At 46.5% G+C, this 53,956-nt stretch carries 56 protein-coding genes and 2 pseudogenes; 30 read left to right on the top strand and 28 right to left on the bottom strand.

What is annotated here, in order from left to right; translation table 11 throughout:
- Nucleotides 1-108: 108 nt before the first annotated feature.
- The 6 genes from KNQ13_RS08830 to KNQ13_RS08805 form a co-directional block, all read right to left on the bottom strand.
- Nucleotides 109-642: a DUF420 domain-containing protein gene (locus KNQ13_RS08830; RefSeq protein ID WP_014971594.1), complete on the bottom strand. Its 534-nt coding sequence runs from the start codon at nt 640-642 to the stop codon at nt 109-111.
- A 3-nt stretch (nt 643-645) separates the two neighbouring features.
- Nucleotides 646-2,073, bottom strand: coding sequence for a dihydrolipoyl dehydrogenase family protein (locus KNQ13_RS08825; RefSeq protein WP_014971595.1), 1,428 nt, complete (start codon nt 2,071-2,073; stop codon nt 646-648).
- Nucleotides 2,070-2,447, bottom strand: a complete 378-nt coding sequence (locus tag KNQ13_RS08820; RefSeq protein WP_026830405.1) for a DUF1499 domain-containing protein — start codon at nt 2,445-2,447, stop codon at nt 2,070-2,072. The genes KNQ13_RS08825 and KNQ13_RS08820 overlap by 4 nt, the downstream gene beginning before the upstream one ends.
- 97 nt (nt 2,448-2,544) lie before the next feature.
- Complete coding sequence (locus KNQ13_RS08815) at nt 2,545-3,930, bottom strand: sensor histidine kinase (protein ID WP_014971597.1); 1,386 nt, start codon at nt 3,928-3,930, stop codon at nt 2,545-2,547.
- On the bottom strand, nt 3,927-4,619 hold the full coding sequence (locus KNQ13_RS08810) for a response regulator transcription factor (protein ID WP_026830406.1): 693 nt from the start codon (nt 4,617-4,619) through the stop codon (nt 3,927-3,929). Before KNQ13_RS08810 ends, KNQ13_RS08815 begins: the two co-directional genes overlap by 4 nt.
- Before the next feature lie 23 nt (nt 4,620-4,642).
- Nucleotides 4,643-5,905, bottom strand: coding sequence for a hypothetical protein (locus tag KNQ13_RS08805; RefSeq protein WP_236624348.1), 1,263 nt, complete (start codon nt 5,903-5,905; stop codon nt 4,643-4,645).
- A 125-nt stretch (nt 5,906-6,030) separates the two neighbouring features.
- On the opposite strand from KNQ13_RS08805, the gene KNQ13_RS08800 reads away from it, so the two are divergent.
- On the top strand, nt 6,031-6,837 hold the full coding sequence (locus KNQ13_RS08800) for a Cof-type HAD-IIB family hydrolase (RefSeq protein WP_014971600.1): 807 nt from the start codon (nt 6,031-6,033) through the stop codon (nt 6,835-6,837).
- Nucleotides 6,838-6,890: 53 nt separating this feature from the next.
- Here the strand turns inward: KNQ13_RS08800 and KNQ13_RS08795 are convergent, their stop codons facing one another.
- A complete protein-coding gene (locus tag KNQ13_RS08795) occupies nt 6,891-7,550 on the bottom strand; it encodes a uracil-DNA glycosylase (RefSeq protein WP_026830408.1) in 660 nt (219 codons plus the stop codon).
- Nucleotides 7,551-7,630: 80 nt separating this feature from the next.
- Between KNQ13_RS08795 and KNQ13_RS08790 the strand changes: the two genes are divergently transcribed.
- Nucleotides 7,631-8,353: a WecB/TagA/CpsF family glycosyltransferase gene (locus KNQ13_RS08790; protein ID WP_014971602.1), complete on the top strand. Its 723-nt coding sequence runs from the start codon at nt 7,631-7,633 to the stop codon at nt 8,351-8,353.
- A gap of 48 nt (nt 8,354-8,401) precedes the next feature.
- Here the strand turns inward: KNQ13_RS08790 and KNQ13_RS08785 are convergent, their stop codons facing one another.
- Both KNQ13_RS08785 and KNQ13_RS08780 read right to left on the bottom strand, forming a co-directional pair.
- Nucleotides 8,402-9,034 carry an NAD(P)H-dependent oxidoreductase gene (locus KNQ13_RS08785; RefSeq protein WP_014971603.1) on the bottom strand — a complete coding sequence of 211 codons (633 nt, stop codon included), beginning with the start codon at nt 9,032-9,034 and terminating at the stop codon, nt 8,402-8,404.
- A gap of 158 nt (nt 9,035-9,192) precedes the next feature.
- Nucleotides 9,193-9,651, bottom strand: coding sequence for a MarR family winged helix-turn-helix transcriptional regulator (locus KNQ13_RS08780; protein WP_014971604.1), 459 nt, complete (start codon nt 9,649-9,651; stop codon nt 9,193-9,195).
- A gap of 172 nt (nt 9,652-9,823) precedes the next feature.
- On the opposite strand from KNQ13_RS08780, the gene KNQ13_RS08775 reads away from it, so the two are divergent.
- Complete coding sequence (locus KNQ13_RS08775; protein ID WP_014971605.1) at nt 9,824-10,084, top strand: hypothetical protein; 261 nt, start codon at nt 9,824-9,826, stop codon at nt 10,082-10,084.
- 12 nt (nt 10,085-10,096) lie between these two features.
- Nucleotides 10,097-11,068 carry a LacI family DNA-binding transcriptional regulator gene (locus tag KNQ13_RS08770; protein ID WP_051590470.1) on the top strand — a complete coding sequence of 324 codons (972 nt, stop codon included), beginning with the start codon at nt 10,097-10,099 and terminating at the stop codon, nt 11,066-11,068.
- A gap of 62 nt (nt 11,069-11,130) precedes the next feature.
- On the opposite strand, the gene KNQ13_RS08765 is transcribed toward KNQ13_RS08770, so the two are convergent.
- The 5 genes from KNQ13_RS08765 to cbpA all read right to left on the bottom strand — a co-directional run bounded on the left by KNQ13_RS08765 (nt 11,131) and on the right by cbpA (nt 16,899).
- The gene (locus tag KNQ13_RS08765; RefSeq protein ID WP_236624349.1) at nt 11,131-11,418 is read right to left on the bottom strand and encodes a C40 family peptidase; all 288 of its coding nucleotides are present in this window, start codon (nt 11,416-11,418) and stop codon (nt 11,131-11,133) included.
- A 60-nt stretch (nt 11,419-11,478) separates the two neighbouring features.
- Entirely contained in the window at nt 11,479-14,625 is a 3,147-nt protein-coding gene (locus KNQ13_RS08760) for an efflux RND transporter permease subunit (RefSeq protein WP_026830410.1), read from the bottom strand.
- Between the two features lie 35 nt (nt 14,626-14,660).
- On the bottom strand, nt 14,661-15,227 hold the full coding sequence (locus KNQ13_RS08755) for a TetR/AcrR family transcriptional regulator (protein ID WP_026830411.1): 567 nt from the start codon (nt 15,225-15,227) through the stop codon (nt 14,661-14,663).
- A 204-nt stretch (nt 15,228-15,431) separates the two neighbouring features.
- The gene (locus KNQ13_RS08750; RefSeq protein ID WP_026830412.1) at nt 15,432-16,199 is read right to left on the bottom strand and encodes a pyrroline-5-carboxylate reductase family protein; all 768 of its coding nucleotides are present in this window, start codon (nt 16,197-16,199) and stop codon (nt 15,432-15,434) included.
- 61 nt (nt 16,200-16,260) lie between these two features.
- On the bottom strand, nt 16,261-16,899 hold the full coding sequence (gene cbpA, locus KNQ13_RS08745; protein WP_014971609.1) for a cyclic di-AMP binding protein CbpA: 639 nt from the start codon (nt 16,897-16,899) through the stop codon (nt 16,261-16,263).
- Between the two features lie 335 nt (nt 16,900-17,234).
- On the opposite strand from cbpA, the gene KNQ13_RS08740 reads away from it, so the two are divergent.
- From KNQ13_RS08740 to queF, 9 genes and pseudogenes are all read left to right on the top strand, one after another.
- Nucleotides 17,235-17,852 carry a DUF47 domain-containing protein gene (locus KNQ13_RS08740; protein WP_026830413.1) on the top strand — a complete coding sequence of 206 codons (618 nt, stop codon included), beginning with the start codon at nt 17,235-17,237 and terminating at the stop codon, nt 17,850-17,852.
- A 16-nt stretch (nt 17,853-17,868) separates the two neighbouring features.
- Nucleotides 17,869-18,873, top strand: coding sequence for an inorganic phosphate transporter (locus KNQ13_RS08735; RefSeq protein ID WP_014971612.1), 1,005 nt, complete (start codon nt 17,869-17,871; stop codon nt 18,871-18,873).
- A 135-nt stretch (nt 18,874-19,008) separates the two neighbouring features.
- Nucleotides 19,009-19,823: pseudogene (locus KNQ13_RS08730) on the top strand (bifunctional hydroxymethylpyrimidine kinase/phosphomethylpyrimidine kinase).
- Between the two features lie 62 nt (nt 19,824-19,885).
- Nucleotides 19,886-20,251 (top strand): YojF family protein, encoded by a 366-nt coding sequence (locus KNQ13_RS08725; protein ID WP_014971614.1) that lies wholly within the window; start codon nt 19,886-19,888, stop codon nt 20,249-20,251.
- Nucleotides 20,251-20,907, top strand: a complete 657-nt coding sequence (bshB2, locus tag KNQ13_RS08720) for a bacillithiol biosynthesis deacetylase BshB2 (RefSeq protein WP_034774097.1) — start codon at nt 20,251-20,253, stop codon at nt 20,905-20,907. Before KNQ13_RS08725 ends, bshB2 begins: the two co-directional genes overlap by 1 nt.
- Nucleotides 20,908-21,075: 168 nt before the next feature.
- Nucleotides 21,076-21,732, top strand: coding sequence for a 7-cyano-7-deazaguanine synthase QueC (gene queC, locus KNQ13_RS08715; protein ID WP_014971616.1), 657 nt, complete (start codon nt 21,076-21,078; stop codon nt 21,730-21,732).
- Nucleotides 21,729-22,184 (top strand): 6-carboxytetrahydropterin synthase QueD, encoded by a 456-nt coding sequence (gene queD / locus KNQ13_RS08710; RefSeq protein ID WP_014971617.1) that lies wholly within the window; start codon nt 21,729-21,731, stop codon nt 22,182-22,184. Before queC ends, queD begins: the two co-directional genes overlap by 4 nt.
- Nucleotides 22,181-22,897, top strand: a complete 717-nt coding sequence (queE, locus tag KNQ13_RS08705) for a 7-carboxy-7-deazaguanine synthase QueE (RefSeq protein WP_026830415.1) — start codon at nt 22,181-22,183, stop codon at nt 22,895-22,897. The genes queD and queE overlap by 4 nt, the downstream gene beginning before the upstream one ends.
- Nucleotides 22,898-22,908: 11 nt before the next feature.
- Nucleotides 22,909-23,397, top strand: a complete 489-nt coding sequence (queF, locus tag KNQ13_RS08700) for a preQ(1) synthase (RefSeq protein ID WP_014971619.1) — start codon at nt 22,909-22,911, stop codon at nt 23,395-23,397.
- A gap of 52 nt (nt 23,398-23,449) precedes the next feature.
- Here the strand turns inward: queF and KNQ13_RS08695 are convergent, their stop codons facing one another.
- The gene (locus KNQ13_RS08695; protein ID WP_014971620.1) at nt 23,450-23,734 is read right to left on the bottom strand and encodes a helix-turn-helix domain-containing protein; all 285 of its coding nucleotides are present in this window, start codon (nt 23,732-23,734) and stop codon (nt 23,450-23,452) included.
- 251 nt (nt 23,735-23,985) lie between these two features.
- On the opposite strand from KNQ13_RS08695, the gene KNQ13_RS08690 reads away from it, so the two are divergent.
- From KNQ13_RS08690 to KNQ13_RS08670, 5 genes are all read left to right on the top strand, one after another.
- Entirely contained in the window at nt 23,986-25,641 is a 1,656-nt protein-coding gene (locus tag KNQ13_RS08690; protein WP_026830416.1) for a PTS transporter subunit IIBC, read from the top strand.
- An 84-nt stretch (nt 25,642-25,725) separates the two neighbouring features.
- Nucleotides 25,726-26,529 (top strand): endonuclease/exonuclease/phosphatase family protein, encoded by an 804-nt coding sequence (locus KNQ13_RS08685; RefSeq protein WP_014971622.1) that lies wholly within the window; start codon nt 25,726-25,728, stop codon nt 26,527-26,529.
- A 174-nt stretch (nt 26,530-26,703) separates the two neighbouring features.
- Nucleotides 26,704-28,116, top strand: coding sequence for a sucrose-specific PTS transporter subunit IIBC (locus tag KNQ13_RS08680; RefSeq protein WP_026830417.1), 1,413 nt, complete (start codon nt 26,704-26,706; stop codon nt 28,114-28,116).
- A gap of 95 nt (nt 28,117-28,211) precedes the next feature.
- On the top strand, nt 28,212-29,069 hold the full coding sequence (locus KNQ13_RS08675) for a PRD domain-containing protein (protein ID WP_014971624.1): 858 nt from the start codon (nt 28,212-28,214) through the stop codon (nt 29,067-29,069).
- A complete protein-coding gene (locus tag KNQ13_RS08670; protein ID WP_014971625.1) occupies nt 29,066-30,001 on the top strand; it encodes a carbohydrate kinase family protein in 936 nt (311 codons plus the stop codon). The genes KNQ13_RS08675 and KNQ13_RS08670 overlap by 4 nt, the downstream gene beginning before the upstream one ends.
- 203 nt (nt 30,002-30,204) lie before the next feature.
- Here the strand turns inward: KNQ13_RS08670 and KNQ13_RS08665 are convergent, their stop codons facing one another.
- Nucleotides 30,205-30,900 (bottom strand): alpha/beta hydrolase, encoded by a 696-nt coding sequence (locus KNQ13_RS08665; protein ID WP_026830419.1) that lies wholly within the window; start codon nt 30,898-30,900, stop codon nt 30,205-30,207.
- A 160-nt stretch (nt 30,901-31,060) separates the two neighbouring features.
- On the opposite strand from KNQ13_RS08665, the gene KNQ13_RS08660 reads away from it, so the two are divergent.
- On the top strand, nt 31,061-32,332 hold the full coding sequence (locus tag KNQ13_RS08660; RefSeq protein ID WP_014971628.1) for a purine/pyrimidine permease: 1,272 nt from the start codon (nt 31,061-31,063) through the stop codon (nt 32,330-32,332).
- Nucleotides 32,333-32,395: 63 nt separating this feature from the next.
- Here KNQ13_RS08660 and KNQ13_RS08655 read toward each other — a convergent pair whose 3' ends face one another.
- The 4 genes from KNQ13_RS08655 to KNQ13_RS08640 all read right to left on the bottom strand — a co-directional run bounded on the left by KNQ13_RS08655 (nt 32,396) and on the right by KNQ13_RS08640 (nt 36,308).
- Nucleotides 32,396-33,889 carry a peptide MFS transporter gene (locus KNQ13_RS08655; RefSeq protein WP_026830420.1) on the bottom strand — a complete coding sequence of 498 codons (1,494 nt, stop codon included), beginning with the start codon at nt 33,887-33,889 and terminating at the stop codon, nt 32,396-32,398.
- A gap of 234 nt (nt 33,890-34,123) precedes the next feature.
- On the bottom strand, nt 34,124-34,759 hold the full coding sequence (locus KNQ13_RS08650; protein ID WP_014971629.1) for an NAD(P)H-binding protein: 636 nt from the start codon (nt 34,757-34,759) through the stop codon (nt 34,124-34,126).
- The gene (locus tag KNQ13_RS08645; RefSeq protein WP_026830422.1) at nt 34,759-35,982 is read right to left on the bottom strand and encodes a glutathionylspermidine synthase family protein; all 1,224 of its coding nucleotides are present in this window, start codon (nt 35,980-35,982) and stop codon (nt 34,759-34,761) included. Before KNQ13_RS08645 ends, KNQ13_RS08650 begins: the two co-directional genes overlap by 1 nt.
- Nucleotides 35,979-36,308 (bottom strand): hypothetical protein, encoded by a 330-nt coding sequence (locus KNQ13_RS08640; RefSeq protein WP_014971631.1) that lies wholly within the window; start codon nt 36,306-36,308, stop codon nt 35,979-35,981. The genes KNQ13_RS08645 and KNQ13_RS08640 overlap by 4 nt, the downstream gene beginning before the upstream one ends.
- A 142-nt stretch (nt 36,309-36,450) precedes the next feature.
- Between KNQ13_RS08640 and KNQ13_RS08635 the strand changes: the two genes are divergently transcribed.
- The 5 genes and pseudogenes from KNQ13_RS08635 (at nt 36,451) to KNQ13_RS08615 (ending at nt 39,919) form a co-directional block, all read left to right on the top strand.
- Entirely contained in the window at nt 36,451-36,897 is a 447-nt protein-coding gene (locus KNQ13_RS08635) for a hypothetical protein (protein ID WP_014971632.1), read from the top strand.
- 86 nt (nt 36,898-36,983) lie between these two features.
- The gene (locus KNQ13_RS08630; RefSeq protein ID WP_014971633.1) at nt 36,984-37,157 is read left to right on the top strand and encodes a hypothetical protein; all 174 of its coding nucleotides are present in this window, start codon (nt 36,984-36,986) and stop codon (nt 37,155-37,157) included.
- 27 nt (nt 37,158-37,184) lie between these two features.
- Nucleotides 37,185-38,741 (top strand): ABC-F family ATP-binding cassette domain-containing protein, encoded by a 1,557-nt coding sequence (locus KNQ13_RS08625; RefSeq protein WP_026830423.1) that lies wholly within the window; start codon nt 37,185-37,187, stop codon nt 38,739-38,741.
- Between the two features lie 162 nt (nt 38,742-38,903).
- Nucleotides 38,904-39,041: pseudogene (locus KNQ13_RS08620) on the top strand (zinc ribbon domain-containing protein); the annotation flags it as partial.
- A 92-nt stretch (nt 39,042-39,133) separates the two neighbouring features.
- Nucleotides 39,134-39,919: an alpha/beta hydrolase gene (locus KNQ13_RS08615; protein ID WP_026830424.1), complete on the top strand. Its 786-nt coding sequence runs from the start codon at nt 39,134-39,136 to the stop codon at nt 39,917-39,919.
- An 11-nt stretch (nt 39,920-39,930) separates the two neighbouring features.
- On the opposite strand, the gene KNQ13_RS08610 is transcribed toward KNQ13_RS08615, so the two are convergent.
- The 3 genes from KNQ13_RS08610 to KNQ13_RS08600 are packed head-to-tail and all read right to left on the bottom strand — an operon-like array spanning nt 39,931 to nt 41,711.
- Nucleotides 39,931-40,506 (bottom strand): ferric reductase-like transmembrane domain-containing protein, encoded by a 576-nt coding sequence (locus KNQ13_RS08610; RefSeq protein WP_014971636.1) that lies wholly within the window; start codon nt 40,504-40,506, stop codon nt 39,931-39,933.
- A complete protein-coding gene (locus KNQ13_RS08605; protein ID WP_014971637.1) occupies nt 40,494-41,384 on the bottom strand; it encodes an FAD:protein FMN transferase in 891 nt (296 codons plus the stop codon). The genes KNQ13_RS08610 and KNQ13_RS08605 overlap by 13 nt, the downstream gene beginning before the upstream one ends.
- A gap of 12 nt (nt 41,385-41,396) precedes the next feature.
- Nucleotides 41,397-41,711: a hypothetical protein gene (locus KNQ13_RS08600; protein ID WP_014971638.1), complete on the bottom strand. Its 315-nt coding sequence runs from the start codon at nt 41,709-41,711 to the stop codon at nt 41,397-41,399.
- A 112-nt stretch (nt 41,712-41,823) separates the two neighbouring features.
- Here KNQ13_RS08600 and KNQ13_RS08595 point away from each other — a divergent pair, with 112 nt between their 5' ends.
- The 3 genes from KNQ13_RS08595 (at nt 41,824) to KNQ13_RS08585 (ending at nt 44,156) form a co-directional block, all read left to right on the top strand.
- Entirely contained in the window at nt 41,824-42,501 is a 678-nt protein-coding gene (locus KNQ13_RS08595) for a response regulator transcription factor (protein WP_026830425.1), read from the top strand.
- Nucleotides 42,494-43,666 carry a sensor histidine kinase gene (locus KNQ13_RS08590; protein ID WP_026830426.1) on the top strand — a complete coding sequence of 391 codons (1,173 nt, stop codon included), beginning with the start codon at nt 42,494-42,496 and terminating at the stop codon, nt 43,664-43,666. Before KNQ13_RS08595 ends, KNQ13_RS08590 begins: the two co-directional genes overlap by 8 nt.
- 76 nt (nt 43,667-43,742) lie before the next feature.
- Complete coding sequence (locus KNQ13_RS08585; RefSeq protein ID WP_014971641.1) at nt 43,743-44,156, top strand: DUF2231 domain-containing protein; 414 nt, start codon at nt 43,743-43,745, stop codon at nt 44,154-44,156.
- Between the two features lie 51 nt (nt 44,157-44,207).
- Here the strand turns inward: KNQ13_RS08585 and KNQ13_RS08580 are convergent, their stop codons facing one another.
- From KNQ13_RS08580 to KNQ13_RS08560, 5 genes are all read right to left on the bottom strand, one after another.
- On the bottom strand, nt 44,208-45,440 hold the full coding sequence (locus KNQ13_RS08580) for a DEAD/DEAH box helicase (RefSeq protein WP_026830427.1): 1,233 nt from the start codon (nt 45,438-45,440) through the stop codon (nt 44,208-44,210).
- Nucleotides 45,441-45,542: 102 nt separating this feature from the next.
- Nucleotides 45,543-45,842, bottom strand: coding sequence for a DUF3817 domain-containing protein (locus tag KNQ13_RS08575; RefSeq protein WP_014971643.1), 300 nt, complete (start codon nt 45,840-45,842; stop codon nt 45,543-45,545).
- A 77-nt stretch (nt 45,843-45,919) separates the two neighbouring features.
- Nucleotides 45,920-46,885: a ring-cleaving dioxygenase gene (locus KNQ13_RS08570; RefSeq protein ID WP_026830428.1), complete on the bottom strand. Its 966-nt coding sequence runs from the start codon at nt 46,883-46,885 to the stop codon at nt 45,920-45,922.
- A 127-nt stretch (nt 46,886-47,012) separates the two neighbouring features.
- Entirely contained in the window at nt 47,013-47,213 is a 201-nt protein-coding gene (locus KNQ13_RS08565) for a cold-shock protein (RefSeq protein WP_012371797.1), read from the bottom strand.
- Between the two features lie 268 nt (nt 47,214-47,481).
- Nucleotides 47,482-49,866, bottom strand: coding sequence for an immune inhibitor A domain-containing protein (locus tag KNQ13_RS08560; protein WP_026830429.1), 2,385 nt, complete (start codon nt 49,864-49,866; stop codon nt 47,482-47,484).
- A 278-nt stretch (nt 49,867-50,144) separates the two neighbouring features.
- On the opposite strand from KNQ13_RS08560, the gene KNQ13_RS08555 reads away from it, so the two are divergent.
- The 3 genes from KNQ13_RS08555 to KNQ13_RS08545 all read left to right on the top strand — a co-directional run bounded on the left by KNQ13_RS08555 (nt 50,145) and on the right by KNQ13_RS08545 (nt 53,805).
- A complete protein-coding gene (locus KNQ13_RS08555) occupies nt 50,145-51,638 on the top strand; it encodes an HD domain-containing phosphohydrolase (protein ID WP_014971646.1) in 1,494 nt (497 codons plus the stop codon).
- A 21-nt stretch (nt 51,639-51,659) separates the two neighbouring features.
- Nucleotides 51,660-52,091: a GyrI-like domain-containing protein gene (locus KNQ13_RS08550; protein ID WP_014971647.1), complete on the top strand. Its 432-nt coding sequence runs from the start codon at nt 51,660-51,662 to the stop codon at nt 52,089-52,091.
- Between the two features lie 178 nt (nt 52,092-52,269).
- Entirely contained in the window at nt 52,270-53,805 is a 1,536-nt protein-coding gene (locus tag KNQ13_RS08545; protein WP_026830430.1) for a M4 family metallopeptidase, read from the top strand.
- Nucleotides 53,806-53,956 lie beyond the last annotated feature (151 nt).

Genomic DNA, 53,956 nt, shown 5'->3' with positions numbered 1-53,956 from the left:
AAATTTAGATGTGGCCATAGAAAAAGCTCCCTTCAAAAGTAGACAGTTTTGTTATTTCAACTGTCTACTTTTGTGGGAGCATATCATTCGGAATGGACCTGTTTTTATTTAATAATACGGACGGATCATCACATAGACGATGACACCAGTCAGACTGACATACAACCAAAGCGGCATCGTAAAGCGTGTCCACTTCTTATGTTTTTCGAAATTCTGATTCAGCGCATGGGCAAGCGACATCAAGACGAGTGGAACGATGACCGCTGCTAAGATGATATGCGAAATCAGGATAACGAAATACAAGGGACGGACAAACCCTTCTCCTCCGAATTTGGTCGATTCACTGACCGCATGATATGTCACGTACGATATCAGGAACAAGGTCGTCGTCGTCATCGCACCGCCGATGAAACGGCGATGGTTGACCCGATTTCCCCGGCGGATTGAAATCCATGCTCCGAGAAGTAACATAAACGTAAAGCTATTGAAGATTGCGTTCAGAAAAGGCAATAGTGTCCAATCGAACCCATCACCGACCTGTAAGGGCGGCGCAAAAAATAACAGTGCGACCAACAGGTTGATGACAAGCGTCAAGATGATGACGACTGGGACGAAATTACGTTTTTTAGCAGACTGCTGCATGCATCATTCTCCTTGTTTCCAATCAAAGTATCGTTTTAACCATTTTGGTAATGGACCATCAAACAAGCGTTCACGCCAGTACAGATCCGCTGCACGTTGGACGGCCGCTCCACGAATCGGGTACGGATGGACGACACGTGACAGTTGTCCGACTTTATCTTTGCGCGCCATCGCATACACGACTTCCTGCATCCATTCTCCCGCCTGTTCACCGATTGCGTGGGCACCAATCAATTTCCCACGTTTATCGGCAATCAGTTTGACACGTCCTTCGGTCCGACCATTGATGACAAACCGATCGACTTCATCAAGACCCGTTTGATAGACTTTGATATCATCATATTTCTGGCGCGCTTCCTCTTCTGTCAATCCGAGGTGGAAAAGTTCTGGTGTCGTGAACGTCACCCATGGTACCGCTCGGTAATCCGGTTTTGTGCGTAAACCGAACAAGGCGTTCGTGACAACCGTTTTCCCTTCAAGACCGGCAACATGTGTAAACGGTAACGATTGGATCGTATCGCCGACGGCAAAGATGTGGCGTTGGTTCGTTCGAAGCGACGCATCGACTTGGACATATCCTTTTTCGACGCGAACACCCGCGCGGTCGAGACGTAACGCTTCGATCCGTGGTTTCCGTCCGACAGCGACGAGGACGGCATCCGTTTCAATGACACGTGATTCGTCTCCTGTTTTGACTGTCACTTCAATCCCACTCGCTGCTTTTCGGACACTTGTGACCGTCGTATTCAAGTGTAACGTCAATTCCTGCTCGATTTGCCGTTGCAATACTTCGACCATGCCTTTGTCTTCTTTCGACATCAGCGCTGTTGCTCCTTCGATGACCGTGACTTCTGTTCCGAGATGGGCATAGGCTTGAGACAGTTCGAGACCAATCGCGCCACCACCGATGACAAGTAATCGTTCTGGTCGCTCCGTCTGCTCGAAAATCGTTTCGTTCGTCAAATATGAAATCGTGTCGAGTCCGTCAATCGGTGGAATGATCGGCTGCGAACCTGTTGAGATGACAAATTTCTCGCCGACGACGAGTTCTCCTGCCACTTCCACTTCATTGGCACTCAAAAAACTGGCTTCCCCGATGTAGACATCGACACCTAAATCCTCAAATCGTTTTGTGCCATCATGGGATTGAATGATGTTACGTGCCCGGTCGACACTCGCTTTCGTTTTCGCATACACGGCGTCGCCGTTCAACGTGATGTTATATTTCGCCGCTGTCTGATTCATGACATGTACATCGTGTGCCGCTTCGATCAAGGCCTTCGACGGGACACAACCATAATGTAAACAGTCTCCACCTAAATGTGTATGTCGTTCAATCAACGCGACGTGCGCACCAAGACTGGCCGCTCCCGCTGCAATCGTCATCCCCGCTGCTCCGCCACCAATAACGACCAACTGATAACTTTTCATCGTGAAGCCTCCTTATAGCGTGCTGCAACCTCTTCCATCCGTTTCCGGTTGACACCCCAGTCTGAATAACCGACGCGCGAAGCGGACCGGAAATGGACTGTCTGAGATGCCTGGTCAAAATAAAATTCGACGTCATCTTTAAAACGAAACACTTTACTTGAGAAGACAGCATGAATGTAATCGGAATCTTCTTTGACGACCGTTACCCGATCAAGACTTTGAAGAATTCGCATGATTTGAAACTTCGATTCTGCTAAAGTTCCTTTGAACGGTAAAGGTGCCATTTTCAACGCTTCTTTATCCGTCTGTGTCGATACCGCGTTTGGTTTTCCAGTGAGCGGACTTAATGTTCCATTCGATACGCCAAGTGCCATGACTGATTCCTCCATTCGTTTTGCCTTACAGTAAATCCTTATTCTCATTTTACTTTACCAGTTCGGTTTGGAAAGCGCTTCTCATTTGACTTTCTCGTTATGCTTTTGTGACCGGCAAAAGGATGGTCGCGATTGCGCCTCCTTCCGGCTGGTTGTCGATGAATAACTTTCCTTCATGCGCTTCGACGAGTTCACGGCAGATGGCAAGCCCTAACCCCGTCCCTCCTTTTCCTTTTTGGACCTGATAAAACTTCTCCGTTACGTGCCGGAGATGATTTTTTGGAATACCGGGTCCTTCGTCACTAAAGGACAAGAACAAGACCCGTTCCGAGCGGACGAGACGAATCGTAATCTCACCGCCGATTGGTGAAAAACGGATTGCATTATCCAGTAAGTTCAAAAAGACTTGTTTCAAGCGGTTCTCATCGTATAATCCGACGACCTGAGCCGGGAGCTTGCGGACGATCCGGATGTTTTTTTCCTCCAGCTTCTGACGTAACTGGGCTGTCACCGTTTCAATGACTTCGGTGATGTTCACTTCCTGCCGATACAAAACCAAACGACTTGTTTCGAGTTTCGAAAAATCGAGTAACTGTTCGACGAGCGAAATCAAACGCTCCGTCTCCGAGTGGATGATGCCCATTCCGAGCGAAGCCTCTTCCGGTAAACGTTCTGGTTCTGCCAGTAATGTTTCACTCCAGCCCTTGATCGAAGTGAGCGGCGTTCGCAATTCATGCGAGATTCCCGAAATGAACTCGTCCTTCAGCGTTTCCTGTTGTTTGATTTGTTGCCCCATGTAGTTGATGGTCCGGGCGAGTTCGCCTAATTCAAACGTGTACTCTTCATTGACTTTGACATCATAATGTTGCTTCGCGATTTGATCGGACGCACCGATGACTTCTTGAATCGGACGAACGATGGACGAAACGAGACGGGACGAATAGATATACGCCAGCCCCCAGATGACGACACCCAACAATAGAATCGCTAAACAGATTTCAACGACGCGTTGATCAATTTTAGCAAGCGATGTCGTATAACGAAGTGCCCCGGTCGTCTGTCCAAACGACACGACGGGTTCCGTCACTTCGAGCAAATGTTCCTCCGTTGCCGGATCATCATACCGTTTCGTAATCGTGTTTCCTGCCAATAAACGACTGACTTCTTGTTTCGTCATATTCCGCTTCGAGACGAATCCGGTTGACGAGTAGCGTGGAATTCCTTTAGCATCTAAGACTTCGATTTCAGCATCTGTATAGGCATATGAATCAAGCACATCATGAATCGTTGCTTCTGAATCTTGAAAGTCATACGCAAGACCACTGTTCGCAAATAAAACTGCACTCGCATTCGCATGTCGTTTCAAGACGTCTGTCGCTGTCACATAATAGTAGTTATACGTCACGAACGATAAAATACCGATTACAAGCAAGACGGTCACGGTAATAATCGTCATGAACCGCATCAAAATCTGTCGTTTCATTTTTCATTACGCCATTTATAACCGTGTCCCCACAACGTTTCGATAAATTGAGGTTCAGCCGGGTTTTCTTCGATTTTTTGACGAAGACGACGGATGTTGACATCAACCGTCTTGCGATCACCAAAATAATTTTCACCCCAGACGGCATCTAATAATTCGTCACGCGACATGACTTGATCTTCATTTTTGATGAAGTGACACAATAAATCATATTCCGTCGGTGTAACTTCCACATCAACGCCAGCTTTTTGAACCCGTTTCGCTCCAAGATCGATGCGAAACGGACCAGAAAGCAACTCACGGGGTTGTTTGCGGCGACGCAACGTCTCGACTCGCCGCAATAACGATTGAATACGTGCCAGCAGTTCGGCTGGACTAAACGGCTTTGCGATGTAATCATCAGCCCCAACACTGAGTCCCATGACTTTATCCTCTTCCCGCGTCCGTGCCGTCAGCATGATGATTCCGACGACTTCATCTTGGGAGCGTGCTTGTTCACAAACCGCAAACCCGTCGACTTCCGGCATCATGATGTCGAGTAATAAGATATCGAATGTCTGTTGTGCGAACTGTTCTAATGCTTCACGTCCGTTTTCCGCTTCAATCACTTCATACCCGGCGCGTTTTAAATTAATGACGATGAAACTACGAATCGCATGTTCATCCTCAGCCACTAATATTTTTGTCATCTTGTTTTCCTCCTGCTTTTACTTTATTCCACAAGTGCTACATTCGTTGCGTACTTTTCATAGGATTGGTTGGCAGTGATGACATAGACGTAATCAATGCCTTCTTTGATTTTTTTCTTTTGATGACTGGCGATGTATTGATTTTTTGGAATGATTTCGAGTTCAAAATCAATCGTTCCAGTCTCGCGATTAATGAAACGCACTCGATTGTCTTTTTTCTCAATCGTCTCACGTGTCGCCCAATTAGCGGGGAATCGCATGACGAAATTGTATTCGAGATCAATGTACTGTTCTTCGCGAAGTTCAAAACCACTTTCGAGAAACGGTTGTACGCTTGCACCATTCCATGCGTAGTAGGCTGTGATTTGTGGTTTTTCTTCCATCGACCGTCCGATACTGCCCTTTGGTGTGTATTGATGGGCAAATTCTACGATGCCATCTTGATCTACATCTTTCGGAAATGTATACATCGGTTCGATGATTTCTGATGTTCCCGCAAAATCGACTGGGGTGAGTTTCGTTTGATCGAGCTGAAACACGAGCAAATGCATCGTCGCATCACGTGTAAACGACACCAGTAGACCCTTTTTCTTCGCAGCATTGATCGTATCGATTTCAAATAGATCATGATCCGCAAATAAATCGCCTTCCCGTATCGGAAGTAACGTTGTTTGTCGGACAGCAGGCGTCAAGGCCTCTTCATAATAAACCAGCTCCGTGGATTGGCCTTTTTTTAGCAAGACCATATCCTGACGTTGGTCTTGATTCAAGTCGGCAATCGTCAATCGATCGTATGTATCGATTTTAGTGACGTCAATCGACGACTTCATCAAATCCTTTAACAGATATACTGTATTTTTTTCCAGACTCGTCACGCCAATCATCAATTGATTACGTGTTTTCGTTGGATCGGTGAGGACATGAAGTTGATCGATCGATCGACCGGTCGCGATCGGCTGACTGACTCGTAACACCCACTTCTTCTTCATCCGTTCATGGACCAACAGCTTGATTTGAAACGTTCCCTGATCCTGCATCCGGTAAAAGGTGACCGCTTCTTCGCGTCCATCCCGATTTAAATCAATCAATTCATATAATCTCGAAATCGATTGATTACGAGGGGCAACGATTTCCGCCTGTGCCGGAAGATCTTCATCGATTTTTGTTTTTAACGACTTTTCCCATTCGGGCAAAGCCGGGTGTTCGAGTAACGACGCAGGGTGAGGCAAGGTAAGACCACATCCCGCTAAATATAGGGTCGATAAGAAAATAACAAAATATTTCATCAGACTTAAATCCTTTCCATACGTGCTCTCCTCAAACTTTATCACACTCTTTCCAAGGAGAGTATATTGTGGAAGAGGAGCCAACTTGTTAAGATGTAACAGATATTCGAAAGGGGTTTATATTCATGGCTTATGAAATGATCGTACTTGATCTTGACGATACGTTGTTGACGAGTGACCACACGATTTCTCCGAAAACGAAACAAGCACTGCTCGATGCCCAGCGTCGTGGAAAAAAAGTTGTTCTTGCCAGCGGTCGCCCGACTTACGCGATGGTCGATCTGGCAAAAGAACTCGAACTCGCTCGTTATGGCAGTTATATCTTAAGTTTTAACGGTGCTTCCATCATCGACTGCAAAACAAATGAAGCCCTCTTCTCCAGTACCCTTCTTCCGGAAACGGTACATCGTTTATACGATTTAAGTAAACGGGAAAACATTCATATCCATACGTACGTCGGGCATGAAATTTATACGGAAACGCCTAACCCGTATACGACGCTCGAAGGGGAAATCACAGGGATGGAAGTCATTCCGGTACCGGATTTCAAGGCCGCGGTCACAGAACCGGTCGTAAAATGTTTGATGCTAGCGGAAGAAAACCGTTTAGCGGAAGTCGAACAAAAACTTCAGCTCGAACTCGCAGGGGAACTTGCTGTTGCCCGGTCAAAACCATTTTTCTTAGAATTCACAGAAGCCGGCGTCACAAAAGGGACAAGCCTTGAACTGCTCGCAAACCGCCTCGGAATCAAACGTGCTGATGTCATCGCGTGTGGTGACGGCAATAATGATTTATCGATGATCGAGTGGGCCGGACTAGGTGTTGCGATGGCGAATGCCGCCGACACCGTCAAAGAAAAAGCGCAGTACATGACGGCTTCGAATGACGAAGATGGGATTGCCCTCGTCGTCGAAAAATTCATGATGGATTAAGTTTCTGGAACGGCAAAAAGAGACCGACTTAAAAGTCAGTCTCTTTTTGTGTTTCAAGAAATACACCAGTCGATGGGAGATCTCCCTTGCTGTTTTAACCAGTCATTGGTTTGCGAATACGGTCGGCTTCCGAAAAATCCGCGACTCGCTGAAAGTGGGCTGGGGTGAACGGATTCGAGTACAAGATGACGTGTCGTATCAATTAAACTTTTTTTACTTTTCGCATGATTTCCCCAGAGGATGAAGACGATCGGTTGGTCTTGTTTCCCTAATACTTCAATGACACGATCGGTAAAGAATTCCCATCCTTTTTTTGCATGTGACCCCGCTTTCCCCGTTTCCACGGTCAAAGAGGTATTCAGTAAAAAGACACCTTGTTTTGACCACGCTTCAAGATTCCCTGTCGTCGGTGCCGGACACCCGAGGTCAGATACGAGTTCTTTATACATGTTACGTAAGGAAGGCGGAATCGCGATTCCGTCATTCACAGAAAAACTTAGTCCGTTTGCCTGATTCGGTCCGTGATAAGGGTCTTGTCCTAAAATCACACAGCGGACATCTTCCGGTGCCACCGCGTCGAACGCATGAAAAATCCGTTCCTTCGGCGGGTAAACCGTCGTCTCGTGATACGCCGTTTTGACGAAGTCCCATAATCGCTGGAAATATTCTTTTTCTTTCTCTTCTTTTAAGATTTCTTGCCAGGCTGGGTGCATGTGACTCGCTCCTTTTTCAGTCTCAAGCCTCTGTTCCTTCCGCTTGATTCTGCTATGATGGGTAATGAGGTGGAATAAAGATGATTCAAACAATCCAGTTATTTGGTTTACCTTTTGTCAACGCAACACCGTCGACATGGTATACCCATATTAAAACCCTTTTACACAATAATGAAAAAGCCTTTCTAGTGACGGCCAACCCGGAACTTGTCTTACGTTCGTTACGTGACCCCGCTTACAATCGCATATTGCGACAGGCGACGTTCATTACGCCTGACGGGATTGGCGTGACGGCGGCAAGCAAACGAATGGGCGAACCCTTGACGGCCACGTTACCCGGTATCGAAACCGCCCGAGAGCTGTTGCGCACGGCGGATACACTGCAAAAACGTGTATTTTTACTTGGGGGACGCCCGGAAGTCATGAAATCATTGATCAAACAACTAGCCATCCGCTTCCCGGACATTCAGTTCGTCGGGACATTTCATGGATTCGGAAAAGAAGCAGAAGCGGCAACAGCCCTTAAAGCTGCTCAAGCGGATCTAATCCTGGTTGCACTTGGGGCACCCAAACAGGAACAATGGATTGCATCCGTGTATGATCAAGTCGATCACGGTCTCTTCATCGGTGTTGGTGGTGCCTTTGATGTCTGGTCCGGTCATAGTAAACGAGCACCAAAGCTGTTTCGGACACTCAAACTGGAATGGCTCTACCGAATCTCCAGTCATCCACGTGGATTCGAAAAGTTAAAAGACTTGTTGCTGTTCGTGTTGCTTGTCTTCCGAAAAAAATCGCATCTTTGACGAAAAAAATCCTGCTCTCCATAATGGAAAGCAGGATTTTTCATTTTCTTATGCGTTGACCGTTGAGAACGAATGACCAAGTTCTTTTGCTTTCGCGATTGCTTCTTCTTTGATTTCTTCTGCTTTTTCAGGGTTCATTGCCATACCTTCGATGAACAATGAGTTGTAATCCGTTACACCTGTGAAAGCAAGTGCTTGACGGAGGTAGTCATCACCGAAGTTAAGACCTGACCCTGTGTAGACACCGCCTGTTGCTTGGATGTGGAGTGCTTTTTTGCCTTCCATCAATCCTTTAGGACCTTCTGCTGTGTAAGCAAATGTCTTACCCGCAAGAAGAACGCTGTCGATGTACATTTTGAGACGTGCCGGGAATGAGAAGTTCCACATTGGCGTAACGAATACATATTCGTCTGCTTCCATGTACTGCTCAAGGTGTTTCGTCATCGTCCCGACTTTCGCGATTTCAACTTCCGAAAGCGCTTCGCCTGTTGCGAATTTGCCCCATGCGCTTAATACGTCTGTATCGATTTCTTGGACGTCTTCATTATAAAGATCAAGAACTTGTACTTCAGCATTCGGGTTAGCAGCTTTGTAGCTCTCAAGGAAAGCTTCACCAGCCTGAAGGCTAAACGAGTGTTCTGTCGATTTCGGGTTTACAGTTACATAAAGTAATTTAGTCATTTTTATTTCCCCTTTTTATCTAAAGTAATTTCTGTAAGTAAATATACCAACAGGGTTTTCGTTTGTCAATTAGTTTGATTTCAAAGAATCAAAAAGAAACTGCCCCCGAACCGAATCACCTTGACTATAAGCTCAAAAAAAAACCTAATCATTGACGATTAGGTTTTTTCCACATGTGTATAGTGATCGGCTCTATGACCCACCCGTTTCAGTAGCTCAATCAACTGTTCTTTTTCTGGAATCGAAAGATCACTGAATAAATCTGTCAAAAACGCTTCATGTTTCGGGAACGTTTCTTCCATTAACGTTTGTCCTGCTTCCGTCAATGTCCCAAAGGTCACTCGGCGATCCGTCGGACAGGAGCGCCGCGCGAGAAGCCCACGATTTTCTAATTTATCGACGACATATGTCACACTGCCGCTTGTTAATAAGATTTTATCACCGATTTGTTGAAGCGGTGTATCTCCCTTGTGGTACAACAATTCAAGAACACCAAATTCGGATGAGTTCAACTGATGTGTCTTGATGTCGACCTTCACTTGTTCCGTTACTGCGTGCATCGTACGAGATAGAACAACGAGCATTTTTAATGCCAGCTTCGAGTCTGTCGATTCCATTTTACGTTCGCCCCTCTTTATCTTGATTCGAAACAATCATAGACCTCTTTTTTCCATTGGTCAATTCCAGTCCGAATTTTACTTACTTTCGACGTGGCGTTCACTTTTTCCTTGCCGTGAAACGCGTTCCATAGATTAAGGTCTTGATATACACTACAAGGGAGGTCTAATCATGTCATTTCAAAAATCCTTACAGCGTCTTGTGAAAAACAATGTGGCCTTTGAGTTAGCAATTGAACAACTTTATACACCGACCGGTTATTATCTCTGCAAACATACGTTAATTGATCAATATCCAGATTTGTTGCCAACAGAACAAGTCATGCTTCTTCAAAAAATTGCAGAACAAATCGAACGGTCCACGCGACTTGAAGAAACCATCACAAAACAAAATTGGATTCAAATCCACCAACAATTATCCAACGATCTTTAGGGGGAACTTTTCATGACGAACATTCGTGACTTGGCACGTGAAGCACATGTTTCAGTGACGACGGTCTCGCGTGTCTTAAATGATCATCCGTATGTCGCGGATGACAAACGCCAGGCCGTGCAGGCTGCCATTCAGAAACTCGGTTATATCCGAAATCAAACGGCCGTCCATCTGTCGACCGGTCAAACCCATACGATCGGGGTCATGTTGCCTTTCGTCGATCATCCTTATCATGCCGCCATCTTGCAAGGGATTGCGCGATGTGCCTTTGAAGAAGGATATCGGTTTTTGACCTGGCAGACGAACTATGTCGAGTCACATGAACATACCGTTCTAAAGGCGCTGGCCCAACGTGAGGTTGACGGATTGATTATCGTCTCACACAGTCTGTCCGTGGACGAGATTCTCCAGTACGAACAATATGGTCCGATTGTTTTTTGTGAATACCATCCCCACGCTTCTTCCGTCTACATCAACCACTATACGGCATTCCAAAAAGGATTGAAGGCATTACAGTCTCTTCACCATACAGAAATCGGTATCTGTCTCGGACGACCGGACAGTACGAATAGTTTGGCCCGAAAACAAGCCTATCAAGATACCGTGAGCGACGACGCACGACCGGAGTGGATTTATGAACAGGCATTGACGATCGAGGACGGTGCACACGTAGCAAGAGCCTGGCTGAATCAGTCTCAGCGTCCAACAGCCATTTTGACGGCAAGTGATCATGTCGCTGCCGGCATCATTTTAGAACTTCGTGAACAAGGATACCGGATACCGGAGGATTTAGCCGTAATCGGATTTGATGGCAGTGACCTGGCTGTCGTCCTGAATCTGACGACGGTCGCTGTTCCTTACGAGACAATCGGGCGGCATGCCTTTTCGATCGCCATCAGTGATAGTTGGCAGCAACATCCTCAAACGGAAATCCCGACTACACTCAAAAATGGGACGACCGCCTCTATACTTTGTGTGAAATAACAAACGAAACCCGCTTCTTGTCTCGCAAATGCGTCAAGAGCGGGTTTTTGAGCGTACAGTTTTTACAACGATCCGGCAGCGACGTAACATGAACCCCCATACCCGCTCCGGAAAGATTCCTTGACGACTTGTCCATAATACGAGTTGGCATTGATCATCGTTGATCCGTCAACAGCGATTCCGACATGCTGAATCCCACTGCCGTGTGTGAAAAATACAAGATCCCCAGCGGTCGGTGCTGTCCGTTTCGTTACCCCGTATTGTGCAGAAGCTGTTCGTGGTAAGGACTTTCCTAATGCATTGTAGACATACCAAGTAATATTTTTCTGAAAAATAAAAAAACAGGTCATAAAACGGCAATCTGAAGCCATTTTATGATTCCTGTTTCGTTGTCCTTCTTTTCATTCTACTTAATCAATTGACTTCTTTTTCCGAAAACGTGCGAAGAATTCGTAAACGATCGGTACGATCAACAGTGTCAATAACGTTGAACTCGTTAATCCACCAATGACGGTCACACCTAGTCCTTTCGAAATCAACGCTCCTCCTTCAAGTCCGAGTGCCAGAGGTGATAAGGCGCCAATCGTCGCAAGAGCTGTCATTAAGATCGGACGAAGTCGTGTCCCTGCCGCGTCAAGTAATGCTTCACGTGTAGCAAGACCTTCCTTTTCTTTATGAATGACGCGGTCAATCAGCACGATCGCATTCGTTACGACGATACCGATCAGCATCAATGCACCGATCAAGGAAGAAACGGAAATCGTTTCGCCTGTGATCAAGAGGGCAAGTAATCCACCGATGATCGCAAACGGAAGCGAGAACAAGATGACGAGCGGTGTCAATGCTCCACCAAATGTCACGACTAAGACCAGATAGACGATTGCAACTGCTGCTGCCATCGCAAGTCCGAGTTGTGTGAAGGATTTCTGGATCTGCTCCGTCACCCCACCTGCTTCATACGACACGCCTGTTGGAAGATCGATTTTTTTGACCGTTTGATCGATGGCTTCTGACGCTTCTGTTGCTTTATCGGTTTTTAGTTCGGCTGTGACGGTCGCGACGAGTTTGCCGTCCCGCTCACTGAGCGAGTCAGGTGTCGTTCCTTTTTTGACCGAGACGAAATCCGACAGTTTTCGGACACCAAGTGGCGTCGTGACATCGGTTTTTTGTAAATCATTGATTGAATCATACGTCGTTTGTTCGTTTGGAACGATGACGTCTAACTCTTTCCCGTCTACTTTTATAGTAGAAAGTGGTTTTTCTTCTCCTTGCACGTTAGCGATTCCTTGAGCCAACTGAGCAGTCGAGACCCCGAATTCCGCCGCTTTTTGTTGATCGACTTCAAACGTGTACTGGGTATATGACTCTTTTAAATCGGTCGTGACTTTCCGAACATATTTGGATTCGCCTTCAATTGCTTTGACGAACTTCGGTGTCATCGTTTGTAAATCTTCAATCGAGTTGGCATAGATCGAATACGAGACACCGGACGAAGCGGCGCCGCCACTAAAGTCTTGCTCTTTCCATTCTCCAGTCGGAATCTCTTTGTTCAATTGTTTAATCGCTTGTTGTTTCACATCCGCAAAATCTGCTGTATCCGGATCATACTGGGCGATGAAAACGGCTTGTTTTGTATTTCCCGGATTTAACGGGTTTTCCCCACCAACCGTGAACTGAAGATTATCGACATTGCTTTGTTGATCGAAGTAAGCTTCCGCTTGATCAGCTGCTTGTAATGAATCTTCTAACGTTTGGCCTGGCTTCGGATTATAGGTGACATAAAACGTTTTTTCACTCTCTTGATTCAAGAAGTTGACTCCGATTGCAGGAACGAGCGCAAAACTACCCATCAGCAATAAGACTGCGAGACCAAACACGACAATCTTATGGTTTAACGACCAGTTGAGAACACCTCGATACCAATTCGCTAATTTGCCTCCATCCTCTTTTTCTGGTTTCGGTGCTTTACCGCGTTTGAATAATGAATCGGCAAACATCGGAACTACCGTCACAGCAACGATTAAGGACGCAAACAGCGCGAAGACGACCGTTAAGGCAAACGGAAGGAACAGTTCACCGACAAATCCTGTGACGAAGCCCAGTGGTAAGAACACGGCAATCGTGACGATTGTCGACGAGGCAACAGGAATGAACACTTCACGTGTCGCGTCGATGATCAGTGCCTTGCCTTTTAACGGCTCAGACGGATCGGTCAATCGGCGATAGATGTTTTCAATGACGACGATCGAGTCATCGACGACACGACCAATCGCAACAGTCATCGCACCTAACGTCATGATGTTGAGTGAGATGTCCAACTGTTTCAGGACAAGAATGGCCATCAAGAGTGACAACGGAATGGAGATGACAGCAATCACCGTTGATTTGATGTTACGCAAGAACAATAAGATGATGATGACCGCAAATAAGGCACCAATCAACGCTTTGCTAATCATCGTCGAAACTGATTCTTCAATCGGTTTTCCTTGGTCCAAGGTCACGGATGCTTGGACCGAATCATTTTCTTTTTCAAATGTTTGGATCGTTTCTTTTACCGCGCTCACGACTTCGACCGTATTTGCGTCCTGCGCTTTCGTCACCTGGACACCAATCGAACGTTCTCCATTCGAACGGGAAATCGATTCTTCGATTCCTTTATCCTCGATTGTCGCGAGCTGTGACAATTTGACAGTCGGCACTTGTGTCGGCGTACTTGGTGTTGAAGCGGCAGGATTCGTCGTTGCCGCGTTTGGTGCTTGTGTTGGTGTTTCTGTCGCTCCAGGAGGTACCTGACCTGATGTAGGCGATTGTTGCGGTGTATACGGCAGACGAAGGTTTTTCAATTCGTTGACCGTCGTCGCTTTTCCGTCTAGGACAACCGCTTGTTCTGTATCCCCTAACTCATATAGTCCTAATGCCAATCGTGAATCGTTGGCTTGAATCAGTTGCTTGACGTTATCTTCCGTCAATCCATACTGCTGTAATTTTTCGTCATCGAACTGAATCTCGATGCGACGGATCTCTTGCCCGGCGATTTGCACCGTCTGTGCGCCGTCAATTCCTTCGAGCTTCGGTTGCAGTTCATTTTCAACCAATTTCGTTAACTCAGACAGGGAACGTTTTTCGTCTGACACAGCAAATCCGATGACAGGAAACGCATCAAAGGAGATGCGAGACACTTGTGGTTCTTGCGCCCCTTCCGGTAACTCGACGTTCGCTAAAGCTTCTTTGACTTTTTGTTCCGCCTCATCCATATCGGTACTGAAACTGTAGTCGATTTGAAGATTCGATGCATTTTGGAAAGATGACGAACGAACTGTGTCGACACCACTTAGATTCTCGACTTTACTTTCGAGTTCACGACTGACTTCATCCAAGACTTGTTCTGGTGTCGCACCTGGATAAATCGTCGTCACCGAGACAGTTGGTGTCGTGATGTCTGGTAACGTCTCGAGTTTCATCGTCGTTCCGGCATAAATTCCGGCAACTGTGATGATAATCGTCAGCAACCAAAGTGCAAACTTGTTATTGACTGAAAATTGAATGATACGCTTCATGGTAAGGATTCGCCTTCTCTCTCTTCTTTTTCAATTTAATTCTGTTTTTTTGCTGCCTGATCAATCGTACGCGCTTGTCGAAGTAAACGTTCAATCAAGGCGTGTCGAAGGTCTGGTGCTGGTTGTCCGAACTGAAAGTGTTCCGACATCTTTAAGCCATCTAACGTAAAACGAATCATCATCGCTTCGACCGGATCCATGTTTTCAATCAACTGATTGAAAAATTGATGGACTTGTTTTTTTCGTTCTTCTACGAATGCTGCGTTTTCCTTTAGAAGAGACAATAAAAACAAGACGGTATCAATGTCTAAACAAAATTCTTCCTCGTGTTGCGCTTGTAACATGACGAATGCTTCCATTTGACCGAGACCTTGTTCGCGGTACGTTTGGTACTGCTGAAACTGGCGTGCTTCTTGTTCTTCAATCACACCCATCAACAGTTCCTCTTTCGAAGCGAAATGATACAACAGTCCACCTTTTGATACATTCGCCTGTTTCGCCACTTCTTCGAGCGTCAGTTGTGGAAAACCCCGGGTCAACATGATTTGAACCGTCGCATCCGTGATCCGACGTCTTGTTTCTAACGCTTTTGCACTGACCATCATCTTTCTCCTTTCTATTTTACTGTACCGTCTGGACGGTTTCTTTTTTAAATATACGAATTCTTCACTGATAATGCAAGGTTAAATCGATGTTTCACGTGAAACAGCACTTCTTGAACCCCATTGGTTTGACCGTAACCGAGGTCTAGACAACAAAAAGCCCACATGATTCTTTGTTCATGTGGACGTTTGAAATATGTTTGCTCAGCTTTCCTCACGTGCACTTTCCATCAATGCCGCATACATCGCCTGCGATATGTGATGCTCACGTAAAACGTGCACCCCGCGATCGGTCGGACCTCCCGGAGCCGCTACATCTTCAATTAATGCCGCCGTTGGTCGGTCTTCGTGCAGAAGCAGTTCTGCCGATCCTTTCATCGCTTGGGCAATGATCCGACGTGCCGCCTGTTCATCAAAACCGGCTCCCGTCAGGACTGGTGTCATCGCTCCAACGATTTCATAGAAAAAAGCCGGGCTGCATCCTGCTGCTGCCATCAAATATGGCATGGTCGTGTGATTGGTTTCGACGGTTTCGCCGACCCGCTCAAACAACTCGATCGTCTGTTGTCGGTGGGATTCGGATAACTGTTCACCAAACCAAAGTCCAGTCATACCTGTTCGAAACGCAACGGGCGTATTGGGCATGGCAGAAACGGCTCCACAGTTTGTAACCGTCTCGATTTCTAGCGGTGTAATGTGGGCTGCAACCGATATCACCAATTGATTTGTCCATGTTTTCTGACTGACGTAACCAAGGACACCCTCTGGTTGCATCGCTAACACGACGACATCATACTGTTCAATCTGTTCATCCGTCGTCGTCTGAACTCCATATTGATCAGCTAACGTGACAAGACGCGACCGATCTGCCCGATTGGTCATCGTGATGGATTGTGGAGAAATTCCGGAATCAATCCATCCCTTGACTAACGATTCACTCATCGAACCTGCACCGACCATTAAAATTTTCATTTCTCTTCCTCCCAACAAAAAAAGGACCAGTCGACACTGGCCCTTTTGAATGTATTACTGATTATACACGAACTGCCAAGTCTTCAACAGCTACGACACGGAGTCCTTTTTCATTTAACTTCTTGACGATCTTCTTTTTCGTTTTCTCATCACAGTCTGTTGGTAACGTGATCAAAACACGGCGCATGACACTACTTTTCGCATCGAGTGTCATTAAACTCGCGACTGTCGAATACTTATTAACGATTTTCGCGATTTTCTCGAGTGCACCTTTTTGTTCACTCAGCGCGACCGTTAACACGTAGCTACCTGAATCACGGTTCCATGCTTCTTCGAGCATCCCAAGCATTTTCCCGTGCGGTAAGATCCCGAAAAATTGTCCGTCATCATTTAAGACCGCGATGTACGGAAGTTCTTTGATCGAGAAGAATACCTCAAAGAAGTTGCTGCCCGTATAGATGAACTTAGAGGTGTTTTTGATTAATGTCATGACATTGTCGTCCAGACTTCCACCATTCATCCCGTGACGATAAATGTGCATTTTATAGATGTTCCCTTTAAACTGTTGACCCGTTTGGTCAAGGACAGGGACACACCGGTATCCGGTCTCTTCTAAAGTCTGTAAAGCTTCTCGAAGCGTTGCCGTCTCCGAAACTTTGACACATTGGTGCTTAGGAATACATAAACTTTGAACGAGCATACAAAACGTCCTCCTCTTTCCACTACATCATTCTAACTGACTTGCCTGTTCTTTACTTTACTAATTATTCGCTTTTTCTGTTCTTTTTTCCTGCTTTTCTTCTATTCCCTTCTCAAACCCAAGTGAAAACACGTTTTCCCTCTGTAAAAATAAGAAAAACCACATTATTTTCACGAATTTGAATCTTTTGTTAAATCATCAATCTGATTAATATTAAGATTTATTAAGATTTCGTAAAGACCGGGTATAGTTGTATTCTTTTACAATAGCGTCTGATACAATCGAACTCGTGAAGTCACTTCACTATTCTCGTTCTTAATATGGAGGCAGAAGAAATGTTCAATAAAAAACAAGATCCATTCGCAATGAAATTATCCGAGATTGCAGGACACCTGCAACAAACGTCACAATTTTTTGTCGACTTTAAAATTAATGGAATTGCAGATGTCAAAGAATTCGCCCATAAAGTAAAAGACTTTGAAACTGCTGGTGATGACTTGATGCACCAACTGATCATCGACTTGAACAATGCATTCATCACACCGATTGACCGTGAGGATCTATTAGCGCTTGCTAACTCTCTCGACGACGTTCTGGATGGCTTCGAAGAATGCTCAGCGATTTTCGAAATTTATAATATCGTTCGTGCAGATGAACATATGATTCGATTTGTTGACGAAATTCATCTCGCTGTCAACGAACTTGCGTTAGCGATGGATCTTTTGGTCGCACGTAAACTTCAACCGATGCGCGAACATGTCATTAAAGTAAAAGAACAAGAAACGATTTGTGATAACTTACGTCGTAAATCAATCAAAGCCTTGTTTGCTACTGAAACCGACCCCATTAAAATCATTCAATATAAAGAAATTTATGAGTCGCTCGAGTCAATTGCCGATTACTGCCAAGACGCAGCAAACGTCATTGAAACGATCATCATGAAAAACGCATAAGTGAGGAGCTAACGAGATGGATAGTCTGTTTATCATCACCGCCATAATCGTGATTCTCGCACTTAGCTTCGATTTCATTAATGGTTTCCACGATACAGCGAACTCGATTGCGACTTCGGTGTCGACTCGTGCTTTGAAACCACGTCACGCCATCATCCTTGCGGCGACGATGAACTTTTTAGGTGCAATTACGTTTACTGGTGTCGCCAAAACAATTTCTAGTGATATTGTTGATCCGTCAACACTTCAGCACGGTAGTTATGTCGTCATCGCTGCTTTACTCTCAGCCATCGCCTGGAATCTCTTGACTTGGTACTTCGGTATCCCGTCCAGTTCTTCGCATACGTTGATTGGTTCAATCGCCGGTGCTGCAATCGCTTCTGTTGGTTTTGGTGGTATCGAAGCAAAAGGAATTTTAAAAATTATTCAAGCTTTAATCCTTTCACCAATTCTTGCCTTTACGCTTGGTTTTATCGTTTACGGTATTTTTAAAGTGGTCTTTAAGAAGGGAAATCTGGCGAAGACGAATCGTCGTTTCCGTCATATGCAGATTGCGACAGCAGCCCTTCAATCTTATACACACGGAACGAACGATGCCCAAAAAGCAATGGGAATCATCACGCTCGCTCTGATTTCATCCGGTTACCAAACAGATCACGACGTAGCACTTTGGGTTAAATTATCATGTGCGATCGCGATGGGTCTTGGGACATCAGTTGGTGGATGGCGTATCATTAAAACCGTCGGTGGACAGATCATGAAAATCCGTCCTGTCAACGGGGTTGCGGCCGACTTAACGTCTGCTGCCATCATCTTTGGTGCAACAGCAATTCACTTGCCCGTCTCAACGACACACGTCATTTCTTCCGCCATTCTTGGTGTTGGTACATCACACCGGAAAAAAGGTGTCAAATGGGGTACCGCACAACGGATGCTGATTACATGGGTCATCACTCTTCCAATTTCAATGGCAGTAGCGGCGCTCATTTACTACATCCTCGATTTCCTTTTCATTAAATAATACCCACTCCCCATCTAGCACGACTAGATGGGGATTTTTCCATAGCGATTAAGCTCCTGGAGTTGTCGCTTTGTCCATAATTCGCTATGATTGATGGCAAGAAGACATGCTGATTTTATTTAGGAGGAATTCCACATGACAAAACGTAAAGCCTTAACGATTGCCGGTTCTGACACGAGTGGCGGCGCGGGTATTCAAGCTGATTTAAAGACGTTCCAAGAACTTGAAGTCTACGGAATGAATGCGTTGACCGTCATCGTTGCTCAAGATCCTGACAACGCTTGGCACCATGCGGTTTACCCAATCGATGCCGAACTCGTCCGGACACAAATCCATACGGTCCTTGGAGGAATTGGTGTAGATGCGATGAAGACGGGTATGCTCCCGACTGTCGAAATCATTGAAGTCGTTGCCGAGAAAATCAAATCATCTGGTGTTCAAAACATCGTCATCGATCCGGTCATGGTCTGTAAAGGGGAAGATGAAGTCTTGAACCCGGATACGGCTAACGCGCTACGCGACATCCTGACACCACTCGCAACAGTCGTGACACCGAATGTCTTCGAAGCGGGTCAATTATCCGGTCTCGGGAAAACTCCTTCGACGATTGATGAGATGAAACTAGCAGCTGCTCGGATTCATGAAAAAGGGGCACAATATGTACTTGTCAAAGGCGGCAGCAAGATTGATCACCGCGAGCAGTTGACGTGCTTTATGATGGAAAAGAGTTTATCCTAATTGAGGACGAGCGCATTGAGACACCGTACACGCACGGAGCAGGATGCACCTACTCTGCTGCGATTACGGCTGAACTCGCAAAAGGAGCTTCTGTGGAACAAGCGGTCCGCACAGCGAAATCGTTTATCACATCTGCGATTCGTCATTCATTCCGTTTGAATGAATATGTCGGTCCGACTGACCACGCTGCTCATCGTACAGTAACGTCTTAATCGCTCAAGAAGTCCGCGCAACCATTCGCGGACTTCTTTCTGTATACGAAAGGGGAAACACTATGCAAGCACTTGATTTAACAGCTGTTCAAGACTACATCGACAAGTACGCCAACACACCACTTTACGTACACGTCGAAACGACGAACGGGGCTTACGCGACGCACCAGGATCCGACGTTCCACAGCGCCGGCATGTTTTTCCGTAATGCTGAAATCATCTATGAACGTGGATTGATCACCGGAAACGGTCCGTACCGAATCGGGTTGAAACTCGCGCACGGTTGGCTGTACGGAGAAGGATTGACCGATTATGAGTTCGCAGGTGATCAGCTCTTGATTGCGGGACATGATATCGAAGGACGTCTCGCAATCGCCTTTGAACTCAGCCCGACACCATTCGCGCAAGGCGCAGAGGAGGTAGAATGATGGCTTATAATGAACAGGATCATCTCCTCGTCATCTTCCCTCATCCGGATGATGAAGCGTTCAGCTCAGCTGGAACGATTATCGAGCATGCTGAAAACCGCGGCCCCGTCACATATGCCTGTTTGACACTTGGTGAAATGGGACGCAACATGGGACGGCCCGTCTTTACCAATCGGGAACAACTGGCAACGATCCGAAAACGTGAATTGATCGCTGCATCCGAAAAGATGAAGATTTCTGATTTGCAGATGTGGGGATTACGCGACAAGACGGTCGAATTCGAAGATGAAGCGATGCTTGCGGAACGCATCGGTCGTTTGATTGAGCAAACTCGTCCCACTCGCTTGATTTCCTTTTATCCGGGATATGCTGTCCATCCGGATCATGAAGCGACAGCACGTGCTGTCGTTCGGGCACTACGGGCAATCGATGAGGCAGACCGTCCGGAATTTTTAGCGGTTGCGTTCGCCAACAATACAAAAGATGAGCTCGGCGAAGGTTCTTTCATCCATGATGTCAGTGCTTACACCGATCAAAAAATCGAAGCTCTCCACGCGCACGCTTCACAAACAGGTGGTTTGATGAAAGTCATCTCGGAAGACTCCAACATCCGTGACTTGCTTGTCAAAGAACGGTATTACCATTATCCTTTATGATTTCTCCACCCTTGGACGGTTTTCGTTCAAGGGTGTTTTTTGTCTTAGAAAACCCTTGATTGTCAGTCGACTTTTCAGACAGCTTCTGCTAGTGTGAATAGTTGAGACTATGTCTCCGGAGTTCGTAACCTCCTCCGTCACAAAAACTAGGAATGGGAAGTGTAAACTATGAAAAATGAACGTGCTCTTGTCGTCTTTAGTGGTGGTCAAGACTCGACGACTTGTCTGTTTCAGGCAATCAAGGATTATTCCGAAGTCGAAGTCGTTACCTTCAACTATGGACAACGTCATGCGGCAGAACTTGATGTCGCCCGCACCATCGCAGCTGAACTCGGTGTCAAACACCATGAGCTCGACCTCTCGCTCCTCAGTCAATTAACGAGTAATTCTTTGACTGACCACTCACAATCGATCACGACAAACGAAGATGGACTGCCCTCTACGTTTGTAGATGGACGGAACCATCTATTCCTGTCTTTCGCTGCTGTCCTCGCAAAAGGACGTGGGATTCGCCATATCATTACGGGTGTGTGTGAAACCGACTTCTCCGGTTATCCGGACTGCCGTGATGCCTTCATCAAGTCACTAAACGTGACACTTAACCTCGCGATGGATTATCCATTCGTGATTCATACTCCGCTCATGTGGCTCGATAAAAAAGAAACATGGGCATTAGCTGATTCACTCGGCGCGTTTGATTTTGTCCGCGAGCGGACATTGACGTGTTACAACGGAATCATCGGGGATGGTTGCGGCGATTGCCCAGCCTGTGAATTACGGAAAAAAGGCTTAGATGCCTACATCGAGGAGGTTCAACATACATGAAATTCAACTATGAAGCACCGGAAACGGTCGAGCGTCCGACGGGCGACTCGCTTATCTATACAACATCACGTGTCATGATCGTCAAAAAATTGACGTTTGATGCAGCACACCATCTGTATGACTATGATGGAAAATGCCGTGCCCTCCATGGTCACACGTACCATGTCGATCTTGGAATCAGCGGATTTTTGGATCACCGTGGGATGACACTCGACTTTGGGGACTTGAAAAAGATTTTTAAGGAACACCTTGAACCGTTACTCGATCACCGGTACTTGAACGAGTCTCTCCCTTACATGAATACGACGGCTGAGAATATGTCGGCTTGGATCTTCGAGACACTCGGAAAACATCTCCCGGACGAACGTGGTCTGCGTGTCGAGTTCGTCAAGTTGTATGAAACACCCACTGCTTTTGCCGAAGTCCGCCGGGAATGGATGCTTGAGTCATGACTCAACTAAAAAAAACACCAAAGATGCCAGTCCTTGAAATCTTTGGTCCGACGTTTCAGGGGGAAGGACGATCGATTGGTCAAAAAACGATGTTCGTCCGAACGGGTGGTTGCGATTATTCCTGTGCTTGGTGTGACTCTGCCTTTACATGGGACGGATCAGAAAAACCTGATCTCCTGACGGCAGAAGAGATCCTCACACGACTCGACGCTCTCGGTTCTTACGGTCATGTGACGATTTCGGGCGGTAACCCCTTACTGCACGCGTCAATCGGAACACTCGTTGATGCCCTGAAGACACGTGGCATCACGATGTCCGTCGAAACACAAGGCTCGTATTGGCAAAACTGGGTCCTCGATATCGAAGACGTCACGATCAGTCCAAAACCCCCTTCGAGTGGGATGACGGTTGATTATGATCGTCTTGATGTATTCTTTAAACGTTTACCGGAGCAACAGCGTGCGGTCAAAATCGTGATCTTCGATGAGTCCGATCTCGATTTTGCTGCTGCCATTTCCGAACGTTATGCTTTGAAGACCCTTTATTTATCACTCGGTAATCCGGATCCGGCGGAACAAGGTACGATTGCACCACGGATGTTATCCGGCTTAAAAACTTTATGGGAACGTGTTGCAGACGATGAACGATTTAATCATGCCCGCGTCTTACCCCAACTACATGCCCTCGTTTTCGCGAACGACCGTGGCGTCTAAGGAGATTAATTATGCGTCCAGAAGATTTAAACGATTTGTCCTTACTTGGTCAAAAGTCCGTCCCGTACATTTTTGAATACCAACCGGAAGTGCTTGAAGCGTTCCCGAACCGTCACCCGGAAAACGATTATTTCGTCAAATTCAATGCACCTGAATTTACTAGCCTTTGCCCGATTACAAACCAACCGGATTTTGCGACGATCTACATCTCGTATATCCCGGACGAAAAATTGGTCGAATCGAAATCACTGAAACTATATCTATTTAGTTTCCGTAATCATGGCGACTTCCATGAAAACTGTATCAATGTCATCGGAAAAGATCTCGTCAAACTGATGGAACCCCGTTATCTTGAAGTATGGGGTAAGTTCACACCACGTGGCGGCATCTCAATTGATCCGTATTACAATTATGGAAAACCTGATACGAAATATGAGCAGATGGCAGAACATCGCCTCTTCAATCACGACTTATATCCAGAAACGATCGACAACCGTTAAGTCCTCAAAAATCCTCCTCTGCCGGTATGGCAAAGGAGGATTTTTTGATTCGTTAACTAGACGGTAAATCAATGATTTTTGTCCGTTCTTCCTGCTGACGGATCATCTTTGCGGGCCAAATATGTCGCAGTAAATGATCGTAAGGGACATTAAGTGTTTTTGCTAGCCGTTCGATCATCGCGAATGAAGGATGGGCGATGCTCCGCTCAATCCGTTCCATCATTTCCGGTGTCGTCTCTGTCAATTCAGCCAACTGCTCGAGATCGATGTCCTGTCGCTCACGTAATGTGCGAATCCGTTCTCCATAATTCGCAAGCGGACTTATCGTTTCACTCATGATTCCGTCTCCTTTTCTAAGCACACCCTTCTCCGCTTTTGTTCCTGTTAACTTATTCCCGATTTTTATTTTTCAACACCTCTCTCTTTCGTACTATTCATGATATGAAATATTATTTCAGATAAATCATAAAAAAGGACTAGCTTTTTAAAAAGTTATCGCTTACAATTCTAAGTGCAAGCGGTTGCATTAATCGCTTACATTGTTTGCACTAATTAGATAAATAATAGCTACATAGAGGAGTGAGACACATGAAAAATAAGATTTCATTTGATTTCTGGCAAAAGCTAGGAAAAGCACTAATGGTAGTCATAGCAGTCATGCCGGCTGCTGGAATCATGATTTCAATCGGGAAGCTGATCGGGATGTACGGCGGTGATCTTGCATTGATGCAAACGATTGCAAGAATCGTTGAGGATTTAGGTTGGGCCATCATCACTAACCTCCATGTGCTCTTTGCGGTCGCCATTGGTGGATCGTGGGCAAAAGAACGGGCTGGTGGAGCCTTTGCTGCTTTGCTCGCCTTCATCTTAGTCAACCGTGTCACAGGTGCGATCTTTGGTGTCAATTCAACGATGCTTGCTGATCCAAAGGCAACCGTCACTTCATTGCTTGGTTCTGACTTAATCGTGAAAGATTATTTCACTTCTGTTCTTGGTGCACCCGCTCTGAATATGGGAGTATTCGTCGGGATCATTTCCGGTTTCCTCGGAGCCGTACTGTTTAACAAGTTCTATAACTTCAGTAAATTACCGGATGCCCTCGCCTTCTTTAACGGAAAACGGTTTGTCCCGTTTGTCGTCATCGGTGGATCAGTCGTTGCAGCATTCGCCTTATCACTCGTCTGGCCGTTCGTTCAAGGGTTACTGAATGACTTCGGACGCTGGATCGCCACTTCACGTGATACAGCTCCCATCCTTGCACCATTCGTCTACGGAACGCTTGAGCGTCTCCTCTTACCGTTTGGTCTCCACCATATGTTGACAGTTCCAATGAACTACACGGAACTTGGTGGTACGTATAAAATTTTAACTGGTGCTGCACAAGGTTCGACGGTCGCTGGTCAAGACCCGCTCTGGCTTGCCTGGATCACCGATCTCGTCAACTTAAAACAAGCGGGCAACACACAAGGTTACAATGACTTAATCAACAGTGTCGTTCCAGCTCGTTTCAAAGAAGGCCAAGTCGTCACATCACTTGCTTCTTTAATCGGTGTCGCGGTTGCCATGTACATGTCTGTTGACGAAGATAAAAAGAAAGCATACAAACCGGTTTTCTTATCTGCTGGTCTTGCTGTCTTCTTGACGGGTGTCACAGAGCCGATCGAATTCATGTTCATGTTCATCGCACCGGTCCTTTACGTCGTCTATGCTGTCTTGACGGGAGTCGCCTTTGCGCTGGCTGACGTCATGCATCTTCGGATCCATGCATTCGGGGCAATCGAATTGTTGACACGGATTCCGCTGATTGCGAAAGCCGGTCTGATGGGTGACCTGATCCGCTTCATCGGTGTCTGTATCTTCTTCTTCTTCTTGAACTTCTTTACGTTCCGTTTCGTCATCAAAAAGTTCAACTATGCGACACCGGGGCGTAACGGAAACTACCTCGATGACGTAGTTGTGGCTGACGGTGCTCAAGCTTCGAACGAAGCTGCTGCAACGACGGATCAATCACAAGCAGCACGCATCATCGGGTTACTGGGTGGTCAAGCAAACATCGAGGAAGTGGATGCCTGCATGACACGCTTGCGTGTCACGGTGAAAGATCCAAACCTCGTTGCACCTGAGTCCGATTGGAAATCAAATGGTGCACTGGGTCTTATCCTGAAAAATAATGGCGTGCAAGCCATTTACGGTCCAAAAGCGGATGTCTTGAAATCTGATATCCAAGATCGAATCGGCGCATAAACCAAAACAATTAGGGTAAATAAGAAAAGGTGAAGCTCATCATGAGTTTCACCTTTCTTTATTGAAAATCAGGAGGAACAACAGATGCGATTACTCACGTTAAATTGCCATTCTTGGCAAGAAGAACAGCAACTCGATAAATTGAATCAAATCGTCACGCAAATCATTCAACAGGATTACGATGTGATTGCCTTACAGGAAGTCAGTCAGCTGATGGATACCCCGATTCTCTACGATAACGTTCGAGAAGATAATTTCGTCTACTTGATTCAGCAGGCACTGCTCGAGCAAGGGATGAACTATTCCTTCGTCTGGGACTTTTCGCATATCGGATATGATGCCTACGAGGAAGGTCTCGCCATCCTGACGAAACATCCGATTTTAAAATCCGATACGTATTATATCAGCCGGAGTCAAGATACGATGGATTGGAAATCCCGAAAAATCGTCCGGGCGACGATCGATGTCGCAGGCACCCAGATTACATTCAACTCGTGTCACCTCGGTTGGTGGGAAGATGCGGATGAACCGTTCAGCGAACAATTCAATCATCTGATTGCGCGGATGGATCCCCTCGAATGGACCTTGTTTTTAGGGGACTTCAATAATGATGCGCTCGAGCGTGGGACAGGGTACGATTATATGATGCAGCGTGGACTTCATGATGTCTTTTTATTGGCACAAGAAACGGTCGGCGTCGAGACCGTCGAAGGAAAAATCGATGGTTGGGAAGAAAATCAAAAAGGGTTACGGATTGATTTAGTTCTGTCGAACCGAAAAATTGACGTAGACCGGGTCGGTGTCGTCTTTGACGGTGTCTTCGCCCCTGTCGTTTCCGATCACTTTGGGGTCGAAGTCGATATTTCCATTCAAAAAGAACCGATTTAACGGTTGACAACGCTTTCTTTTCTCCTTATGATGAGGGCAACAAGTAAATAGTGCGGATTGTGACAGTACGGCTGGCAAGACCGATTCAGCATCTCGTTTCTAGAGGTGTTGTTCGGTCTTGCCTTTTTTTGTGACCTGTCCTCTCTGCACACCTTTCCTGAAGGAGGAATCAGCATGGATTATAAACAAACAGCGGCACGTGTGTTGGAGTTAGTCGGTGGTCGAGAAAACATCATTACAGCAGCCCATTGTGCGACGCGTCTTCGTCTTGTCTTACATGATGAATCAAAAGTCGATCAAGCAGCCCTCGAGGATTTAGACGGCGTCAGTGGTGCCTTTTCCAGTTCCGGTCAATACCAGATCATCTTCGGGACAGGGACCGTCAATAAGGTTTTTGCTGAATTTGCTCCGCTTGCGGGCGTCCAGGTAGACGGTGAAGAACCGCTCGACGTCAAAAAAGCGGCTGCTCAAAAATTAAATCCATTCGCCCGGCTTGCCCGTGCGTTATCCAATGTCTTCGTGCCGCTCATTCCGGCAATCGTCGCTGCCGGTCTGTTAATGGGGCTACTCGGAATGATCAAAGCATTTGGTTGGGTCAGCGGTGACTCCGCCATCGTTCAATTGCTCGATATGTTCTCGTCTTCCGCGTTTATCATCTTACCTATTTTGATTGGTTTCTCGGCAGCACGCGAGTTCGGAGCGAATCCGTACCTCGGTGCCGTCATCGGTGGCATCATGACGCACCCGTCGTTGCTGAACCCGTGGACACTCGGAAACAGTGAACCGGAAGTGATGAAGTTCCTTGGAATGAACATCGAATTGATCGGGTATCAAGGAACGGTCTTCCCTGTTCTCCTGACGGTTTGGGTCATGGCAAAAATCGAACAACAGGTCCGCAAACGGACACCTGAAACGCTTGACTTACTCGTGACGCCGTTCGTCACGATTCTTGTGACTGGTTTCCTCGCGTTGATCGTCATCGGTCCGGTCGGTACGTTGCTCGGAAAAGGGATCTCATTCATTCTTGTCTTCTTCTACGAACAATTCTCCGTTTTCGCTGGATTGTTGTTTGGTGGTCTCTACTCGACGATCGTCATCACAGGAATGCACCACAGTTTCCACGCGATTGAAGCCGGACTACTCGCGGATAAGAGTATCGGTAAAAACTTCTTGCTCCCGATCTGGTCGATGGCAAACGTCGCTCAAGGTGGCGCCGGACTTGCTGTCTATTTCATGACTAAAAACGTGAAGTTAAAAGCACTCGCCCTGCCATCTGCTTTTTCCGCTTTCCTCGGGATTACGGAACCGGTCATCTATGGGGTCAATCTTCGACTTGGTAAACCATTTATCGGCGGCGCGATCGGTGGTGCCATCGGCGGTGGTTACGTCGTCTTGACGCAAGTCGCAGCAAATGCCTACGGTCTGACGGGTATTCCGATGATCGCCATCGTCGCTCCACTTGGTGCTTCGAATTTAATCAACTATCTGGTTGGTTTTGCAATCGCTGTAGCAACCGCGTTTGTCGCGACAGTCATCTTGATGCGTCTTGATGCTCGGAAACAAAAACAAACCGATTTAGCTGCCTAATCGAATATGGTGCGACCCGTCGAGCGTCCTCTTCGGGTCGCATTTGTTGGTTTTCTTAATTCATGGATTACCATTATAATGAAAAGAGAAAGGAGGTGGGCAGACTGATCATCTATAAAGTCCTCAACAATAACGCCATCGTTACGAAAGAACACGGTCAGGAACGAATCATCATGGGAGCAGGCATTGCTTTCGGTAAAAAGAAAAAGGATCCCGTTGATCCGATGAAAATCGAAAAAATGTTTATTCCTTCTTTTGAAAATGCAGAGCAGTTCAAAGAAATCTTGACGACGACCCCACTCGACATCATCGATTTGTCGGAGCAGATCATTTCCTATGCAGAAGGGGAACTCAAAACACCGTTTCATGACTACATTCATGTCAGTCTGACCGACCACCTCGCCCATGCTGTCCGTCTGGCTCGAGAAGAGTTAGTCGTCCACAACCGGTTAGCGGAAGAAATCCGTTTGCTTTATACCGCTGAGTACCAGATTGGGGAGTGGGCGGTCTCCCACATCGAAGATCAACTTGCTGTTTCTTTGCCAAAAGAAGAAGCCGCAAACATTGCCCTGCACCTGTACAATGCCCGTCAGCGTCATCCGAATATGGCAACGGCTCTTCAGACGGCTACCTTATTAAATGAACTCCGTGAACAGATTGAAGCTTTTTTTGGTCAGACCATCGAGACGACCTCGATGACCTACTATCGTTTTTTTACCCACATGAAACTTGTCTTGGCACGGATTGAACAAGGACAAACGTTACACGACATGGACGACGTCATTTTAGAAGCGGTCAAAACACGATACACCGACGCGTTTCAGTGTGCTGAAAAAATGGCAAGCTGGCTCGAGCAAGAATTACAGACGACGGTTCCGATTTCTGAAGTCGGCTATATGGCCCTTCATGTCGAACGGATCCGACCTGATTTCGAAAAGGAGCGATTCTTATGAAAATCTTTAGTTTAGGCGAAGCCTTGATTGATTTAATCCCCTTAGATGCGGACAATCTGACCTTTCAAAAAAATCCAGGTGGCGCTCCGGCAAATGTCGCCGTTGGTTTAGCGCGGCTCGGTGCAGACAGTTACTTCCTTGGATCTGTCGGTGACGATTCGATGGGACATTTCTTAAAAGATACCCTGCATCATTACGGGGTCAAAACGGACCATCTTGTCTTTGATTCGGCGAACAAAACAGGACTTGTGCTCGTCACGAATGCAACGGATGGTGAACGATCATTTGAATTCATCAATTCGTATCGCGCCGATATGAGTTTTCACGAAAAAGATTTACCTGCTTCCTTTGACGAGGCCGACTTGTTACACATCGGGTCGATTTCCTTGATCTCCGGTGATTCGGTTAAAGCCACGCGTCGCGCGATCGAGATGGCTAAAGAACAGAATGTCCCCATCTCGTACGATCCCAATTTACGGGAATCGTTATGGGCTGATTTAGATGCCGCCCGTTCGACGATTCGTTCTGTCTTACCAGATGCGCAAATCGTCAAACTGGCAGAAGAAGAGCTGACTTTTTTGACGGGGCAAACCAATCTCGACGAAGGGGCCGCTGAATTATTAGCGGAATATCCAATTCGGTTACTCGCCGTGACACGTGGTGCGGAAGGTTCCCTTCTCTATACGGACCGGTCGATGGCGGAAATCAAAGCTATTTCCGTCGATGCCATCGATACGACAGGCGCAGGGGATGCGTTTATGTCTGGTCTATTGCATCAGTGTGCCATCCGGTCGTTTTCGTTTGATTGGGGTGAAGATGAATTGCAGGACATCGGTCGTTTTGCTGCGATTTCTGGTGGTCTTGCTGCATCCGTCAAAGGAGCGATGGTCGCCTTGCCGACGCTTGACGAAGTATCACGGCGACTGACTTAAACTCCACTTGAACCGAGCAGCAGTTGTATCATCAAAGTAACTAACACATTCATGTACGTTCCTCATTTGAGACAGTAGACCCTCTGCTTTATCCGGAAATGGATAAAGACAGAGGGTCTACTTTGTCTCTCGCAATGCTGGAACTAACGTTTTCCCTGTAAGAGTCAAGTGACTCAACCATTTTTTAACGATCGGCCCCCCTTTTACTGGGCAGACAAAAATTCTTCGATGACCGCTATCGTCTCATCCTGCTGTTCTTTTGCCGTCAACGGGCTCGTGATATCCCCTTTTTGTTTGCCGTACATGCCGAAGTTTGCATGGTTTCCGTCCTTGATCAAATGAAACGTTGCGTCAGACCGGACGTCTTCTTTACTCGCTTCGATATCCTTTACGGGCAAAACTCCATCGCGCCCACCATACACCGTCAGCGAAGGTGTATCAATCGCGTCAATCGGATAGGAAGCCAAAAAAATCATCCCGTTGATTTTCGGACTATCCTCCAAAATCGTTGAAGCAGCACTTCCGCCTAACGAATGCCCCATCAGATACCAACGTTTGATTTTGGGATGATCTTCGATAATGGATAAGCCGGCTTTTGAATCAAGCAAGGCGATATTAAACGGTAATTTGGGAATTGCCACAAAGTATCCTGTTTCTGCTAACTGATGACCGATGTAACTGTACGCTGCAGGATCGACTTTCGCCCCTTGATAAAATATAAAACCGGTTTCACTTCCTGGATCCCCAAACTGATATCCTTGTCCCACCGACTCACCGGTATACTGTTTTGCTTCATTTGTCGGACCATAATCGAATTGTGCCCAAATCATAAAGACGGCAATTAGCATACCCAAACCAATGATGAGTCCGATGCTAATCCGTTTTAACCACTTTTTCATAGCCATCCCTCCTCTCTTTACAGTACCCCATCAAATGTGCTAAATCACATATGAAAAACAATTTTTGAATTTTCAGTTAATGTAAGCGTCTCTATCTCTTTTTCAATATTTGGTTTAAGATAAAAAAAGTATCGGTTATTCGAAAGGGGAATCATCTGTTTTGCCACGTACTGTTGTCTCCACGATTCAGTGGTTTTTGTTTATTATCTGTACTAACATTGCCCCGCCGCTTGCGATTGCTGCCGCATTTGAACTGTCAAGTGCAGATACACTCGCTTTCCTCTCACGCTGTTTATTCGTTTTTGCGATTTTAAGTCTCATTCAAGTGTTGTTTGGTCACCGTCTGCCGATCATGGAAGGACCTGCCGGCATTTGGTGGGGAGTCTTTGCCCTCTACTCCTCCATTGGAATCACGTTATACGGCAGCTATTCCAACACTTTACAATCCCTTGGTTTTCTACTGATTTTGAGCGGAATCATCTGTATCATCCTAACCCTGACCGGTGTGCTGCGTCGACTTGTTCCGTTGTTCACGCCCCAAGTCATCGGTGTTTACATGTTACTGTTATCTGCTCAGTTATCCGGTTCCGTCATGAAGGGATTACTCAACATCGAAGACGGAAAAATTCAGGTACTCCCTGCTATCATTTCTGTTTTGACTGTCGTCATCTCCCTGTATCTTGAACGCAGTGACCGGTTACGCCAGTATGCGTTATTGATTACCTTGCTCGTCGGTTGGAGTATGTTCGCCTTGATCGGTCGGGCCGAAATGCCAACATTCGACGGTCCATTCTTTACGTTCCCAGACCTGATGCCGTTTGGTGGCATTCATCTCGACTGGAGCCTGCTTCCAACAGCATTGATCATCTCATTGTTACTGATGACAAACGTTCTGGCAAATATCAAAGTCATTGAACGTATCATCAGTGCAAAACGTGGCGAACAGGTCAAAGGGCAAGTCGCGACAGCGGGTGTCACAGCCGGCATCGGACAAATTTTCGCCGGAATGTTCGGAACAGTTGGTCCGGTCGCGATTTCCGGAACAGCTGGCTTTATCGCTTCAACGGATAACACGGACCGTAGAGCCTTTGCGGTCGCCAATGTCATCTGTCTTTTTCTCAGTATCGTCACACCATTCGTCGGACTGATTGCGAAGATTCCGGTCGCGGTCGGATATGCGATGGTCGCTCCGATCGTTGCAGGAATGGCGATCATTGGTGTCACGGAAGCCTCGCGAGAACTGAATCGACAGACAGCGATGATTACAGTCGGACTTCCATTACTCGTCGGAATCGGTTCGTTACTCCTCCCAAAAGGCGCGACGGCTGACTTACCTCCACTCGTCACGACATTGATGTCGAATGGTCTCGTACTTGGGACGCTTGTCGCTTTGCTCGCTGAATCACTGCGTCACATCCGAACGAATGATTAAAAAAAGACAGCTGCTCTTGGAATGAACTCATCCAAGCCAGCTGTCTTTTTTCGTGTCATATTCTTAACGAATACCACGCATATACTTCTGAAGTTTTGGTGCGAAAGCAAACAGAATGATTCCGAGAATGATGGCAACCGTGCCGGTGATTCCGAAATAAGCGATTTCCGTATCTGCTCCGTAATATTTTACGATTTGGGCGTTAACCGCCTGTCCTGTCGCATTCGTCAAGAACCACAGACTCATTGTCTGTGCGGAGAATGCAGCTGGGGCAAGTTTTGTCGTCGCGGATAATCCGACAGGTGATAAGAACAATTCACCAATAACAACGAGGAAGAAACTAAGGGCGAGCCAAAGTGGGCTGACCGTCGTATCTGTTCCGAACAATATTCCTGGTAGCATCATGACGATGAATGAAAGTCCAGCGAAAATCAAACCAAACGAAAACTTCTGCATCGTCGTTGGCTGACGGTCACCGAGTTTGACCCAAAAACTTGCAAAGACAGGTGCCAGCACGATGATGAAGAGCGGGTTAAGTGACTGGAAGAATGCCGGTTCAAGACTAAAACCAAGGAATGATAAATTTGTTCGTTCATCGGCAAAAATCGAGAGGACATACGAACCTTGTTCCTGAATTGCCCAGAATACCGCTGCCGCAATGAAGAGCGGGATGTATGCGAGTAGACGTGAACGTTCGTCATCCGTAATTTTCGGACTCCGTAACATGAATGTGAAGTAGGCAATCGGAATCAGGATTCCAAAGAACGTCACCATCAACGTAAAACGATCGATCGTCAACAATCCTGTGAATGCTGCAATCGTCCCAAGAATGGCTACGACAACAACGACAGCGGATGCAATCGTGAAGAAACGTTTCCGTTCATTTCCTTCGAGCGGATTCAAGACATATGTTCCTGCTTGACCCAGATTCTTTTTCTTCGTCAAGACAAACACGATAAGACCGACGAACATTCCGATAGCGGCCAGCGCAAAACCAGCGTGGTAACCAGCGCGATCCGAAACACCACCCACGATGAGTGGGGCTAAAAATGCTCCGGCATTGATCCCCATGTAGAAGATACTGAAGCCCGCGTCACGACGATTATCGGTTTTGCTGTAAAGATCCCCGACGATGTTCGAAACGTTGGGTTTCAAGAACCCTGTTCCGATGACGATTAGTCCCATCGAGATAAACAAGGCTGTAATCCCTGCCGGCAATGCCAACACGATATGACCAAGCATGATGAGAATCCCACCATAAAAGACGGTTCGTGAGGTGCCTAACAGACGGTCAGCGACCCATCCTCCGATGATCCCTGACATATAAACAAGTGATCCGTAAACTGCCATGATCGACGCTGCCGTCGTTTTATCGATGCCAAGACCACCATTTGCGACAGAATCGTACATATAGAAGATGAGGATGGCACGCATTCCATAGTAGGAAAAACGTTCCCAAAACTCGGTGAAGAACAGGGTGAACAACCCTTTCGGATTCCCGAAGAATCCTTTTTGCGGAACAGTCTTATAGACCTGATCGCGATCAAACTCTGCCATATGATCGGCTCCTTTCGTCTACCTTCAATATGTGCACATTGTTCAATCTTTTTCCCGCTTTCCCCAAACGATAAGCGTGAACCAACCGATTGAACGTAAATACACTGTTTTGCCTGAATTGTCTCACTTCTTTTTTTGTTTGTGAGACAGCACTATATCATTCAACCGTAAATCATTTGATGAGTCAAATATTAATTTTGTTACAAAAAAAGAGCGATACGAAAAGTCGCTCGCTCAAGTCTGCATTTCTTTTGATTCAATGATCGTCACCCCGGGTGGTGCGTGTAATGTATGATGAATCATGGCCTGTGCGACCTTCTCCGCTTCAATCGGAGCAAACGTACTGCGTTTTAGTAATGGACGGAGTACGGTCGAGACACGCGCTGCCGCCTGTTCTCCGAACCGGAACTCATCCCGTTCCCCGAGCAATAGCGATGGTCGGAAAATAAGTAAGGCATCGTATCCGAGTACACGCAAACCGTTTTCCGTATCGCCTTTGACACGGTTATAAAACGTCTTGGCATTCGGATGGGCACCGAGGGCAGAGATCAATGCAAATCGTGTAGCACCTAAATCCATGAGTTCACGACCGACTTCGATCGGATACGTATAGTCCACCTGCCGGAAGGCTTCTTGTGATCCGGCTTGTTTGATCGTCGTTCCGAGTGCACAGTAGACATGATCCACTTCCGGCAGTTCAATTTCCGTCACCCGGTCAAAATCAATCACCCATTCTTCCAGTTTCGGATGAAACCGGTTCATCGGACGACGGACAAGCACGTGTACTTCCTGATAGTCTTCATGCGCCAGTAGTTGATCGACGAGCTCTTGACCCACTAATCCAGTCGCCCCTAAAATAGCTGCCTTCATCATTTATCCTCCTCTTGATGTTCCTGTTGTCCAATGGGTAAGAAATAAGAGCGGTTCCCTGTGATTCGCTCACCCGCCCGCACGCCGATAGCACTCGGCCGTCCCCCGAGGACAAATACACCGAACATATATGCGACTTCGGTTCCGTTTTCCAACTGCCAGGTCGGTAATTCTTGATAACGTTGATAAACGGCCGATTGATCAACAAATGAACGTTGTTCGTTGCTATACATGACGTCTCCATTCCCTTGATGGATCGTCACGGTATCTCCTTCTCTTCCGAAAATCGGTTTTTCGACGAACGCTTGACGTCGCTCTAAAAAGGATGCCGGACTTAAGTAGGTCGGTAGAAAATAGCGTTCAATGATCTCGTGTTCTTGGTCCGTCAGGTAGGCGTGGTTTGATTCATGTAACAGCCAAATCAACGCCAAGACCGATTTCGCCTGCATCAAGAACGCAGACGGTGGATTGATGATCTCAAGCAAACCCATTTCGACGAGTTGAAGCAATAATGCACCTAATTCTTTCCCGTCTTCATCGCGATCGAGAAGCGCCATTTCGATTGGAAAAGTCTGTCGGTATAAGATATCGATCCGTTTCCCGTCTTGATCGTACAGTCCATCCTCCGGACGAATCTCTAACTCATCCAGCGGGCAATATCCGGCACCGGCAACAAACTGTTGCAAATACTCTGTCGTCAAGCGATCTTCGATGTTGTCACCGTGTGACGTGAAGACGACATGCGGCCGCTGACTGATCCGGTGTGCCGCCGCCTCGACGGCACGACAAACACTTTCAGCGAGTTGCGTCGCTTGCCCTGGATTGATCGGCTGAAGTCCTACTTTTTTAGCAATCCGGTCATTGACCTCAAAGGATTCCTTGATGAACGTCGGTGTATCCGCATTCCACTCCATGACGGAGATGTTTTCACCGGTGACGATAAAATCAAACCGACTGATGACGGATAAGGGGCGCATCGTCTGTAACCGTAAAAACGGTACAGCTGCTTCCGGAAAACCAAGTTCAAGTAATCCCTGATCATCCATCGTCCACAAAATCGGAATCACCTTTTCAAAAATCGAATAGGCATCCCGTGCCGCCACCCGTAAGTTTTCGATTGTTTCCTTGGAAACCGGCATCACTTCTGTCAATGCATAGATGTCGCCATCCAGCAAATCCCAAAACGATTCGATATCACCATACAGTTTCTGACGTTCGTTCATCCGCCGAAGAAACCGGACGACGACCCCGTCCCAAACCCTTTTGTCTTCGCGTTGTAACTTTTGACCTCTTTTGATTTAGGAGTGTAACCTTTTGTTCGCATCGCACTATGCATCAGGGCACGCGACGCAAAATAACTGCCTCCCCAATAGAAGAAACCGGAATGTGTCGAGTTTGCATCGTCGCAATACCAAACACCTTCATCATTATCGTATTCATAATCGTCACAATCCGGATCGTCCGGACGTTCCGCCTTGGCATTATCTGATCCGCATCCACTGAGCGTCGTCCCAATCAATAACGTTGCCGCAAGTGATGCCTGTTTCATCCAACTCACATCTCATACCCCTTTCGTGACAATTTGTTATTCTAAGTATACGCTTTTTCCACCAAAAAAGTTTCTAAGTCTTATCGGAACTTTTTTTGCTTAATCCAGTAGAACAACTAAGAAGACTTAAGGAGGAAATCAGATGTCACTTGCCTATTATGTCGAAGACCAAAATGAATTCAAATCGATTTATCAATACAGCCGTTTTGCGATTGAACCGGACGAAATCATCGCCCACCAATTATGTGAATTTCATATCATCGAAGGTCACCTCTATGAATTACGTTCCAATGAAATGGAGGGCGAATACGATCAGTTGATCGTCGACCATGTCGAAGCTTCACCGCGTGATCCAAGTGACCGCGTCTATCCCCCCCATCAGATTCATTTGGAATTTCGACGGTATCAAGACAGTGGTCCACACCCTGTCATCAAAACAGTGACCGTCCCGAATCATATCCAGGCGATGCGCTTTTTGATTAAAGATAAATTAAACGTTCCCGACACCGGCGTCTTCGAACGAGACAGCTGTGAGATTGATTTAGACCGGAATTGTTACGTCATTTATTTGGGCGAAGAAGTCGTCTAACGAAAGAAATAAGCATAGTTCGTTTTCAAGACACGTTTTTTTTGGCATACTAGATGGTAAGAACGAATTAATCGAGGTGAACACACATGAGCGAACAACCAAAAAAATTGTCTCTTCAAGAAGCAATGATGGAGCAATTAAAAGCAAAAAAACAATCACAAACAAAACGTCCGACTGGTTTGCGCGGAACAGAAACAAAACAAATGACAAGCCAAAAAACGAAAAAAACGAACAACCAGAAAAAACGGACAGGTGTCTAATTGAATTCGTGAAATAAGGGAGTAGTTATGAGTATTTTAACGGTATCAAACTTAAGCCATGGTTTTGGCGATCGAGCGATTTTCGAAGATGTGTCCTTCCGTTTATTAAAAGGAGAACACATCGGTCTCGTCGGCGCAAACGGTGAAGGAAAATCAACGTTCATGAACATCATCACTTCACAGCTCGAGCCGGACGAAGGAAAAGTCGAGTGGGCGAAACACGTCCGTGTCGGTTACCTGGATCAGCATGCAGTTCTCGCTAAGGGAGTGACGATCCGCGACGCCTTAAAAGGGGCATTCCAATACCTGTTCGACATCGAACAGGAAATCAATGACCTCTATACGAAAATGGGTGAAGTCGAACCGGATGAACTCGAAAAAATGCTAGAAGAAGTCGGGGTCTTACAGGACATCCTGACGAACAATGATTTTTATACGATTGATGCGAAAGTCGAAGAAATCGCACGGGGATTAGGTCTCGACGAAATTGGGCTCGATCGTGATGTGCAAGAACTCAGTGGTGGGCAACGTACAAAAATTCTGTTAGCAAAACTATTGCTTGAAAAACCAGATATCCTGCTACTCGATGAGCCGACCAACTATTTGGATGTCCAGCACATCGAATGGTTGAAACGATACCTCAATGACTATGAGAATGCCTTCATTCTGATTTCGCACGACATTCCATTCTTAAATAGCGTCATCAACTTGATTTACCATATGGAAAATCAGGGGCTTAACCGTTATGTCGGTGATTATGACAATTTCTTGACTGTCCATGAAGCGAAAAAGAAACAACATGAGTCGGCGTTCAAACGTCAACAACAGGAAATTTCTGAACTCAAAGATTTTGTCGCCCGGAACAAGGCACGGGTCTCGACACGTAACATGGCGATGTCCCGTCAGAAAAAACTCGACAAGATGGATGTCATCGAACTGGCACAAGAACGCCCAAAACCAGAGTTCCATTTCCAGACAGCACGGACACCAAGTAAACTGATGTTCGAAGCCAAAGGACTGGTCATCGGGTATGACGAACCGTTATCTCGTCCACTTGATTTGATGATCGAACGTGGGCAAAAAATCGCGTTACACGGGGCAAACGGGATCGGGAAATCGACGCTTCTAAAAAGCCTGCTCGGTGAGATTCCTTCGGTTTCAGGAACGGTCGAACGTGGAGAGAACCTTCATATCGGCTACTTCGAGCAGGAGATCAAGGAAAAGAATTCGAATACGTGTATCGAAGAGATTTGGGGCACGTTCCCGTCCCTGACACAGCAACAAGTCCGAGCGATGCTCGCGAAATGTGGACTGATGACGAAACACATCGAATCGAAAATCGAAGTCCTCAGTGGTGGCGAAAAGGCGAAGGTCCGCCTTTGTAAGTTGATGAATACGGAATCGAATATTCTGGTTCTCGATGAGCCGACGAATCACTTGGATGTCGAAGCCAAAGAAGAACTCAAACGGGCACTCCAAGCCTATAAAGGAACTGTCCTTTTGATTTCGCACGAACCTGAATTTTATGAAGCCGTTGCGACGGATTTATGGAATTGTGAGTCATGGACGACGAAAGTCTTCTAAATGCGGACGAGCATAAGACGGATTGTTTGATTTCGATGTCTCATCGAAATCAAACAATCCGTCATTTTTTTAATCTTTTTTAATTCATAGACTTAACAATTGCCTTGTTCATGAATTTGTATCAGACTATATCATAAGAAACTTTATCAAAATTAGGCGATTCATCTCAGCTTGCGTGAATGGACATGCCCGAGTTGCGGGATCCATCACGACCGGGATGTGAACGCAGGACTGAATCTCAAACAAGAAGCCCAACGTATCTTAGCTTCTTCAACCGTCGGGACGACGGGGCTAGCCTGATCAGGTTTCGACCGTTAGGTCGGATCACTCAGGAATCCTCCACCTCTAAACGAAGCGTAGGTAGAGGTAGTTCAATAAAAGGAGTGGATGTCATGGAAACCATCACAAAAAAAGCGAGCCTCTCACTGATTGAGCTCCCAAGCGGCGGGGAAGAATCCTTATTTTGTCGTCTCTACTCGCCAACTTTAGCAAGTCCGGCTCCACTGGTCGTCCTGTTTCATGGGTTCCCGGGGAAACAATTGAACATGGACTGGGCCGTCCGCCTGCAAGAACTTGGCTTTCATGTTCTTGTCACCTCCTATCGTGGAACGATGGGTAGCCCGGGTGCGTTTCGTTTTCGGCATACTCTCGAAGATGCGACAGCCATCATGAAACATGTCGTTTCCTCTACTTTTACGCAAGCACATGATATCTTAGCCGACCAGATTACAATCGTCGGACATAGCATGGGCGGGTTCGCCGGACTACATGCCTTTGCGGATGTACCGGACATCGCCCATTACATCGGAATCTCTCCCTTTAACTTCGGCTTAGTCGGACAACTGGTCCTCGATTATCCGGAACATGAGGACGCTTTACGTGGAGTTCTCAGTCGGGGTGCCACGTTCTTATCGGATACCGATGGCGACACGTTGCTCGAAGAGTTGAAACGACACCACGCCGAGTGGAATTTACTCGCTCTAAAAGAGCAGCTCCGTACACGCTCTACCTTACTCGTGACGTCTGAGCGCGACGAGACGTCGATCAAGTCACTCCATCATGATTTACTGCAGGACGCGAGTACGTTTGAAGAAATCATCGTTGACAGTGACCATAACTATATCGACAACCGAGAAACGGCATTTCAGGCTTGGACGACTTGGTTACAGCAACGTTAAAACAAGCATCCTCATTCTGCCCGTGAGGATGCTTGTTTTTGGGGTGTCTTTACTTTTGGGCGCAGCTGCATCCGGTACAAAATGAAGGTGAACAAGGTGAGTGTCGAACACGCATACCAAACGGTCGTGAAGAGCGTCCCCGTATCCGTTCCGATGAAGATGCCGTGGAGTGTCATCAAGCCCCATGCCGGTAAAACTAACCAGTGTGTTAATTTCCATAACGTTTTTCCTAATGTTTCTTTCAGGAAATCAGAAGTGACCAAGACAAAACCAAACAGGTAGAGACTGATGGTTCCGAAGGCGTTCCAAAGTGGTTCATATGAGGCCTTGCCTGGGATCAAGATCTCAAGAAGCGTCAACGGTGCGTACGTATCGACGACGATTAACGTCGCGTGTAGCACAATCGCCAGCAATCCAGCCCAGCCGCTGTAGAGGTGAACGTTGTGGAGGCGTGCCTTCTGTTTTTTGAGCTGTGGGAAAGAGCCCAACAATCCGGCCAAAACGGATAATGTCAGAAAAAAATGACCGGTCAGTCCACTTAAGCGGATCATCGTCCATGTCGAAAATAACCACTTCATCCAGTCCATATTGATTGTCCTCCCTTCTCTTCTGCTACCATTTTTCCTGAGTCATCCATCAACAAGAGTCGTCCGTTTGGAAACCATTTAAATAATTTGTCTTGCCGCTCTGTCTCGGTCATTTGAAAAGCGAGCTTCGTCATGACTTCTGCCTCATAGAGTTGTGGTGCTGACGCCGTGATCTGAACGTACCGTGTTTCAATCGGTCGTCCCGTCTTTCCACTCAGCAGATGATGGTTCGTCCGCTCGCCTACTTTCCACGAACGGTAAATCCGGTTCGATGTCGCGACTGCTCCTTGCCGTAGCCGAACTTCTGCGATGGCCTGTTCTGTCTGCGGGTCCGTGATGGCGATTTTCCAAGGATGCGCATCAGACCAGACGATGACGTCTCCTCCTGCTTCAATCAAACCACGTGTATGACTTTTTCGAAGACGTTGTGCAACAATCATCGCTGCTGCGCCCTTTCCGATTCCGCCTAAATCAATCGAACCACCACCGACTCGTGTCACTTCGCATCCTTCTACCAGAAACGGGCTGATGTCAGGCGGGACCGTTCCTTCGATTTCGGTCGCAGCGTGGAAGGGAAACGATCGATCATACCCATTGGCATATTGTTGTTCCAGTAGGAAGGGCGAAAAGTAATGTTCCGTCTGCTCAAAATAACGAATCGCACGTTGTAATAAGCGCGCCAGTGGTAAGGACACCGTCAACGATTGACCAATCAACAGTCGGTTCAACCGGCTGATCTCACTTGCCGGATCAAAGCGGGACCACTGACGATCGACATATTGAAAAAAGTGATGGATGGCTTGCCACTCCTTATCTAAAATCGGTTGATCGGTGACGAAACGAATGATATTGTGCATCGAGTACAATTGACGATCCATATAGTTCACCTCCTATTTCGAATGACTGGATTGTCCATCACTTCCACCACTCGGCTGGTCAAATCCGGATGTGTCATTGCTTTGCCATGCTTCATCCTCATCTTCCGCTTCGTAATATCCATCCTCATCCTCCGATTCTCCCCACTCATCGTCATCGCCTTGAGAGGGTTGAGTCGGAATCGTCGTCTCATCGGAATACGAATCGCCGGTCTTCACCGGATTCGTTGGTTGGTCACCCGAAGCGACACTCAACTGTCCGATTGCAAGACCTAAAAAGATACTACTGCTTAACCCAACAATCCATTTTGCAACTGGTTTTGGTTTCACCTTTTTCCTCTCCTCTCGTTTCCTGTTATCTTTACTGTAACGATAAAAACTGACAACTAGCTGATACCAACTATGGGATAATAAGAAAAAATACAGAACGGGAGGAATCAAGATGCGGATTTTGATTGCAGAAGACGATGAGCGTCTCGCTAAAATGTTACGCCTCCATCTCGAACGTGCCGGTTATCAAGTCGATGTCGCACACGACGGAATCCAGGCGCTCGAACAATGCCAGACGTTTCGATATGACTTACTTGTCCTCGATTGGATGATGCCGTACAAAAGTGGCATCGAAGTCGCAACCGAGTTACGTGGAGAACGCTTTGAAGGCGGGATCCTCATGCTGACGGCACGCGATACGGAAATTGATTTGGTCCATGGTCTTGACAGCGGTGCCGATGACTACCTCGTTAAACCGTTTCAGGCAAACGAACTTTTGGCCAGACTCCGGGCACTGAGCCGCCGTCAAAAAAAAGCATTTGTCTCGCTTGTTTCCTATCAGGGACTTGAACTCGATATTACGACACAAACGATTGCGTATGCCGAGCACCCCCTTGACTTGACGCGACGTGAGTTCGAATTTTTATCGTTGCTCCTCCGTCGTCCGGAACAAGTCATGGGACGTGAATTGATCATCGAGGTCGTCTGGGGAATCGGGGCTGACATTACCGATAATGCCCTCGATGCACTCGTCCGACTTGTGCGAAAAAAATTAGAGGCTGTTGGTGCCCCCTCGCTGATCAAAACGGTCCGTGGTTTTGGTTACCGCCTTGGTGGTCCCCATGCTTGAGACGATTCGAAAACGTCTGACGTTATTGTTCAGTGGCACGTTTTTGCTGTTGCTGATCTTGATCTTATTAGGTGTTTATTTCACGACGGCTCGCCTGCTGGATCAGACCGAGTTGAATCAATTAAAATCGGTTTCCGACCGGGAACTGTTTGAACGAATCGAACATGGCGAAGATCGGTTGATTCGTGATCCCATCTTTTTTCAAATTCTTGATTCCGACGGCACAGAACGATATGCACGCCTCCCGGATGATCTCTCTAAAAAAACAATTGACCGCTTCGTTTCTTCTGACACGGAAACACAAAAGCTCGAACTAGAAGATCGACATTTTTTGCTGTATCAACGCAACACGGATGAAAACGGTTTGATTGTCTTGATGAAGGATATCTCCGCGACAGAAGATACGCTGCAACGTTTAATCGCGATGCTTTTTGGTATTACGGTTCTTTCTACACTCGTTCTGATGGGCATCAGTTATGTCTTGGCCGGCCGTTCGGTTCTACCGGTCCAGCAGGCGTTTGATCGACAACGACGGTTTACGTCGGATGCCTCGCATGAATTACGCACACCGTTGACGATTTTATACAGCGGAATTGAGTTGCTTGAAACAGAACCACTGAGCACGGAAGGGAAAACGATTTTATCGGATTTAAAAGCAGAAACGGCATCGATGCAATACTTAGTTTCCGACTTGCTGCTTCTTGCCCGGGAAGGTCACCCGGGTCCGATGTCATCACTTGATTTGAGTACACTCGTTACACAAACCACTGACCGGTTCCGTCATACAGTAGTCGGTCGTACACTCCACCTTGACGTCGCTCCAGGCCTATTAGTAAAGGGGGATTCGAACCAGTTGATCCGTCTGTTGACCATCTTTTTGGAAAATGCGGTCGCTTATAGTGATGCCGATATTGAGGTGACGCTACAACAAACGCCATCCGATGTCCGGTTGATGATTGCCGATCAAGGAATCGGGATTCCCCCAGAAAATCAGGATAAGGTGTTTGAACGGTTTTTCCGTGGAGACCATGCGCGACACGGATCAGGTACGGGTCTCGGTCTTGCGATTGCCCGTTCCATTGCTGAAGCGCACGGAGCCACGATTCTCTTGGAGTCGACCCTGCACCAAGGAACTCGTTTTACGATTCTTTTTCCAACTCCTTGATTGTCCGTCAGCTAACTGTCAGATAGCTCAGGTAAAGTAACAGTATGTTCTTAATACTTACCGAGGAGGTCTTTTTATGTTAGCCGGTGTACCGCTTCATCCATTACTTGTACATGCGCCAATCGCTCTTTTATTATTTGCAACGATTCTGTTGGTATTCAGTCTGAAATGGGTACAAGCTAAACTGTTTGCCTTGATTACTTTATTTGCCGGTCTCCTGTCCGGCGTCGCTGCTTATTTATCTGGCGACGGAGCAGAAGAATATGCAGAAGCCAACCTCAGCAGTGCGACGCATACGGCCATCGCGAATCATGAAAATTTCGCATTGTTCAGCCTCATTGCCTTTGGAGCCGCTTTTGTTCTCCTGTTGCTCGGCTACCGCTCCAACAAAAAAACAATGCTCATGCTGAGTTTGCTCATAGCGGTCGTCGGAAGCGGCTTGCTTGCCTATACGGGTCATCTCGGTGGACAGATGGTCTATGCCAAATAAAAAAATGCCCTCTCATCCATGAAGCTTGTGGATAAGAGGGCATTTCTCGTCTTATTTACGGTGCGTACGTCCCGGGCGACGATTAGTCGAACGGCGTGTATTACCACGACCTTCAGCCGGTTCTTTCGTCCCTTTGCTTTGGTCATGCTGCGCACGAATCATCTCGTCTGATAATTCGACGACGATTGGTGTCACGTCGACACCAAGTTCCCGTTCCATATCACGGAAGGTCCGTCCGTCTTTTGGTGTGACGATCGAAATGGCGACACCATCGTTGCCGGCGCGTCCTGTCCGACCAATCCGGTGGACATAACTTTCCGCGTCGTCCGGTAGATCATAGTTGAAGACATGCGTGACTCCCGTTACATCCAGACCACGTGAGGCGACATCGGTCGCAATCAAGAACGGTGTTTTGCCTTGATAGAACTTTGCCATCGCTTTTTCACGTTTACCTTGTGTCAATCCACCATGTAATTCATCCGTCGGATATCCTTGCATCTGTAATTCTTCGTTCAACTTGCTGACCCGGCGTTGTGTCCGGCAGAAGATGATCGCCGCATAGGGACGCATCTCGTCAAGCATCGTCCGAAGCGTCGCCTGTTTCCGGCGATCCGTCGTCTCGACGACAAATTGTTCGATTGCATCGACGGTTACTTTTTCTGATTCGACTTGGACTTCAATCGGATCACGGAGATACGTTTTCGCCAGCTGTTCGACTTTTGGTGGCATCGTCGCCGATAACATGACGAACTGACGATCAACCGGTGCTGATGCGATGATATCTTCGATTTCCGGTAAAAATCCGATTTGGAGCATCTGATCGGCTTCATCCAAGACAAGCGTCTTCAAGTCACTCAAATCAAGTGTCCCCCGGCCGACGTGATCCAAGATTCGTCCAGGTGTCCCGATGATGATTTGTGGCATCCGGCCGAGACGTTGGATTTGTTTAAAGACATCTTGCCCACCATATACGGCAAGGGCACGTACGTCTTCCATGTTCCGGATCAACTTGTGTGTCTCATCCGCAATCTGGCGTGCGAGTTCTCGTGTCGGTGCGACGATCAAGGCTTGGACGGTTTTGTTGTCTAAATCGATTTGTTCGAGAATCGGTAACAAGAAGGCAAGTGTCTTTCCTGTACCGGTCTGTGCTTTTCCTATTAAATCACGTCCCGCCAGTAAATGCGGAATAGCTTGTTCCTGAATCGGTGTTGGTTGCTTGATACCTTGTTTTTGTAATTTTTTAACCCATAGTTCTTGAATGTGTAACGCTTCAAATGTTGACATAGTATCCTCCTAAAAATTATCCACAGAAAAAAGCTGTGGATAACCTGCTTCGAATAGACAAAAACAGTTATCCACAGCCGTGCTTTTACTAGTATACACAATTTACGCGTTCGTTGCTTCCTGTTTTAACTTTCGATCGAGTACAAACGTACCAAACGGAATGAACGATGCGATAAAAGCAATTCCAGCCTTTAGGAATGACCAACGGTACTTAAACTTAACGACGGCGAGCCATAACGCATACATGACGAACAATACACCATGCATCGCACCGACGACTGAAACAGCTTCAGGAATGCCTGCCATATACTTCAACGGCATCGCAATCAACAACAGGATTAAAAATGAAATCCCCTCTAATACAGCAATCAATCGAAATTGACCTAACGTAGTTCCTAACATCCCGTCACTCCTTTTTCCTCTTTACTGTCTTTAGTATACGGGACGTTACTCGGTCTGTGAGCGGTGTCACAGGATTGTCAGATTTCGAGTGGGCGGAGTCGCGCTTCGATTTCTTGACGCTTTGGTTCGAGGAACGGTGGAAGAGCCAGTGTCTCACCCAGCATCTCGACCGATTCGTCCGTTGCGAATCCTGGTGTATCCGTCGATAACTCAAATAAGATATGGTTCGGTTCCCGGAAATAGAGCGCTTGGAAATAATGACGATCGACTTTTCCAGAGTTCGGCAGACGATACTGATTCAGTCGTTCCACCCACAAATCATATTCTTCACTGTTCGGAACACGGAACGCGACATGATGGACTCCGCCCCGTCCGAGTCGTTCCCGGTCAAGGTCCGGTCGCGCTTCGAGATGGACTTCCGCTCCGATTCCGCCTTGACCCGTCGAATAGACTTCGATTTCTGCAAAATCACCGGTAAGTGAAGGATAACTTCCGATTTTTTTAAAGCCAAGCACTTCTGTCAAGACGAGTGCTGTTGGTGCTGGATCATTGACTGTCAACGTCACGGCACCTAATCCGACGATGGCATGTTCTACTGGAATCTCATCGTGTTTCCAAGGCACACCGCCCGCTACGCCTTCTTCACCGTCTTCTGCGACGAGAATCAACCGGGTTCCTTCCTGATCGCGGAACGCCAGCGTCTGTCGACCTGCCCGTTCGATGATGCCATCATGATCGATACCTTGTTGTTCAAAACGTTCTGCCCAAAATGTGAGCGATGCCGTCGTTTTGACACGGAGGGAGGTTGAAGAGATACTCGATGCACCCGGAACACCCGTCCCTAGATGTGGGATATCAAAAAACGTCAGGTCCGTTCCCGGATTCCCTTCTGCATCGCCGTAAAAGAGATGATATGACGTCGTATCATCCTGATTGACCGTTTTTTTAATAAGACGCATCCCTAATACTTGTGTATAAAATTGATAATTCCGCTCTGCCATTCCTGTTAAAATCGACACATGATGAATACCAAGTAATTCCATAGTTGCCACGTCCTTTTCTTGATTTGTAGTTTGTATCGTCAGTATAACGCACAAATATCTTGAATTCAAGATATTAAATCATTAAAAAAAATCGCCCTTCCGAAAAAGGACGATTGAATAGTTAAGATTAAAGTTTTACGACGTTAGCAGCTTGTGCTCCACGTGCGCCTTCAGTGATTTCGAATTCAACTTCTTGACCTTCGTCAAGTGATTTGAACCCTTCACCAGTGATTGCTGAGAAATGTACGAATACGTCTTCTCCGCCTTCAACTTCGATGAAACCGAAACCTTTTTCTGCGTTAAACCATTTTACTTTACCTGTGTTCATGGGAACAACCTCCAAAAATAAATTACTTAATACATATGCAAGGCATATGAAAGAAATTCATTATTGTCCCGAAATACATGGAGCGACGAAAAGATTGTTCGTGACGCGATGTGAATCAGTAGTGACAATAACAATATTAAGCTACCGTTAGTATAAAATGATTGCGCTTTAAAAGTCAAGTTGTCTGACCAGTTTTTTCCCAATTCATACCACTTCACACACAAAAAAAATAAGCAGATTCGGAGCACTCCGAATCTGCTTATTTTACTTAACGATGGATCCAGACCGCTCCAGCAGAGTTATCTTTCGCTTCACCGATGACTTGAATTTGAAGACCGTTTTTCGGGAGCAGTTTTCCTGCATCCGGGATCAACTGATTGATGTACGATTTTGAATCATTAAACGTCGTGACACCAGCAAGTCCTTTGTAGTCATACAGACCACGTGTCGGAGAATCGATGACCCAAGCCGGTGCTTTATCATAGCTGAAAGCAGCATCCGCGATTTGGTAACGTGTGCTTCCTGCAACGACCGGTTGTCCTTTGAGCGTTCCAACGATTGCTTCAGGGTGCGAATCGACGACACCGAGGAATCCTTCACCCGGGTGAACACCAACCCAGTTATCCGTAAAGCTGTTATCAGCATACCAGACGACAAGACCTGTGTTGTATTTGACACCACGTGCATGCTCAAGTGCTTTATCTGAGCCTGCATAGTTCCGCCATTCGAGGTAGTAGGCGTTATCTGCATAGCTGAAACCATCCGAAGCGACAAAACCGTCTAATTTAAACTTCGGTGTGCCTTCTGCATCGTCTTCAAAGACGACTTTTCCGTCGACTGTCAATTTTGCGTTATCAAGCGCAAAACCGTCAAGGGCAAGACCGGCATCCCCTGTGTAGTCAAACGTCAATGTGACTTTTTTGCCGGCAAATTCACTGAGGTCGTATGATTTGTCGACCCATGCACCTTTTGAAGATTCGGCACGTTGATCGCCATCCGTATCTTCGTCACCAATCACATCGATAACTTTTGATACGCCGTCAGCTGTTGCCGTGACTTTCAAGAAGTCATAGTCAAATTCGACATCGAAGTAGGCTTTGTAATCAAATTTCGCAGCTTTTGCTGCCGTCAAATCGAATTCAGGTGATGTCATGGACGTATGGAGATCGTTCCCTTTTGTGCTGTAATAATATTTTTTACCGAATGCCGGTGCAATCCCTTTGACCGGTTTTTTCGGCAAGTTCACTTTGATGATGCCTGGATTTTTAGATTTCGTGACACTTTGATCCAGGTATGAAGCCGTTCCTGCTTTTGAGAGCGAATCAAAATCGACGTTTTGAATGTTCGCCCAGTTTCCGCCCATCACATTTTGGAAGAACTCCTTGTTTTGTGGTGAGAAACTGGTTGGTTCTGTTCCGGCAATGTTTCCGTTCCAGCTACCACCACTCATGATCGACCATGAGGCAACCGGCTCGCCTTGACCTGTGTACTGTGTATCGTACTCATCTGGAAGCCCAAGATCATGACCGAATTCGTGTGCGAAGACTCCGACTGCTCCATCTTCTGGTTGAACTGTGTAGTCATAGGCTGCCATCTTGCCGCCCCAGTTCGTCGAGTTTGAAGTCGTGTTCGCAACCGGATAAACACCATCGAGTGTCCAGCGGTGTGACCAAATTGCGTCGTCACCGAGCGTACCACCACCGGCTTCCTGTCCCGTACCCGCATGGATGATCATCAAGTGATCGACAAGGCCATCCGGTTCGTTCAATTCACCGTCTCCATCGAGATCGTATAGATCAAATTTGTCGTAGTCTGCTAAATTGATTCCTGATTTGACCGCTGCATTCAATGAATCCTTGACGAGACCCCGTGGTCCTTTTGCTCCCGGAAGGTTATCGTTACCACCTTTAGGATTATCTGAACCATAGTCTTTTGCCGTCCCTGGAACCGTCAACCAGTTCGAGACGGTACCATCAACAGAGTAGCTACCACCAGACTGTTCTTCATAGTATTGTTTGAACGTCTTGACCTTGTCGCCATTAAATAGTTCAAATTCTTTATCACCAAACATTAAGTCTTGATAATGTTTTTGGTTGAAATCCTTTGAATACATGTAGCCTTCTTCTTGGACGACGTTGTTATGCTTGAAGTCATTGTACTCAACGAGTAGAACGAGTACTTCATCTGTCCGAGTAGAGCCATTATAAGTCGCTTGTTTGGCTTTATCGACTTTGACAAACCCATCTTTTTTCCCTTTTTTGTAATTGTTATGATTTTTAGCGAGCTGTTTTGCGAGCTGCTCTTTTTGTTTCGTCAAGAAGTCTTTTGTTTTTTGATCAAATTTCGCTTCTTTTTCCGACTCATGATCATGATCTGCTTCCGGTTTCCCGTTTGCCTTTTTATCAAGATATTTTTGAACCGCCTTTTGTTTTTCAGCTGCAGATGCTGCTTTTGAGACGACCCCACGTTTTTCCAATACTTTCAATAAACGTTCCTGATCAACCGTATTTAAATCCATCGGTGCGCCGGCTACTGATTTTTCAGCAGCTTCAACAGATTTTACCTTCCCACCAGGTAAAACTGGACCAACGGCAAAAGCGGCTGCCGTAATTCCGGACAAGACGGCTAAGCTAAGCTGTTTCTTTTTTCCCACGTGAACTGACCCCCTATGTAGTAGTGAAAAGCATGACTGAGATAACTTTTCTGAATATTCAAATCATATGTTGTTTTAGTTGGTTAATCAATTACTTTTTGAACAATTAGTACTTTGTAACTATACCTATTTTTGGAATTTAGTTCATTTATACGGAAATTTGCCGATAATGTTAATAAACGTTCATTCATCCTTGCCCTTATTTCTAAAATAAAGAAGATTGCATCCTGCTACCGCGATACGCTAAAAACATCACTTATCCCTAAAGGAGGAACCTTATGACACCGCTACAAAAATTCGAACGACAACTGCTAAAGAACTATCTGATCGGCTCATTCGTCGCCGTGTTTGGTGTCGGTTGTCTGTTCATTTTTGAAACACTGACATTTGATATACGGGAGCGCGTAATTTTGCTGGCCATCATGACCCTCTCCGTCATTTTGATGTTCAGCTTCGAATATACGGTCTATCGAAAACATATGCGTCCGCTGTATCACGTCTTTCAGACATCCGTCCCCAGTCAGGAACAACTGTCTGCTGCGTTTCGGACGACGCATCGTTTTCCATTATTGACGATCAAGCGGATTCTCGGTCCTCACTTTTTGGGCTTATCGATTCCTTCATCGGTATTAACGGCTCTTTCGATTTACTTCGGTTGGCTCGATATGCCGTATTACTTAATCGGGCTTGCTTGTTTCGGCGCGATACTCGTTGCGATTTTGCATGCCTTGATTGAATTTTTCCTGACGTATCGTGTGACGGAAGCAATGTTAGCCGAGTTAACGACTCAAACCAAGGCACGTGGTTATGGTGAGCTTATCTTGACCAAAAAAGACTTCGTCAGTCTCCGTCAAAAAATGTTGATCAGCACACTCATCATTGGTGTTTTTCCAATTTTATTGTTCGTTCTCGCCTCTGCTGTCCAGTTGACGGAAAATGAGAGTTTACGGTCCTATTGGAGTTGGTCGACCCTGATCTTGATCGTCATTCTATGTCTTGCGACATTTTGCAGCCTGCTTCTATATGAAAATATCCAAAAACCGATATTGGCTTTACAGGAAGGTGTTTCACAAATCGAGTCCGGACGATTGAATACGATCGCCAATCCTTTTTCTGACGAGTTCTCTCAACTGATCGGCGGATTTAACTTGATGGTTGAAGGGATTCAAGGACGCGATCAAGAAAACGAGCAGCTGCTCGATAGTCTGTTCACCTTGTTTGCCGCCACACTCGATGCACGTGATCCTTATACGGCCGGGCATTCTCTTCGTGTATCCGAATATTCGGTTGAAATCGCCCGTGCTGCTGGTTTACCCGACGAGCAGATCGAGCTGTTACGTAAATCAGCACTCTTGCACGATATCGGGAAAATTGGGATTCGGGATGATGTGTTGTTGAAGGAAGGACGATTGACCGAGGAAGAATTCGACAAAATCAAACAACATCCCGTCATCGGTGTCCACATTTTATCGCAAGTTCATCTCCCGATGAAGTTACAACCGATTCTTCCTGGGGTAAAGTATCACCATGAACGCTACGATGGAAAAGGATACCCAGAAGGATTAGCCGGTGAAGCGATTCCCGTCTTCGGACGCATCATGGCAATTGCCGATGCGTATGATGCCATGACATCCGATCGTCCCTACCGTACAGGAATGCCTGTCGAACGCGCACTGGCCATCTTAGAAGAAGGTAGTGGGACGCAGTGGGACGCTTCCTTTACCCAACTGTTTCTGGACTTGAAAAGACGTTCCATCACCACAGCCTCTTGATTTTCACGAAAGGAGTTTCTCATGCATCCAAAAATTGTGGATCGTCACGAACTATATGTCATCGGTCTTGGTCTGACTTGCGAAGAAAATGAATTGCATACATTGATGCCGGAACTATGGCGTGAGTTCTCCCGTCGCTCACATGAAATTCCTGCTGAGCCGGGTAGTTATCCGCTCGATGTATCACTTGGTCAACGTGGAACGACACACACACAATGTATTGGACTCCCTGTCGCTTCACTCGACCGTGTGCCAAAAGGGATGAAAGGACACCATGTTCCGTCGGCCCGTTATGTGTTTTGGAAACATGAAGGTCCTGATATTGAGATTTGGAAGTCGTTTGAAAAGATTCAACGGTTTGCTCAAAAACAAGGAATCACACTCGATCCTCTTGATTTCAAGATCGACGAGACACGTGACAAGACACATCATCTCTATCAAAGAATTCTCTAAAACCGCTGTCTGAAGCGGTTTTTTTGATGTCATCTTCCATGTTTTTCTGTCACTTAACTATTCAGTGCAGGTATTAAGTACTATATTCAGAAAATTCTAATTAATACGAACGGCTTATTCTCGCTTTTCCTTTTCTTTGGCATAGTTAGACTCAACCCAAACAAGGAGGCGATTTATTTTGAAAAAGTTTCTCGCTACATCGCTTGTCGCAAGTGTACTTGTCGTTCCTACAGTCGTCGGAGCAGAAGGTCTTCAATCTGGTAAGCTGACGAAAGCTTCATCAGAACCCGCTGCATCGATCGTTAAAAAGTACGTCAACAAAAAAGGTGATTTCTCTGTCCAAGATGTCCAAAAAGATGGATCTTCTAACATCGTACGTCTCCAACAAGAAGTGGATGGCGTCCCGGTCTTCGGTAGTGTCGTCGTCGGTAACGTTGCGAAAGACGGTACATTAAAAGCAGTCGTCAACGACGCCGTTGACGTCAAAGGGAAACCAGGTCTTGCTAAAAAAGCTACCATCTCTGAAAAGAAAGCACTCAAACTATACAAAAAAGCAATCAAGGCAACTGAATTCGAAGTGGCTCCAAAAGCTGAACTCGTCATCTATCCTGTAAAAAATGACGCAGTCTATGCTTACAAAGTCACATCAACTGTCCTCGCCGGCAAAGAGCCGTCACGCTGGACGTACTTCATCGATGCGAATTCAGGAAAAGTACTTAATAAATACGATCAACTTGTGCATGCAAAACCTGTTAACACTGTCACAGGAACAACTTCAGTAGGTACAGGTACGACAGTTCTTGGAACAAGCGCGACATTCAATACAGTGAAGAGCGGTTCTTATTACTATCTTCAAGATTCGACACGTGGTAAAGGCATCTACACGTACGATGCGAAAAATCGGACCTCACTTCCAGGTACACTCTGGTCTGATGTTGATAACGTCTTCAATGCGACGTATGACCGCGCTGCTGTCAGTGCACAAGTTAACGCTGTTAAAACATATGATTTCTATAAGAACACATATGGCCGGAACAGTTATGACAACGCAGGTGCTGCACTCAACTCTACCGTCCACTACTCAACAAGCTACAACAACGCATTCTGGGATGGAACGAAGATGGTTTACGGTGATGGAGACGGAACAACATTCGTCGCTCTCTCTGGTGCACTTGACGTCGTTGCGCACGAATTGACACACGCTGTCACAGAATACACAGCTGGTCTCGTCTATCAAAATGAATCTGGGGCGATCAACGAAGCGGTTTCCGATATCATGGGTACGGTTGCCGAGTACTCTGTCGGATCAAACTTCGACTGGCTCGTTGGTGAAGACATCTATACACCAGGTGTCAGCGGTGACGCACTCCGTTCAATGTCGAACCCGGCAGCTTACGGTGATCCAGACCACTACTCAAAACGCTACACAGGAACGCAAGATAACGGTGGTGTCCACACCAACTCTGGTATCGTCAACAAATCAGCGTACCTCCTTGCAAACGGCGGCACATTCTACAATGTATCCGTTACAGGAATCGGTGTACCGAAACTTGGTGCGATCTACTACCGTGCGCTTAACGTCTACTTGACTCCGAACTCGAACTTCAGCTCACTTCGTGCGGCAGTCATTCAGTCAGCAAAAGATCTTTACGGTTCAACAAGTGCAGAAGCAACAGCAGCAGCAAAATCATTTGATGCAGTTGGCGTCTACTAAGAAAACTTCCTCCCAAGGATTTTTGACCTCTCGAGTCGATAGCTCGGGAGGTTTTTTTGTAAGACGGTTTGTCAAATTAAGTGCAACACTTCTTCCGTGAAGACCTCGTATGCAGTTTTCCAGTTGAGACATTTTCGCGGTCTCCCATTGA

The sequence above is a fragment of the Exiguobacterium sp. s128 genome (assembly GCF_018618815.1).
GTDB classification, from domain to species: Bacteria; Bacillota; Bacilli; order Exiguobacteriales; family Exiguobacteriaceae; genus Exiguobacterium_A; species Exiguobacterium_A antarcticum.
The sequence above is the reverse complement of the archived record's forward strand: the minus strand, read 5'-3'. Positions and strand labels throughout refer to the sequence as shown.

Bases quoted from the DNA above. Each gene is read 5' to 3' on its own strand.
- KNQ13_RS08830 (WP_014971594.1), bottom strand. From the start codon at position 642: ATGCAGCAGTCTGCTAAAAAACGTAATTTCGTCCCAGTCGTCATCATC.
- KNQ13_RS08825 (WP_014971595.1), bottom strand. From the start codon at position 2,073: ATGAAAAGTTATCAGTTGGTCGTTATTGGTGGCGGAGCAGCGGGGATG.
- KNQ13_RS08820 (WP_026830405.1), bottom strand. From the start codon at position 2,447: ATGGCACTTGGCGTATCGAATGGAACATTAAGTCCGCTCACTGGAAAA.
- KNQ13_RS08815 (WP_014971597.1), bottom strand. From the start codon at position 3,930: ATGAAACGACAGATTTTGATGCGGTTCATGACGATTATTACCGTGACC.
- KNQ13_RS08810 (WP_026830406.1), bottom strand. From the start codon at position 4,619: ATGACAAAAATATTAGTGGCTGAGGATGAACATGCGATTCGTAGTTTC.
- KNQ13_RS08805 (WP_236624348.1), bottom strand. From the start codon at position 5,905: ATGAAATATTTTGTTATTTTCTTATCGACCCTATATTTAGCGGGATGT.
- KNQ13_RS08800 (WP_014971600.1), top strand. From the start codon at position 6,031: ATGGCTTATGAAATGATCGTACTTGATCTTGACGATACGTTGTTGACG.
- KNQ13_RS08795 (WP_026830408.1), bottom strand. From the start codon at position 7,550: ATGCACCCAGCCTGGCAAGAAATCTTAAAAGAAGAGAAAGAAAAAGAA.
- KNQ13_RS08790 (WP_014971602.1), top strand. From the start codon at position 7,631: ATGATTCAAACAATCCAGTTATTTGGTTTACCTTTTGTCAACGCAACA.
- KNQ13_RS08785 (WP_014971603.1), bottom strand. From the start codon at position 9,034: ATGACTAAATTACTTTATGTAACTGTAAACCCGAAATCGACAGAACAC.
- KNQ13_RS08780 (WP_014971604.1), bottom strand. From the start codon at position 9,651: ATGGAATCGACAGACTCGAAGCTGGCATTAAAAATGCTCGTTGTTCTA.
- KNQ13_RS08775 (WP_014971605.1), top strand. From the start codon at position 9,824: ATGTCATTTCAAAAATCCTTACAGCGTCTTGTGAAAAACAATGTGGCC.
- KNQ13_RS08770 (WP_051590470.1), top strand. From the start codon at position 10,097: ATGACGAACATTCGTGACTTGGCACGTGAAGCACATGTTTCAGTGACG.
- KNQ13_RS08765 (WP_236624349.1), bottom strand. From the start codon at position 11,418: ATGACCTGTTTTTTTATTTTTCAGAAAAATATTACTTGGTATGTCTAC.
- KNQ13_RS08760 (WP_026830410.1), bottom strand. From the start codon at position 14,625: ATGAAGCGTATCATTCAATTTTCAGTCAATAACAAGTTTGCACTTTGG.
- KNQ13_RS08755 (WP_026830411.1), bottom strand. From the start codon at position 15,227: ATGGTCAGTGCAAAAGCGTTAGAAACAAGACGTCGGATCACGGATGCG.
- KNQ13_RS08750 (WP_026830412.1), bottom strand. From the start codon at position 16,199: ATGAAAATTTTAATGGTCGGTGCAGGTTCGATGAGTGAATCGTTAGTC.
- cbpA (WP_014971609.1), bottom strand. From the start codon at position 16,899: ATGCTCGTTCAAAGTTTATGTATTCCTAAGCACCAATGTGTCAAAGTT.
- KNQ13_RS08740 (WP_026830413.1), top strand. From the start codon at position 17,235: ATGTTCAATAAAAAACAAGATCCATTCGCAATGAAATTATCCGAGATT.
- KNQ13_RS08735 (WP_014971612.1), top strand. From the start codon at position 17,869: ATGGATAGTCTGTTTATCATCACCGCCATAATCGTGATTCTCGCACTT.
- KNQ13_RS08725 (WP_014971614.1), top strand. From the start codon at position 19,886: ATGCAAGCACTTGATTTAACAGCTGTTCAAGACTACATCGACAAGTAC.
- bshB2 (WP_034774097.1), top strand. From the start codon at position 20,251: ATGGCTTATAATGAACAGGATCATCTCCTCGTCATCTTCCCTCATCCG.
- queC (WP_014971616.1), top strand. From the start codon at position 21,076: ATGAAAAATGAACGTGCTCTTGTCGTCTTTAGTGGTGGTCAAGACTCG.
- queD (WP_014971617.1), top strand. From the start codon at position 21,729: ATGAAATTCAACTATGAAGCACCGGAAACGGTCGAGCGTCCGACGGGC.
- queE (WP_026830415.1), top strand. From the start codon at position 22,181: ATGACTCAACTAAAAAAAACACCAAAGATGCCAGTCCTTGAAATCTTT.
- queF (WP_014971619.1), top strand. From the start codon at position 22,909: ATGCGTCCAGAAGATTTAAACGATTTGTCCTTACTTGGTCAAAAGTCC.
- KNQ13_RS08695 (WP_014971620.1), bottom strand. From the start codon at position 23,734: ATGAGTGAAACGATAAGTCCGCTTGCGAATTATGGAGAACGGATTCGC.
- KNQ13_RS08690 (WP_026830416.1), top strand. From the start codon at position 23,986: ATGAAAAATAAGATTTCATTTGATTTCTGGCAAAAGCTAGGAAAAGCA.
- KNQ13_RS08685 (WP_014971622.1), top strand. From the start codon at position 25,726: ATGCGATTACTCACGTTAAATTGCCATTCTTGGCAAGAAGAACAGCAA.
- KNQ13_RS08680 (WP_026830417.1), top strand. From the start codon at position 26,704: ATGGATTATAAACAAACAGCGGCACGTGTGTTGGAGTTAGTCGGTGGT.
- KNQ13_RS08670 (WP_014971625.1), top strand. From the start codon at position 29,066: ATGAAAATCTTTAGTTTAGGCGAAGCCTTGATTGATTTAATCCCCTTA.
- KNQ13_RS08665 (WP_026830419.1), bottom strand. From the start codon at position 30,900: ATGAAAAAGTGGTTAAAACGGATTAGCATCGGACTCATCATTGGTTTG.
- KNQ13_RS08655 (WP_026830420.1), bottom strand. From the start codon at position 33,889: ATGGCAGAGTTTGATCGCGATCAGGTCTATAAGACTGTTCCGCAAAAA.
- KNQ13_RS08650 (WP_014971629.1), bottom strand. From the start codon at position 34,759: ATGAAGGCAGCTATTTTAGGGGCGACTGGATTAGTGGGTCAAGAGCTC.
- KNQ13_RS08645 (WP_026830422.1), bottom strand. From the start codon at position 35,982: ATGAACGAACGTCAGAAACTGTATGGTGATATCGAATCGTTTTGGGAT.
- KNQ13_RS08640 (WP_014971631.1), bottom strand. From the start codon at position 36,308: ATGAAACAGGCATCACTTGCGGCAACGTTATTGATTGGGACGACGCTC.
- KNQ13_RS08635 (WP_014971632.1), top strand. From the start codon at position 36,451: ATGTCACTTGCCTATTATGTCGAAGACCAAAATGAATTCAAATCGATT.
- KNQ13_RS08630 (WP_014971633.1), top strand. From the start codon at position 36,984: ATGAGCGAACAACCAAAAAAATTGTCTCTTCAAGAAGCAATGATGGAG.
- KNQ13_RS08625 (WP_026830423.1), top strand. From the start codon at position 37,185: ATGAGTATTTTAACGGTATCAAACTTAAGCCATGGTTTTGGCGATCGA.
- KNQ13_RS08615 (WP_026830424.1), top strand. From the start codon at position 39,134: ATGGAAACCATCACAAAAAAAGCGAGCCTCTCACTGATTGAGCTCCCA.
- KNQ13_RS08610 (WP_014971636.1), bottom strand. From the start codon at position 40,506: ATGGACTGGATGAAGTGGTTATTTTCGACATGGACGATGATCCGCTTA.
- KNQ13_RS08605 (WP_014971637.1), bottom strand. From the start codon at position 41,384: ATGGATCGTCAATTGTACTCGATGCACAATATCATTCGTTTCGTCACC.
- KNQ13_RS08595 (WP_026830425.1), top strand. From the start codon at position 41,824: ATGCGGATTTTGATTGCAGAAGACGATGAGCGTCTCGCTAAAATGTTA.
- KNQ13_RS08590 (WP_026830426.1), top strand. From the start codon at position 42,494: ATGCTTGAGACGATTCGAAAACGTCTGACGTTATTGTTCAGTGGCACG.
- KNQ13_RS08585 (WP_014971641.1), top strand. From the start codon at position 43,743: ATGTTAGCCGGTGTACCGCTTCATCCATTACTTGTACATGCGCCAATC.
- KNQ13_RS08580 (WP_026830427.1), bottom strand. From the start codon at position 45,440: ATGTCAACATTTGAAGCGTTACACATTCAAGAACTATGGGTTAAAAAA.
- KNQ13_RS08575 (WP_014971643.1), bottom strand. From the start codon at position 45,842: ATGTTAGGAACTACGTTAGGTCAATTTCGATTGATTGCTGTATTAGAG.
- KNQ13_RS08570 (WP_026830428.1), bottom strand. From the start codon at position 46,885: ATGGAATTACTTGGTATTCATCATGTGTCGATTTTAACAGGAATGGCA.
- KNQ13_RS08565 (WP_012371797.1), bottom strand. From the start codon at position 47,213: ATGAACACAGGTAAAGTAAAATGGTTTAACGCAGAAAAAGGTTTCGGT.
- KNQ13_RS08555 (WP_014971646.1), top strand. From the start codon at position 50,145: ATGACACCGCTACAAAAATTCGAACGACAACTGCTAAAGAACTATCTG.
- KNQ13_RS08550 (WP_014971647.1), top strand. From the start codon at position 51,660: ATGCATCCAAAAATTGTGGATCGTCACGAACTATATGTCATCGGTCTT.